The 57671-nt window shown below is 63.9% G+C and carries 41 protein-coding genes, 3 rRNA genes and 4 pseudogenes (2 of these 48 only partly in view); 21 read left to right on the top strand and 27 right to left on the bottom strand.

All coding sequences use genetic code 11. The annotated features are described in order from the left end of the window. Together NV348_RS27440 and NV348_RS27435 are read left to right on the top strand one after the other, a co-directional pair. Positions 1–504, top strand: the 3' portion of a protein-coding gene (locus tag NV348_RS27440; protein ID WP_447149428.1) for an IS481 family transposase. It extends 498 nt beyond the left edge of the window; only the last 504 of its 1002 coding nucleotides appear in the window; the start codon falls outside the window, past its left edge; its stop codon occupies positions 502–504. Positions 505–825: 321 nt separating this feature from the next. Continuing rightward, positions 826–1626, top strand: a complete 801-nt coding sequence (locus tag NV348_RS27435; RefSeq protein ID WP_447149427.1) for an IS5 family transposase — start codon at positions 826–828, stop codon at positions 1624–1626. A gap of 2 nt (positions 1627–1628) precedes the next feature. On the opposite strand, the pseudogene NV348_RS27430 reads toward NV348_RS27435, so the two are convergent. Then, a pseudogene (locus tag NV348_RS27430) lies at positions 1629–1785 on the bottom strand (transposase); the annotation flags it as partial. Between NV348_RS27430 and NV348_RS27425 the strand changes: the two are divergent. Further along, positions 1784–2209 carry a macro domain-containing protein gene (locus NV348_RS27425; RefSeq protein ID WP_447151152.1) on the top strand — a complete coding sequence of 142 codons (426 nt, stop codon included), beginning with the start codon at positions 1784–1786 and terminating at the stop codon, positions 2207–2209. The pseudogene NV348_RS27430 and the gene NV348_RS27425 sit on opposite strands and share 2 nt — an antisense overlap. A gap of 119 nt (positions 2210–2328) precedes the next feature. On the opposite strand, the gene NV348_RS27420 is transcribed toward NV348_RS27425, so the two are convergent. The 5 genes from NV348_RS27420 to NV348_RS27400 form a co-directional block, all read right to left on the bottom strand. After that, positions 2329–2697: a hypothetical protein gene (locus NV348_RS27420; RefSeq protein WP_447149426.1), complete on the bottom strand. Its 369-nt coding sequence runs from the start codon at positions 2695–2697 to the stop codon at positions 2329–2331. 26 nt (positions 2698–2723) lie between these two features. Continuing rightward, positions 2724–3908: a hypothetical protein gene (locus NV348_RS27415; RefSeq protein WP_447149425.1), complete on the bottom strand. Its 1185-nt coding sequence runs from the start codon at positions 3906–3908 to the stop codon at positions 2724–2726. 102 nt (positions 3909–4010) lie between these two features. Next, positions 4011–4316, bottom strand: a complete 306-nt coding sequence (locus NV348_RS27410) for a WXG100 family type VII secretion target (protein ID WP_447149424.1) — start codon at positions 4314–4316, stop codon at positions 4011–4013. Further along, on the bottom strand, positions 4316–4660 hold the full coding sequence (locus NV348_RS27405; protein WP_447149423.1) for a WXG100 family type VII secretion target: 345 nt from the start codon (positions 4658–4660) through the stop codon (positions 4316–4318). Before NV348_RS27405 ends, NV348_RS27410 begins: the two co-directional genes overlap by 1 nt. A 429-nt stretch (positions 4661–5089) precedes the next feature. Beyond that, positions 5090–5827 (bottom strand): 2'-5' RNA ligase family protein, encoded by a 738-nt coding sequence (locus NV348_RS27400; protein ID WP_447149422.1) that lies wholly within the window; start codon positions 5825–5827, stop codon positions 5090–5092. Between the two features lie 246 nt (positions 5828–6073). Here NV348_RS27400 and NV348_RS27395 point away from each other — a divergent pair, with 246 nt between their 5' ends. Then, a complete protein-coding gene (locus NV348_RS27395; RefSeq protein ID WP_447149421.1) occupies positions 6074–8005 on the top strand; it encodes a TerD family protein in 1932 nt (643 codons plus the stop codon). 84 nt (positions 8006–8089) lie between these two features. Here NV348_RS27395 and NV348_RS27390 read toward each other — a convergent pair whose 3' ends face one another. After that, positions 8090–8305, bottom strand: coding sequence for a hypothetical protein (locus NV348_RS27390; RefSeq protein ID WP_447151151.1), 216 nt, complete (start codon positions 8303–8305; stop codon positions 8090–8092). A gap of 182 nt (positions 8306–8487) precedes the next feature. Between NV348_RS27390 and NV348_RS27385 the strand changes: the two genes are divergently transcribed. Together NV348_RS27385 and NV348_RS27380 are read left to right on the top strand one after the other, a co-directional pair. Beyond that, a protein-coding gene (locus NV348_RS27385) for an IS5 family transposase (protein WP_447145886.1) occupies positions 8488–9287 on the top strand; the annotation gives its coding sequence in 2 pieces (ribosomal slippage) (positions 8488–8818 and positions 8818–9287; 801 coding nt in all). An 8-nt stretch (positions 9288–9295) separates the two neighbouring features. Further along, on the top strand, positions 9296–10891 hold the full coding sequence (locus tag NV348_RS27380; protein WP_447149420.1) for an endonuclease NucS domain-containing protein: 1596 nt from the start codon (positions 9296–9298) through the stop codon (positions 10889–10891). 102 nt (positions 10892–10993) lie between these two features. Here NV348_RS27380 and NV348_RS27375 read toward each other — a convergent pair. Together NV348_RS27375 and NV348_RS27370 are read right to left on the bottom strand one after the other, a co-directional pair. Then, positions 10994–11287: pseudogene (locus tag NV348_RS27375) on the bottom strand (SitI3 family protein); the annotation flags it as partial. Between the two features lie 196 nt (positions 11288–11483). Beyond that, complete coding sequence (locus NV348_RS27370; RefSeq protein WP_447149419.1) at positions 11484–12617, bottom strand: IS701 family transposase; 1134 nt, start codon at positions 12615–12617, stop codon at positions 11484–11486. Between the two features lie 100 nt (positions 12618–12717). On the opposite strand from NV348_RS27370, the pseudogene NV348_RS27365 reads away from it, so the two are divergent. Further along, a pseudogene (locus NV348_RS27365) lies at positions 12718–13516 on the top strand (IS5 family transposase). Positions 13517–13817: 301 nt separating this feature from the next. Here the strand turns inward: NV348_RS27365 and NV348_RS27360 are convergent. The 9 genes and pseudogenes from NV348_RS27360 to NV348_RS27320 form a co-directional block, all read right to left on the bottom strand. Continuing rightward, positions 13818–14192: a hypothetical protein gene (locus tag NV348_RS27360; protein WP_447149418.1), complete on the bottom strand. Its 375-nt coding sequence runs from the start codon at positions 14190–14192 to the stop codon at positions 13818–13820. A 757-nt stretch (positions 14193–14949) separates the two neighbouring features. Continuing rightward, positions 14950–16497: a DUF8426 domain-containing protein gene (locus NV348_RS27355; RefSeq protein WP_495885083.1), complete on the bottom strand. Its 1548-nt coding sequence runs from the start codon at positions 16495–16497 to the stop codon at positions 14950–14952. A 38-nt stretch (positions 16498–16535) separates the two neighbouring features. Then, positions 16536–16706, bottom strand: a complete 171-nt coding sequence (locus tag NV348_RS27350) for a DUF2399 domain-containing protein (protein ID WP_447149416.1) — start codon at positions 16704–16706, stop codon at positions 16536–16538. Between the two features lie 31 nt (positions 16707–16737). After that, positions 16738–17754, bottom strand: a pseudogene (locus tag NV348_RS27345) (TIGR02679 domain-containing protein); the annotation flags it as partial. Positions 17755–17756: 2 nt separating this feature from the next. Continuing rightward, entirely contained in the window at positions 17757–21887 is a 4131-nt protein-coding gene (locus tag NV348_RS27340) for a TIGR02680 family protein (protein ID WP_447149415.1), read from the bottom strand. 10 nt (positions 21888–21897) lie between these two features. Then, entirely contained in the window at positions 21898–23049 is a 1152-nt protein-coding gene (locus tag NV348_RS27335) for a TIGR02678 family protein (protein ID WP_447149414.1), read from the bottom strand. Next, a complete protein-coding gene (locus NV348_RS27330; protein WP_447149413.1) occupies positions 23033–24532 on the bottom strand; it encodes a DUF2397 domain-containing protein in 1500 nt (499 codons plus the stop codon). The genes NV348_RS27335 and NV348_RS27330 overlap by 17 nt, the downstream gene beginning before the upstream one ends. A 3-nt stretch (positions 24533–24535) precedes the next feature. Further along, positions 24536–25219, bottom strand: a complete 684-nt coding sequence (locus NV348_RS27325) for a helix-turn-helix domain-containing protein (RefSeq protein ID WP_447149412.1) — start codon at positions 25217–25219, stop codon at positions 24536–24538. A 513-nt stretch (positions 25220–25732) separates the two neighbouring features. After that, positions 25733–26179, bottom strand: coding sequence for a hypothetical protein (locus tag NV348_RS27320; RefSeq protein WP_447149411.1), 447 nt, complete (start codon positions 26177–26179; stop codon positions 25733–25735). Positions 26180–26526: 347 nt separating this feature from the next. On the opposite strand from NV348_RS27320, the gene NV348_RS27315 reads away from it, so the two are divergent. The 3 genes from NV348_RS27315 to NV348_RS27305 all read left to right on the top strand — a co-directional run bounded on the left by NV348_RS27315 (position 26527) and on the right by NV348_RS27305 (position 37425). Next, entirely contained in the window at positions 26527–32895 is a 6369-nt protein-coding gene (locus NV348_RS27315) for a DEAD/DEAH box helicase (protein ID WP_447149410.1), read from the top strand. Further along, complete coding sequence (locus NV348_RS27310) at positions 32895–35108, top strand: 3'-5' exonuclease (protein ID WP_447149409.1); 2214 nt, start codon at positions 32895–32897, stop codon at positions 35106–35108. The genes NV348_RS27315 and NV348_RS27310 overlap by 1 nt, the downstream gene beginning before the upstream one ends. Before the next feature lie 79 nt (positions 35109–35187). Next, on the top strand, positions 35188–37425 hold the full coding sequence (locus tag NV348_RS27305; protein ID WP_447149408.1) for a 3'-5' exonuclease: 2238 nt from the start codon (positions 35188–35190) through the stop codon (positions 37423–37425). A gap of 11 nt (positions 37426–37436) precedes the next feature. Here NV348_RS27305 and NV348_RS27300 read toward each other — a convergent pair whose 3' ends face one another. After that, positions 37437–39377: an N-6 DNA methylase gene (locus NV348_RS27300; RefSeq protein ID WP_447149407.1), complete on the bottom strand. Its 1941-nt coding sequence runs from the start codon at positions 39375–39377 to the stop codon at positions 37437–37439. A gap of 386 nt (positions 39378–39763) precedes the next feature. On the opposite strand from NV348_RS27300, the gene NV348_RS27295 reads away from it, so the two are divergent. From NV348_RS27295 to NV348_RS27285, 3 genes are all read left to right on the top strand, one after another. Continuing rightward, a complete protein-coding gene (locus NV348_RS27295) occupies positions 39764–40138 on the top strand; it encodes a hypothetical protein (RefSeq protein ID WP_447149406.1) in 375 nt (124 codons plus the stop codon). Positions 40139–40305: 167 nt separating this feature from the next. Beyond that, entirely contained in the window at positions 40306–40737 is a 432-nt protein-coding gene (locus tag NV348_RS27290) for a hypothetical protein (RefSeq protein ID WP_447149405.1), read from the top strand. A gap of 32 nt (positions 40738–40769) precedes the next feature. Next, positions 40770–41171, top strand: a complete 402-nt coding sequence (locus tag NV348_RS27285) for a hypothetical protein (protein WP_447149404.1) — start codon at positions 40770–40772, stop codon at positions 41169–41171. 379 nt (positions 41172–41550) lie between these two features. Here the strand turns inward: NV348_RS27285 and rrf are convergent. The 3 genes from rrf to NV348_RS27270 form a co-directional block, all read right to left on the bottom strand. Beyond that, positions 41551–41667, bottom strand: a 5S ribosomal RNA gene (rrf, locus tag NV348_RS27280). Between the two features lie 124 nt (positions 41668–41791). Next, a 23S ribosomal RNA gene (locus tag NV348_RS27275) occupies positions 41792–44914 on the bottom strand. A gap of 328 nt (positions 44915–45242) precedes the next feature. After that, positions 45243–46761, bottom strand: a 16S ribosomal RNA gene (locus NV348_RS27270). Together the 16S, 23S and 5S rRNA genes form the textbook arrangement of a ribosomal RNA operon. Positions 46762–47349: 588 nt before the next feature. On the opposite strand from NV348_RS27270, the gene NV348_RS27265 reads away from it, so the two are divergent. Beyond that, positions 47350–47688 (top strand): hypothetical protein, encoded by a 339-nt coding sequence (locus NV348_RS27265; protein ID WP_447149403.1) that lies wholly within the window; start codon positions 47350–47352, stop codon positions 47686–47688. After that, positions 47645–47899: an ElyC/SanA/YdcF family protein gene (locus tag NV348_RS27260; protein WP_447149402.1), complete on the top strand. Its 255-nt coding sequence runs from the start codon at positions 47645–47647 to the stop codon at positions 47897–47899. The genes NV348_RS27265 and NV348_RS27260 overlap by 44 nt, the downstream gene beginning before the upstream one ends. 19 nt (positions 47900–47918) lie before the next feature. Here the strand turns inward: NV348_RS27260 and NV348_RS27255 are convergent, their stop codons facing one another. Then, the gene (locus tag NV348_RS27255; RefSeq protein ID WP_447149401.1) at positions 47919–48569 is read right to left on the bottom strand and encodes a hypothetical protein; all 651 of its coding nucleotides are present in this window, start codon (positions 48567–48569) and stop codon (positions 47919–47921) included. Between the two features lies 1 nt (position 48570). Then, positions 48571–49095, bottom strand: a complete 525-nt coding sequence (locus NV348_RS27250; RefSeq protein WP_447149400.1) for a hypothetical protein — start codon at positions 49093–49095, stop codon at positions 48571–48573. 153 nt (positions 49096–49248) lie between these two features. Here NV348_RS27250 and NV348_RS27245 point away from each other — a divergent pair, with 153 nt between their 5' ends. Together NV348_RS27245 and NV348_RS27240 are read left to right on the top strand one after the other, a co-directional pair. Then, positions 49249–49503, top strand: coding sequence for a hypothetical protein (locus NV348_RS27245; RefSeq protein WP_402645124.1), 255 nt, complete (start codon positions 49249–49251; stop codon positions 49501–49503). A gap of 93 nt (positions 49504–49596) precedes the next feature. Further along, the gene (locus NV348_RS27240) at positions 49597–52914 is read left to right on the top strand and encodes a DEAD/DEAH box helicase (protein WP_447149399.1); all 3318 of its coding nucleotides are present in this window, start codon (positions 49597–49599) and stop codon (positions 52912–52914) included. Here the strand turns inward: NV348_RS27240 and NV348_RS27235 are convergent. Next, positions 52896–53954, bottom strand: a complete 1059-nt coding sequence (locus tag NV348_RS27235; protein WP_447149398.1) for a class I SAM-dependent methyltransferase — start codon at positions 53952–53954, stop codon at positions 52896–52898. The two genes, NV348_RS27240 and NV348_RS27235, sit on opposite strands and share 19 nt — an antisense overlap. Before the next feature lie 167 nt (positions 53955–54121). On the opposite strand from NV348_RS27235, the gene NV348_RS27230 reads away from it, so the two are divergent. Next, positions 54122–54442, top strand: coding sequence for a hypothetical protein (locus NV348_RS27230; protein WP_447149397.1), 321 nt, complete (start codon positions 54122–54124; stop codon positions 54440–54442). Between the two features lie 69 nt (positions 54443–54511). On the opposite strand, the gene NV348_RS27225 is transcribed toward NV348_RS27230, so the two are convergent. Both NV348_RS27225 and NV348_RS27220 read right to left on the bottom strand, forming a co-directional pair. Continuing rightward, positions 54512–54967, bottom strand: a complete 456-nt coding sequence (locus NV348_RS27225) for a PTS sugar transporter subunit IIA (protein ID WP_447149396.1) — start codon at positions 54965–54967, stop codon at positions 54512–54514. After that, positions 54964–55194 (bottom strand): PTS sugar transporter subunit IIB, encoded by a 231-nt coding sequence (locus NV348_RS27220; RefSeq protein ID WP_218721810.1) that lies wholly within the window; start codon positions 55192–55194, stop codon positions 54964–54966. Before NV348_RS27220 ends, NV348_RS27225 begins: the two co-directional genes overlap by 4 nt. A 227-nt stretch (positions 55195–55421) precedes the next feature. Between NV348_RS27220 and NV348_RS27215 the strand changes: the two genes are divergently transcribed. The 3 genes in view from NV348_RS27215 to ptsP are tightly spaced (at most 4 nt apart) and all read left to right on the top strand, a layout consistent with a single transcriptional unit that may run on beyond the window. After that, positions 55422–56768, top strand: a complete 1347-nt coding sequence (locus NV348_RS27215) for a PTS transporter subunit EIIC (protein ID WP_447151150.1) — start codon at positions 55422–55424, stop codon at positions 56766–56768. 4 nt (positions 56769–56772) lie between these two features. After that, entirely contained in the window at positions 56773–57033 is a 261-nt protein-coding gene (locus NV348_RS27210) for an HPr family phosphocarrier protein (protein WP_447149395.1), read from the top strand. After that, positions 57033–57671 carry the 5' end (the start) of a phosphoenolpyruvate--protein phosphotransferase gene (ptsP, locus tag NV348_RS27205; RefSeq protein WP_447149394.1) on the top strand. The gene runs 1026 nt beyond the window's last position, so only the first 639 of its 1665 coding nucleotides appear in the window; the start codon lies at positions 57033–57035; the stop codon falls past the right edge of the window. The genes NV348_RS27210 and ptsP overlap by 1 nt, the downstream gene beginning before the upstream one ends.

The raw sequence follows: 57671 nt of genomic DNA, 5'->3' as shown, positions 1-57671 counted from the left end.
GAACAAGCCAAAGCCGCAGCGCGAGCCAAGAAGCGCGGCGCCCGAGCCGGCTACGTCTACCTGCACTCCGCGGTCGACGGCTACTCCCGACTGGCCTACACCGAAGCCCTCGCCGACGAGAAGGCCAACACGGCCGTCAGTTTCATGCACCGGGCCAGGGCATTCTTCGCCGCCCACGGTATCGACCACATCCATCGGATCGTGACCGACAACGGCTCCTGCTATCGCGCCCACGACTTCGCGAAGGTTCTCCGCGGGGCCCGCCACCAGCGGATCCGCCCCTACACGCCCCATCACAACGGCAAAGTCGAACGCTACCAACGCATCCTGGCCGAGGAATTCCTCTACGCCCATGAGTGGAGCTCCCACCTGCAGCGCCGAGAAGCACTGCAGATCTGGAACATCCACTACAACTATCATCGCCCCCACACCGCCGCCAGGAACCGGCCACCAGCCAGCCGCCTGCACACCGGCGTCACCAACGTCATGGCCTCATACACCTAGCCACGAGTCCATCCGAGGGACGGATCGTCAGGTCGCTGCGCACCGCCATGCCTGACCGTCGACAGGATCCGAGGACTTTCATCTGCGGGTTGTGCGCTCTGCCACCCTCGGAATGGGCGACTGTCCGGCGCGGCATCGAACGGGGACGAGATACGCACACGATCGCTTGCCAGGCGGTATGGCAACAACCTTGCCAAGACCATCGTGTTCACTGCCCGAACGGCCGGTGCCTCACCCACTGATCACCACCGTCCGGTAAAGAGCTCCTAACAGGTTCTGTCGGGTAGCGGCGAGTTCTGTTGTAGTGCAGGATGTTTCGTCGTGGCAGCGCCGTGGATCGTAGACGACCAGCTGTGGGCAGTGATCGAACCGCTACTGCCGGTCAAGGCGGCGGGAACACCGGGCCCAGCACGGATGAACGATCGGCTTGTCCTGCAAGGGATTCTGTTCGTGCTGATCACCGGAATCGGGTGGGAGGACCTGCCCCAAGAGCTGGGGTTCGGGTCCGGGATGACCTGCTCGCGGCGGCTACGCGACTGGCAAGCCGCCGGAGTGTTCGAGGCCATGCACACCACGATGCTCGCCCACTGCCACCGCGCAGGATTGATCGATTTCGACCGCGTCATCCCCGACGGCTCGCACGTGCGGGCCAAAAAAAGGGGCACCGCCACCGGTCCCAGCCCCGTCGACCGCCGCAAAACCGGAGCGAAACACCACATCCTGACCTGCGGCAACGGCCTCCCACTCGCCATCGTGCAGTCCGCGGCCAACGTCAACGACCACCTCGTGCTACCCGAACTACTCGACCGAGTACGGCCGCTACGCGGACGCCCCGGCCGACCACGCGAGAAGATCACGACCCTGATCGCAGACAAGGGCTACGACTACCCCCGCGTCTACGAGGAACTCGAACGGAGGCGGATCACCAGCTACATCCCACGCCGCGGCACCCGCGACAAAGTGACCGCTGGCCGCTGGATCGTCGAGCAGACGCTGGCCTTGCTGCACCAATTCCGACGCCTGGCCGTCCGCTGGGAACGCCGCACCGACATCCATCAGGGACTTCTCGATCTCGCTGCTGCGCTGATCTGCTGGCGACGACTCAGCAATCGAACATGTTAGGAGCTCTTGGCGCACCCATTTGCGCAGGGTTTCCGCGGTCATCCCCAACCGCGCGGAGACCGCCTTCATCGCGGCCCACTCACTGTCGTAGTCGTCACGGTGATCGACGACCAGCCGGACAGCCTTGGCCTTGGTCGCTTCGTCGTACTTCGCAGGCATGATCTGCCCATCCTTCCCAAGTAAGAAGGTGGGCACCAAACCCGGGGCGGTTCAGTATGCCCGCGCAGCGCGAATGGGTGATCTCCACGTCGGCCGGATGTTCGTGTGGGAAACCGGTGCTGCCCACGGGCCGCGGTTGATTGTCAACTTCCCAACGAAGCGACACTGGCGCTCGGCCAGCCGACTCGATGACGTGTCCGCCGGACTACCCGCCCTGGCCGAGACGATCGAGCGGTACCGAATTCAGTCGATCGCGATCTTCGCACTCGGGTGCGGGCACGGTGGACTCGCCTGGGAGCGAGTGGGCCCCGCTGATCAGGACGGCATTGGAACCGCTCACCGCCACGGTCGAGATCAGGCTCTACCCGCCCGTGCCGTCCAAGTGATGGCAACCTCCCAGGATGTTTCGCCTTTGCTCAGGTAGGACAGGGTGAGCAAAGCTTGCCGACCGGGGGCTGAGCACTCGCCACCGCGACCTCAGGCCCTACGGTGGCGGCGGCTGCGTTCAGTGTTGCGGTCGTCACCGTCCCCGACGAATCTGGCTCAGAGAACTTCCACGTGTGCTGGGTCCGGCAAAGATTGCGGGCGCTCGTCGGTGTACCAGGCGTACTCGATACCGCTGAGCCAACCATTCTCGACCCACAAGATAAGCTCGCCCACAGGAGATCCGTTGGGATCTGTGACGGCGCCGTTGGCGAGGATCCCGTTAGCGGACCCGGCCGCCCGCGGAGCACCCGGGCGCACCACGAGATCGACACTCGGAGATCCAGGTCCCCACGTAGCGACGACCTCGGCATATGGGATCTGCAGCAGGTACTCACCGGCTCCTGCCCCGCCAGCTGACAGCAACTTGGTGACGATGTCCGATTCGATACCGGTCAGCGCTCGCGGCTCAACGGGTGTGTTGCTCATGACTCTCCTCGGATTCGGCGGTGCCATTAGGGAATGTATGCGGTGCCAATTTTGAATACCCCGTCTATCATCGCTCCGCGAATATGCACTGTCTCACCATTAATCGTGCGCACCAGCGGGTTCGAAGCATTATATACTCCATTCGGCACACCCTGGACGCTTTCGATGATCTTGGTCATTGTCGCCTCTTCACCGCCCAGCGATTTCACTAGATTATCCAGCTTGTGCTTCGGCACGAAGACGTGGCCCATCGCCTCCTTGTCGAGCGCGTAGTCCAACGAACTCTTGAGCTTGTCGCTTGCAGCCTTGGCAATATCGGCTGTGCGTTGCGCGAGCAGGTCGGCGATTCGCTGGATCTCTGCCCGACGGCCCTCCAGATCACCGCCTGTCTGGGCGACCTTGTCAACGAATTTCGCTGCGCGCTTGGCAGCGAGGACGCGATCGACGTAGGTCTTCATCTTCAACGCCAGTTTGCCCGCCTTTGCGGCAGCAATAGCCGCCGTCCCGAAGCCGGCGGTCAATGCACCTGCGATGATTCCGAGAACCACCGTTTCCGCGATCTCCTGCGCAAGATCTTTCGCCAGATCCACGAGTAGTTGGCCGAGCTGCGTCCGGAACTCGAGAATCGCGGATCGGTGCTCACGACAAGAAGTGGCAAGATCCTTGTAGAGAGTGAGGACACCTTCTGCGGACTTCTTCAGTTCACGAATATCCTCATCCACGTGTGCAGCGTCGGGAGCGGTTTCGCTCTCGAAGGTTTTAGCGAGCTGGTCCAGCAAAGGCGGCAGATTGCCCACGCCCGACTCACCGCCGAACTTCTCCCAGGTGTCGGCGGCGATCTGCAGATCGTCCGGTTCGCCGTCAGGCATCGAAACGCCGAAGTCCTCCAGCGCTGACACGGCGAATCCGACATCGTCGAACAGGCCGCTGCCGGGCCCGCCCGCAGCAGGCGGCGGCACCAAACATGGCGTCCACGCGGGAGCGAGTTGAGTCGGCTTCACCGGCTCCGGCCGTCCGGTGCCGGCGACGTAGTCGGCAAGCGCATGGTTGTAGCCGAGCTCTTGCAGAATATTCGAGTAGTTTCCCATCGCAGTGATGAGCAGTTCGGTCATGCTCATTGCGGTCGCGACGGTCGCATCATAGGAGTCTGCCCACGCCTTGGATTCACCGACGTTCCCGCCCATATTGGCGGTCTCGTTCAGGTTCGCCATCCGCGCCGAGTACACCCTTTGGTACTCGGTTGCGTAGGAATGTAGTGATGCCCCCGCCAACGAATATACGGTCGGGTCGACTACCAAGGTTGCCATCGAGTTCTACGCCCTGCCCAGCATCGCCAAGTTCGCCGCGATGGCTGCGTTGTATCTGTCGTGCGCATCCTGGACTACCTGCCGCATAATTTCGATCCCGTCGGCAACATCTGTTGCGCCAGTGTGCCATTCGCGAAACGCAACAGCTTGAGCATCCGCGGCTGCGCCAGTCCAGTTCTGCTGCACGGCGGACATACGCTGCTGCAACCCGTCGAGACTGTCGTTGAGAAAACCGATGAATCCGGCCACACGGGTAACGATCTGCTCGAGTTCCTCGAGATCGACGCGAAAGGGTTCGGCATTCTCGACCATCAGAACCCCGACAGATTGAGCGTCGCGGCCAGAGCCGAGGTTTCCCCAGCTAGTGCGCGATCTTGTCCATCGAGTGCCGCGCTTGTGACACCGAGTAGCTCGGCCATGGCGGCCAGCGCATCGAGGACGGTGTCGGCCCCCTGCTTGGTTTCGGTCCATCCAGCGCTGAACGAATCAGCGGAGATTCCGCGCCAGTTGGACAGCAAAGTCACTATGTCCGTGTCCAGCGAGGTCAGACCGCTGACGAGAGATTCTGCGACCTGCTGCAAATAGCGTCCCGCGTCGGTAACCTCGTCGGGGACCAAGGCGAAGTCGGTGCTGGTCGCATCGGGCTGGCTAGTCATGGGCAATTCCTCGAATATCACTGCAGTTCGTCATAGTTAGACGCGACAAGAGACCCTCAGGTTCCTGCCAGCGACGGTGTCGGTAGTCACAGTGCCGCGTACGACCTCACTGCAGCGGGTCCGCTGCTCCAAACCCGCTGCGGCTCACCCGGCCTGTACCCAAGCCACGGCCATCCGAGCCGCCGGACGGCTCGGTCCTGCGCTTCAACAGCGGCAGGTTGAGCATCGCGGATTTCGCATCCTGCGTCACGGACACAAGATCGCGTTGCACTGCCCGTGCGGACCTGATGGACGGTTCATCACCATCGGCGGCACGGTTCGGGATGCCGATACCGCGGCCAAGCGAATCAGACGTGCGGCCGAGCGCCGCCCCTGTCAGGCCGCGTTAGGTAGGGGCGGCTACGAGGCTCGGAGCTAACCTGTTGGCTGTTACACGACGCTGTTGGACGCAGCATCGCCCAGCGCGATGGCAGCGCGTGTGTCCCAGCGATAGCAGCGTCCCTTCCGCCGGAGGACTACCAGCTCAACGGTGTCCACCCGGACTGAGATCCGCTCAGGTGTCTGCCGCAGTGCGGCGACCGCAGCGATAACGTCTGCTGCGGCACGGTCGGTATTGTTGTACGCGATCCCCAGGTGAGGCCGGAACCGTGACGGCGACTCTCGTGTGCCGCGGGACGTCAGGTCCGGCGATACCTCGCCTGAGCACACAGGCAGGGCTCGATGCAGGTCAAGCAGTGGATCCCACGGGGCGACCGAGAATCTGATCGCGCTTCGAGATCCACTGAGCGGGCCAATGGTCAGATCGAACGGCTTCACCTCCGAAAGCCGCTCACTGGCACACGAAACCAGCGTCTCGACTTGCTCGTCGGTGACGGCAGTTGTGTCGCCGACACTTCTGAGCGTGATGTGGAGGCCGTCCGGTGGCACTGCGTCGATTCCGGTGAGGGCGAGTCCGCGCTGACATTCGGCGGCGAAACTGACCAGGTCCGGGTCACCGAAAGTCAGGTACCAGTAGTACCCCGCGCGTCCGGCTGGCCACTGCTTAACGCTCCAGTGGTCGCGCAGATGCTCGATCTCTGCGAAGGCCTCCCAGTCGTTGCGGGCAATGGCCTCCGGATCCGAGGTCGAGTCGGGCAGATGCCGGGGAAACGGGCCACTGGACGTCATCCCTAGTCGGCCTGCCTCTCGATGTCGAACGTTCGGGAGTGGATTCTACGGACCGTCGGCCGGGCACAAGGGGCTGCTGGACTTGACTGAGTGGGGATCCGTCGTCGGCTTGTGTGGACTGGAAGACCATTCGAAGTCATCTGCGCGCCTGCGCTTTAGCCGAAGTCGAACAGCGGTTCCGTAACGGCCGCACGGTGTGGTGCGAGATCATGGCAGACCAGTGCAGGTACACCGCTCCAGGAGGGTATGGAACCCGTGACGTCACCGAAGCTGCTGCGCGGACAGAACGTCCCACTTCCCGCCGACGTGCACCGCGTCGACGCCATCATCGGTTGGGCCGATGCGGCTGCGGACGTGGATGCCTCTGCCCTACTGCTTGGTGCCGACGGGAAAGTCCGCTCCGACGCCGACTTCGTCTTCTACAACCAGCCACGGTCAACAGATGGATCGGTGCAGTTCGACGGCGCCAGCGGTGCCGGCGAGGGCATGCGGGCCCGGATCGTGGTCGAGTTGTCGAGGGTTCCCGCCGATATTCAGACGGTGGCGCTCGCGGGCAGTCTCACCACGGGGAACTTCGGCGCCCTCGGCGGCCTGAGGTTCGAGATCCGCGACGCGACCGGACGTTGCCTGGCCGAGTATGTCGCCGCGGACGCGTCAACGGAGACAGCGTTCGTCTTCGGTGAGATCTATCGGCGCGGCGGCGCATGGAAGGTTCGGGCAGTAGGCCAAGGCTGGAGTTCCGGGCTCGCCGGTCTGGCAACGGATTTCGGAGTCGAGGTAGACGACGCGGGTGATGCGCCAGCTGCCGACCCGTCCGGATCTCTCATCGTCCCTGTGGCGTCTGCGCATGCAGCAGGCTCGCCGTACCAGCTGTGGAGTCGGCCGCGGAGCTGGCGCGACTGCGAACTCGAGGTGGCCGACGAACACCTGCCCGCGATCCGAAGCCTCCTGCCAGACTCCCTGCCTGAGGACGGAACCGCCCTGACCCCCGAGGTTGAGCTGATCCCCGAACCCGCTGGACCACGCGGCCCTTGGGCAATCTCGGTGCGCACTGCTGGACGCACGATCGGATATCTGGACGCCGACACCGCCCGGAAATGGGCCGGACCCATCAGGCGCATCGTCGCAGCGGGATTCGTCCCGACGACCTCCGGCAGGATCTGGTACACCGAATACGACGGATGGGACGGAACCGATTCGAGGGCGGCTGTTCAGCTCGGACTCGGCGAAGCGTTCGACGCGATCCCGCTGAACGAGCCACCGAAGTCCCCCTACACGATTCTTCCGCGCTCGGCCGTCGTCCAAGTGACCAAGGAGCACGAGCACTTCGACGTGCTCCGGAAATTCGTACCCGAGTGTGGGCACGGCGTACTGATCGTCACCCTGCACGAGAACGCACCCGACTCCGGGAAAGCGAAACCCCACGTGGAAGTGCGCATCGAAGGTCAGCGAATCGGTCAATTGACCCCGCAGATGAGCCAGCGTTTCGCACCGCTGATCCAGCATCTCGAGGCACGCGGCCTCGTCACGGCCTGCTGGGGCGACATCACCGGATCGCCCGTGGCTGCAAAGGTGCGCATCGACGCCGTCAAAGCCAACGAAGCAACGTCGCAGACACTGGACGGACCGCCCGTCACCTGCCCGCAGCTCGGCCCCGAACTACCCGACCCACTCGCCTACGACCTCACTGCCGCGGGTCCACTGCTCGAACCGTTGCCGCTCGTCCAGCCCGTATCCAAGCCATTGCCACCCGAGCCGCCGGACGGCTCGATCCTGCGTTTCAACAGAGGCAGGTACAGCTATGTCGCGGCACGCCGCGGTGAGCGCTGGGAGACCACGGCGTCCGGGATGGGAGGTGCGATAGACCAGGTGATGCGGTGGGCCGACCTCGGTGCGCGAGTACGGGGCTTCGACGTAGCTACGGGATTCGCTCCGGTTGCCCGCCGCGACGATCCCCGAGTACGCCAGTCGCTCGCTGTCGTTCGGTTCACCATCGGCGCCAACTACCTGGCGGCGATCAACATCTGCTCCAGGGGCAGCGAGGAAGGCGACTGGTACACGACGGTGACGGAGTCGGTATCACCCCTACTGCCCATTTCGGACTATGCGGGCTGGTCGGACATTCTGAGGTATGGACAGCACATCCAAGTGGTGTCCGAGTGGACTCCACTCCCCTGATGGACCATCCGCGGACGAATACTTATCGAACAGTGCGGATTTCGATACCGACCTACGCGGCAATAGCCTCGTATGGCGACATCCTCACCGCGCACAGCCCGTTTCGACTGCTCGCCGACATCCACGGGCTGCGTTGACTGCCTTCGCTTTGTCTCGGTCCAACGCCAGTGAGAGCGCGGCGGACCAGGTCAGTCTTCGAATAGCGTGCCTACGCGGTGAGGTTCCGCGGCCGTGGAGATGGGAGGCGTTGTAGGTGCGACAACGCTGCCAGGCCGCGCCGGACACGGTCGCACCGATCACCGCGACGAGCCCGGCGTGGGCGTAGGAGGTGACCAGCTCGGCGTTCGAGGTCCAGGAGGCGGACCGACGGCAAAGGGCATAGGTACCGAAACTGTCAGTGGCACAACGTATCTTGACCTTAGAGCTCCTAACAGGTTCGGCTCGGTAGCGGTGAGACACCTTGTGGTGCACGATGTTTCGCTGTGGCAGCACCGTGGATCGTGGAGGACGAGTTGTGGGCGGTTATCGAACCGCTACTACCAGCGAAACCGGCGGGAACACCGGGCCCGGCCCAGCACGATCCGAGGCTGGTGTTCCAGGGAATCTTGTTCGTGCTGTTCACCGGGATCGGGTGGGAAGACCTGCCCCAGGAACTGGGGTTCGGGTCCGGGATGACGTGTTGGCGCAGGTTGCGGGACTGGCAGGCCGCCGGGGTGTTCGAGGCGATGCACCAAGCGGCCCTCGACCGCAGCAACACTGCCGGGTTGATCGACTTCGACCGGGTCATGATCGACGGCTCGCACGTGCGGGCCAAAAGGGGGGCGCAGCGACCGGGCCGAGCCCGGTAGACCGTGCCAAGACCGGCTCCAAACACCACCTGTTGACCTGCGGAAACGGGTTCCCGCTCGTCGTCGAGCTCTCCGCGGCCAACCTCAACGACCACCTGATGCTCGCGCCCGTGCTCGACCAGGTTCGACCCCTCCGCGGACGGCCGGGGTCACCACGGCGCCGGATCAAGACCCTCATCGGCGACAAGGGCTACGACTACCCCAGCGTGTACGCCGAGCTGCGGAAACGCGGGATCACCGGCTACATTCCTCGCCGCGGAACCCGTGACAAGGTCACCGCCGGTCGGTGGATCGTGGAGCAGACCTTCGCCCTGCTCCACCAGTACCGGCGCCTGGCCGTCCGATGGGAACGTCGGACCGACATTCACTACGGATTCCTCAATCTTGGTGCGGCACTGATCTGTTGGCGACGACTCAGCAACCGAACCCGATAGGGGCTCTTATGCAGATGCCGCCGGAAACCGAACTTCGAGACTATCTCGTTCATCATCTTGATCTGATCGAGCCCGGCCTTCGCCCGGTCCAGACCAAGGAGTATCGCCTGCCGAACTCGGTCGGCGCCCACGGCCAGGTTGACATCCTGGCGAGGGATCGGCATGGCATGTGGGTAGTAATTGAGCTGAAGCGCTCAACGACATCCTCACGTCAGGCGTTGCATGAGGTCGCGAAGTACACAGAACTACTCCGCAGGGAGAAGCAGCTGGCCGCTGACCGAATCCGCGCGATCATTGTATCTACGGACTGGCACGAGTTGCTCGTTCCTGTTAGCAACATGGCGAGAGATTGGACCCACGACTTGCGCGGCTACCATCTTCAGCTGAGTAGCCAAGGAACACCAGCCCGCGCCGAACGTGTTTCGCTGCTTCAACCGTCATTCGAGCACCGCATATCACCTATTCATGTGATTTACACCTGTTCGACCGAGGCGAGCAGGAGAGAAGCCTGGCAGCTAATCAGCAGTCACGCGCGAACAATCGGCGCTGACGACATTCTTGCCGTAGAGTTCGCCAGGGTTGCGAATTTCAACTCTGCGGCATACCACTACGGAATATATCTCGCAATAGGAAGGGTCGATCGAACTGTCGAGAATTACACACTTGACGATCATTACGACGGCCCTGAACCATTCGCGGCCGAGAACCCAGCCGAGTACGACGCGCTCTGCAAGATTTGCAACTACCTTTCATATCATCGAACCGGGTTCGGCGAGCTCGAGGGAGCTGCACCCGGCAGCCTCAGAACGATCGCCGAAGACCCATCGTGGAAACTTGAAAAATATCATGGAACTGGCGCATTCAACACACTCGACGCGTATGAGGAGAGCGATCTGTTCCGCCTTCTTACCGGCGACGATCGAGGACAGAGCCAAATCCAATTCAGCAGCACCGCAAGCCCCGCGATCCGCTCACGTTGGAACGGGTTCAAACAGGAGGTCGAAACCAGTCTCTCCGGAAATGCCGCGTGGCACGCCATCTTCACCAGCTGGCTGAGCGATGCGGCTAGCCACGTCGGGGAGGGCGACGTAGCGTTGCACATATACAATCCTTGCGACCTTCTGCAATCCATTGTCACAGGCTGGCCAGACAATCTGGACAAGTACTTACCGATGGTTCAGGGAGTCGTCCAAGCCGAAGACGGATACTCCAATTTCATCTACGGACACCTGGCCTGGGACGGCACATCAACGGACCTACGGGACGCCGTCAAGATCGTCTACGGCGAAAGGCTAAATTGGATTGCCAAACGTTTTGGAGGTGTTACATGGATTGACGATGAACTACTATTAGAACTCGTAGGCCTTCGCTATGTGGCAACCGAGTTGGTAGGCGTCAACCCCTCAGGAGATCTAGCAGCCGAGAAGCGGATCTGGTTATTCGACGGCAAGAGCGCCCAGGTCTATTCGTCACGTCACCAGCCGCAGCACTTCGGACGGGCCCTCAATGAAATCAGCCGCAACGGACGCCTCTTCGGAGCTAAAGATTTCCTTAAACTTCACCATGCCAGCACCGAAGAGATCTTTCTGGATTACAAAGGCTGAGCCTGATCAACGGCGATCCTCATGGGGCAGGCCCGGGCTACGACCGCGCCGCGGCTCGTAATCAACATCCGGCGAACCGGCACGAGCGCTCGGCCAGCCGCTTCAAAGAACGTACGACATAAGGGTGTACGGTTGATGCAACATTTCGATGCGCTCAGGTGTCCACATATAGTAGGCTGAATTTATTTCTAGACAGCCTGCACGGCGAATCGCCCAAACGTTGCCGGATTCCAAGAAGTATACGATCATGTCGTCGGATGTAGCCGCAAATAGTTGGGTCGCAATGAACAACATATCGGTAGCTTGAGCATCGAGGATTCCGGTCTTATCCAATCTTAAAAATATTGATACCGTGGGCTTGAATCCGAATTCCCCCTCTATGGGGTCACCCCACGCTGGGGATCGGGCCGTGCTTAGTACTGCAACGGCACCTAATCGAGGTCATGTCCTCGTCGCCGGTAGTGGCATAAGCGGGCTTGATACTGGCGTCGGCGTCGCCAGTTCGACCACGCCCAGACCCGGCGTGAGCCGCGTGTGGAATCGAGGAGTAGCGCGATGATCAGGCGCCGGATCTCCGGTAGAGTGAGCGCGATCATGCCTTGCCCGTGGTGACCGATTCCCCTTTTGCGGCAACAGCTTTCGCTCGAACGAGCCAGGCATGGGCGAGCATCGACAAGGTGATGTGGGCATACCACGCCCGCCAGGAACGAACCTGGTAGTGATCGAGCCCTGCCTCGTTCTTGGCTTGCTGGAAACACTCCTCGATCCGCCAGCGTGAACCCGCGATCCAGGCCAGATCGGCGATGGTCGATCGACGTGGCCCGAAGCAGACATAGTAAGCGATCTCGTCCGGGTCGGTGATGCTGCGCCGGGCCAGCAACCAATGCCCACGACCGGAGGCCCACCCGATCCGGATCGGGACACGTGCCCACTCGTAGTCGCGGGGCCCGTGCGCGCCGGCCCCGGCCGAAACTCGCTGCCATGCCCGCGCGGGCAACGCGGCGACGAGGTGATCGGCACGAGCCTGCCCCATCCCGGTGGTGACCAGGGTGTCATTGCGCCGGGTCGCCAGCACGTGGGCGATGTCGTGTTGTTCGAGCCAGAACCGCAGATACTTGACCTGCCCATAGGCCTCATCGGCGGTGAACCAGCGAAACGGCACCTTCGCAGCCAGGGCGCGTTCGAGCATGCCCATCACCAGCCGGGGCTTGGTCGTGAACTCGATCTCGTCGGGGATGCCGGCGCCGCGGCAGCGTTCCCGGTCGCCGGTCCAGGACTCGGGCAGGTAGAGCTCCCGATCCACGAGGGCGTGACCGTGGCGGGAGGCATAGGCCAGAAATACTCCGATCTGGCAGTTCTCGGTGCGCCCGGCCGTGCCCGAGTACTGACGTTGCACCCCGGCCGAGCGAACTCCCTTCTTCAGGAACCCGGTGTCATCGGCGATCAGCACCGCGTCCCGGTCCTCCAGCCGGGAGATCGCGTAGCTGCGGACGTCGTCACGGACTCCGTCGACATCCCAATCAGCTCGCCGCAGCAACCGCTGCATTCCATCCGGAGCGACTTCACCGGACCGCTCGGCAAGGGTCCATCCGTTCTTGCGTTCCAACCCCGCGACCAGCCCGGTGACATACTCCCGCGCTCGCCCCCGCGGCTCCGACCGAGTGAATCGCCTACCAATCCGCTCGTGCAGCCGATCCAACTCCGCCGCAACAATATTCACCACCACGCAGGCAAGTTACCTCAACCGAGTGCCGTTGCAGTATTAGAGCTCCTAACAGGTTCTCACAGGTAGCGACGAGTTCTGTTGTAGTGCAGGCTGTTTCGTCGTGGCAGCGCCGTGGATCGTAGACGACCAGCTGTGGGCAGTGATCGAACCGCTACTACCGGTCAAGGCCCCGGGAACCCCGGGACCACCCCGGATGAACGATCGGCTTGTCCTGCAAGGGATCTTGTTCGTGCTGATCACCGGAATCGGGTGGGAGGACCTGCCCCAAGAACTGGGATTCGGGTCCGGGATGACCTGCTGCGTCGGCTACGCGACTGGCAGGCCGCCGGGGTATTCGAGGCCATGCACACCACGATGCTCGCCCACTGCCACCGCGCGGGATTGATCGATTTCGACCGCGTCATCCCCGACGGCTCACATGTGCGGGCCAAAAAAGGGGCACCGACACAGGTCCAAGCCCGGTCGACCGCCGCAAAACCGGAGCGAAACACCACATCCTGACCTGTGGCAACGGCCTCCCGCTCGCGGTCGTGCAATCAGCGGCCAACGTCAACGACCACCTCGTGCTGCCCGAACTGCTCGATCGTGTGCGGCCGCTACGAGGACGCCCCGGCCGACCACGCGAGAAGATCACGACCCTGATCGCGGACAAGGGCTACGACTATCCGCGGGTCTACGACGAGCTCGAACATCGGCGGATCACCGGGTATATCCCACGCCGAGGCACCCGCGACAAAGTGACCGCCGGCCGCTGGATCGTCGAGCAAACACTGGCGTTGCTGCACCAATACCGGCGTTTGGCTGTCCGTTGGGAACGTCGCACCGACATCCATCAAGGATTTCTCGACCTCGCCGCTGCGCTGATCTGCTGGCGACGACTCAGCAACCGAACCTGTTAGGAGCTCTTACGCGAATAAATAGCCCACGCCGAACCGAAACACCATCAACGAGGCTGGTCGCCATTGCCTTACCAGAAATATCGCCTGAGAAGCAAGTCGAGTCCACCAATGCGGAAATTTCGGACACGCTTCGATCTGTTGCGAGCGCCACCATGTAGTCGAGTGCCATCTAAGGCCTCATCAATCGGGGCCGGCACACCGGTAAGTGACCCCAACTTCTCTGGTGCCACCGCAACTCCAGTGCGTGTTGGAGAAACGCTAGCAATGACTTTGCAAGCATCCTGACCTCCGGGTGACCTTCCTAATACGCGAATACTGCGGAGGAGTTGGGTTCGAAAAAATACACCTTGTAACCTTGATGATGGCCAAAGAAGAATCGATTTTCGAGAGAGAGCGAATCGCCGCCCTGGCTGGCGACATCGATCGCAGCTTCTCGAGCTTCCAGCAATCTGGGATAGAAGATGTCGGTACCTTCGAACAGGTTTCCGGCCCTCCTGCCCATTACCTGCAAGAATGCAAGATACTGATCTGGTAGACGGAATGAACCGGCGCTGGAAGATACATCTTCCATTTCGCTGGCCGAACATCCCACGATCTCATCTTCTGACGCGACTCCGGAAGCAAACAATTCTTGACGCAGGTCTTTTATGTCTTCGACACTCCTACCACTGCACACTGGTTACTCTACCTTCACTCCGGGAATTGTTGTTCGCCATCGCGAACTCCGGGTCGCTGCTGGCCTTCAACCGGGCAAGTTTGCGTCCCTCTTCTGGTTGTGAGGGGCCTAACGAAAACATCCGACCTCCGACTTCCGAGCCACCGGCACCACCTCCACCGGCAGCGTCACCGATCGACCGCAGATAAGCAACCCGCCGCCCGGTGCAGGATTTCCACATCAACCTTATCGGAGGCGGTCCGCATTCAGCCTCTCCAGCACTCGATCATAACTATCTATGTACACTAGGTACGCATTTTCCTTGGGATCCCCCAATGATGTCATCAGATCAGCCAGTGCGTCACGCTCGGCCAGGCCGACCAAGATTTGATCTTTCACCAGGCTGGCGCACAGATTGTCAACCAACAGCGTCCACTCACCGACCTCACTGAAAGTTCGGCACTGCGCCAGCACTCCGGGCCGCAAACGGTCCGCGAATTGTTCTAGTAGCTCCCGGGAATCAGCACTAATCTTCGCAAATTCGGCCTTCTGCTCCGGAGTGAGTTGTCGCCGTTTACGACTCGCGCTAGGTCTATCAGCAGAGTCCATCTGTGGCACTTAACTCCTACTTGATCGGGTCGGCATTTTCGTCGTTCCTTTACACGCCGGGACCACTTTCCGTATCCGAATTCTTGACAACATCCTGAACCATCGCCGTCGAGGGTTCGGCATCGACCAGTGGCCTGGCCCTGCTGTGATGGGCCGTGGACACGGACTGCTACTTCTCGCGGGTCGGCGTCACCAGCTTCAGGAGGTCGAGCAGCTCCCTCGCATCAGCCAGCTTCTGGGGCTCGTTTTCGGGCGCGTCGATGTTCCAGTGTGCGATTTCGTTCCGGTACTTGGCGACCGCGCGCAGCCGTTCGACGAGGCGCGGCTGCTCGAACGGCCAACCCAGCCACTTCCATACCTCCGCCCTATCGAACAGGTACGAGTAGTTGCCCAGCGTGAGATCCTCGGGCTTCTCGACCTTCTTCTTGCCGCCGGACTGAAGAAGCTGCTGCGGCATACCGTGGATTGCCTGCCGCAGACGACGTTCCAGCTCCTCGAGCACCATGAAGGGGGTTACTCGCGCTTCGAGCTCGTCAGCGAGATCCGCCGCGGTCACGATCCCGGTGACCACATTCTCGGAGTCGACCACGATGACGAACCCGAACTTGCGAATGTCGTCCATGCGGCTGAACAGTTCCTGCTCACTGTGCGCAGCCGGCGGATACTGGGCCGCGCGCGCGTTCCACAGGTCGTCGGCAGCACCCGTGATCGACCTGTGCGCGATGCTCTCCCAGGTCACCACGCCGACCAGTCGATGATGTCCGTCTACAATAGGCAACTGCGACAGGCGTTTTGTCACCATGAGCTCGATCGCCTTGTGGAGCGAATCGGTCTTCTGGACCGCCACTACCGCCATCTGCTGGCGAACATTGCCGACCCGCCAGGTGAGGTCGTTCTTCGCGGTCTCTACGACGTCACTTCCGCTTACAACCGAGGTGGCTTCGTCGTCTTCGGGATCGTTCGCGACAACGGTGACGATGCTATCGAGCTGGACGGTGGTGAAGTCTGGGCGTACGGCAAGCCCATTCTCTTGCAAAGCCGTGCCAACCTCTTCGAGCGCATCGGCGGTTCGGCGACCGAATCCCCACAGCCCCAGAAGGTCTCGCACCGATAGTTGACGCGAGCCAGCCGCATCTACATCCGAAACCAGCGCAGCGATGTCGGCGGGTGCGGCGATGGCGCCGGAGTATCCCGGGTCGACTCCTGTCTCGGCCAGCGCCCTGACGCGCTCGGCCGCGTCTCGACGGCTCAGCTCGCTGACGGTGAGCAGTGTGCCCATGCTGTCTCGGAGGTCGCCGGAGATAGCTGCTCTTTCGACGGTGTTGAGCCACTTCACCGGCCGAATATGCCGGTATCCGACGGGCTGGTCCGCTCGATAGCTGTAGCCGCCCATGATCTGGCCGATTTCCACGACGTCCCGGTATTTCCGCGGCATCACGACGAAGTCACCGACCGCGATCTCGTGCAGGAAGCGCCAGATCTGATGCGCCCAGTTCTTCCGAGTCCGCTCGCTCTCAGCGGGATAGCACTGATCGAGCAGGGCGCAGAGGTCGTCGAAGGTCTCCAGGTCCGACAGATCGTGACGAACTTCGGACCACCCTGCGATCGCCGCCCCGATCGCCAATGCTGTTTCCTCGCGGTGACCATCCCATCCGCCGCGTACTGTCCACGCCCGCACTGTGTTCCCCTCCAGTCCACCCTGTGATGGCGCTATCATTCCATCTCGACGACGCATTTGCGTCGAGCCTCCCTCGATCACAGATCACTGATCAAGCTGTTCAGCACCGATTCCTCATGCACCGCTTGTTCGGCGCGTTCCATCGCAGCCTGCAGATCTGGGTCCCACGGTGTCGCGACTGAGCGTCCCGCGAGCGGAATGCGGGGTATTCCCGCTGAGACTGCCTCCTGATAGTCCCGGGAACCCATCCGCCATGGCTCGGCGCCGGGCGGCGATCATGCGGGCCGCGATCGCAACACCTGCCCAATCGAAGTCGCCGTGATAGCGGAGTGCGACGCGAGCGGCCAGCAGTTGCCCCGCCGACGAGGGGTTCCCGCTGAAGCAGGCCACCGGCCGATCGATTCCGGATTCGGCGATCCGCTGCAGGACCTGCGGGTTCTCGCAGCCACTGACGATCTCCCGAGTGGGGACCAAAGCACTCGGAGCGACGGCGAGCTCCGCCATGGTCATGTGGCTGACCAGACCGAGGTCGGCGCGCATCTGCATCATCCGGGACCACGCGTCTCGGCCTGGCGGCCGGAAGGCCCAGATCAGGACGGTACCGGAGATCCTGTCGACCGACACCCCTACTTGTTCCCACAGTTCGATTCTGCCGCGGGGCGTCTGCGGGTCCTCGACGCCGAGTGCGAAGCCCAAGCCGCGCAGAGCGATTCGGCCGGCGAGCTGGTCGGCGTCGAGGGCGTGCGAGGATCCGCCGACGGTGTTGGCCAGTTCGCCGAGCATTCGGCTGGTCCCCGGTTCGGCCAGCACAATCGCCAGAGCTCGTGCGGCCACCTCGAACTCTGCGACCGCGGAGTCGCCTCCTCGGACGAGCAGCGTCGACTGATGAAGCCATGAAATCCACGAACGGGCCCAATCGGCGGTACCAAAGCCGGTCGCATGCAGCGACCTTTCGACGCCATCCCACAGCTGGCGCACCGCTTCGGCACGCTCGAGGCGTTCCGAAGGGCGGTCACGGAGTGGCCCTCCGGTGAGGTCTGCGACGACCGGAACCAAACCTGCCTTTGCCGCGCTCCTTCTCAGCGCATCATCGAGCTCGGCCAGCTTCAGCCTGCGCTGTCCAGCGCGGATAGCTATCCCAGGCAGGCCCGACAGTCGCTGCGCTGCAGCACTATCCAGCTCGACAGTGACTGTGCCGACCGGCCGATGACCGTTGCTTTCCAGTCGCTTTCGGATCTTCTGCCAGACCTCCACCAACGAGGCATCGGCCAAGTAGGTCTTCGTCTTCGCGGGCATGCTCATGCGGACGACACCATCTGCATGTACGTCTTGTTGCGGCCGTTCCATTGAATCCAGGTGGGGATCACCGCGCTGCCGCCGATCCTTCGGATCTCGTAGATGTCGAGCGCGGGGACTTCGGGCACGGTGCCCCACAGCGCGTGCCCGGTCATCACGAAGTCGATATCGAGGCGCACCAACAGCCCCATCAGCTCTCCGATGGCTCGCTCGTCGACCTTGGCGAACGCATCGTCGAGGAGCACCAGGCGCAGAGCTCGATCGCCTTCCGGCAGGCCGGAGAGGAAGCCGTCGGCAGCGACGAACAGTGCCACGTACGAGACGAACCGCGTTTCCCCCTGGGAGATCTTGGCTCGTCGTGAGATCTGGCGCCGCTGCCCGGGATCGGGTCCGAGGATGGTCACCTGCACGGTGTGCCAGGACCGGTAGTCCAATGCGGCACGGAGATGTGCCGCGTAGCCAGCAGAGGAATCGGCCGTGTGGAGTTGTTCGACGCGGCGCCGGATCAGCCGGACCAGCTCCTCGTCGCTGTCTTCATCGCGGAGGTCGTCGACAATCCGGATGAGGTCCATGACGCGCCGCAGCTCAGGGTCGGTGGTGTCGAGTGCCCAGGCGATGGATACTCCGATGCCGTGACTGGTGCGGGTGCCGGACAAGCTCTTGTCCATTGCCGTCATCAACTCATCGGCCTGATCGACTCGACGCCGGAGCTCATCGGCAACGCCGCCGAGGACGAATTCGGTGAAGACCTGACGCTCCCGCTCGGAAAGCGCAGCACGTCCCTGTTCATCGCGCTCGGTCAGGTAACTGAGGACAGACGTGCAGTCGTGGTGTTCCTCAGCCCCCTCGATATGCACCAGGTAGGCGTCGGATTCCACCGATGTGGCGATGTCCAGTTGGCCGCTGACTCCTGCCTCGAACCGCTTCAACGCGGTGATGAGCGCATTCAGGTCGGCTGGTTTGGCGACCTTCCATGCACCACTGGCAGTTCTGACGACTTCGCGGATGCGTTCCAGATCCGTGATGTCGTCGATGCGTTCCACTGAGGTTTCGGAGGCCGCGGCGGCCAAACCGGGCAACCGCAACCGTGCGTCGTAAGCAGCAGTGGCCGTGCGCAGTTCACTGTGTCGCCGCTTCACCGTGGCGGCCGTCTCTTCTCGGTCACGTTCAGCCACTGCCAGTCGGCGAGCAATCTCAGTCTCGCGACTGCGCTGATCAGCCAGCTTACTTTCGGTGTCCTTCAGAGCAGCGGTGCTTCGTTTGAGTTCGTTCGTCAGCTCCTCCAACGTGAGGTCGAGTGCAGCGTGCCTGGCAGCAATCTCCGCCGCCTCGGTCACCCAGTCGGACCTGCGCCGTTCGGCCTCGCTCTCGGCCGCGATCCGCTGCTTTCCCGCCCCGGCGAACCGCGAGGGGAGATCGCTGAGCTGTCTGACGGCATCGACAACGTCGGCGATCCCGCGTTCCAGTTCCCGGCAAGCTTCTCGGGACGCCGTGCACAACTTCCTGATTTCTGCCAGCGTGTCGGCTGCGACAGGCAGGTCCGCACTCTCGCACAGCTGACTATGGGTGTGGAACTCGACGCTCCACACCTTGCGTGCCGCCACGGCCGCTTTCCGCTGAGCCAGCGCGTCGGCTTCGGCCTTGGTCGCTTCCTCCTCGGATGTGCGTGCGGCCTGCCGCTTCAGCTCCAGACCGAGAGTGCGCGGAGCCGTGACCAAGTACGCGTCGAGAGCGGTGCGATGCTCATCGAGCTCGACGATGAGCGATGCACGGCGCGCCTCCGCGGTTTCCAGTTCGGCGAGCTGTGCTGTGATCTCTTCCAGTTCTCTCGCGCGTGCGGCGGCTCTCGCCGCAGCGCCGATGTACCTGGCAGCGGGCTGGCTGTGCCGGCCAGCGAGAACTCCGTTTCGCCAGCTTCCGTCGGTGCCGATCGACGCCACACTCTCGGGATCGTGCAACCCGATACGGTTGAGAACCGCCTCGACCACCTCTACCGGAACACTCGTGGCAGAGTCGGGACGCAGGACTGCCGAGATCGGCGAGCCACAGACCGCTGCCGACGCTGTCAGTAGCACTTCGCCGTCCACGGCGCTCAGCGTCGCGTCAGCGGTGACCGTTGCGGTGAGAAGCCCCGAGGCGAGCAGCGCTGCCTCGATATCGGCGCGCTCTACCGGGTTCACCTGCGGTTGGAAGTCGACAGCCACGCAGAACGGAACGCCGGAATGCTCGGTGTGCCACGGCCCGTACGGGGGTTCAGGATCGCGTTCGGCTTCGAGGTCGGCGCGCCGCTTCGCCAGCTCGTCGCGCTTGCCGTCGTCGGCACGCTGCTCATTGGTCAGGGCCTGGCGGCGCAGCGCCAGCTTCTCCTTCGTCTGCCCGGCCACGCGCTCAGCGGTGAACGAGAGCTCCGACAGGACGGCGTCGTCAGGATCGGCATCACCACACAGCGCTTCGTTGTCAGCGGCGAGCACCTCGCGAATGACCGCGGGCCAAGTGACGTCCGGCAGCAGGCGAGCGGTTTCAGATGCCGAAACCCATTCGCGCCATAGCCGATTCAACAAAATGGCCAGTTCATCGCGGGCGTCGGCATCTGCGATAGCCGCAGCCCTGCGCTCTTCCGCGGCTCGAGCAGCCTGCTCGGCGCGATCCTCCTGATCATTGACCCGACCGAGATCACGGTCGAGCCGGTGTGCCTCGTCGGTTCGACGTTCGACTACTTGTCCTCGCTGGAAAGCCGCCTCACCGCAGCGCGCGGCCGCATCGGCAACCACCCGAGGGTCTGGCGGGTCCAAGGCCATTGCACGCAGGACAGGCCTCGTTATCGAGACCGGCGGACCATCCAAAGTATTCTGGATAGTCGCAGTCGGCGCGGGCCCACTCTCTTGGTCGCAACTGATCACGTCTGGAAGTTCACCGAGACCGAGTCTCGAGGCGATCAGCCGGTCTTTGGCGATGCCGAGGAGCTCGGCGGCCATACCAACGGTCTCTGCCACCTTGTCGATCTGCGCCGTCATGGCGTCGGCTGCTTGTTGCTCGGCCGATCGAGCCGACTGGGCGGCGTTCAATGCAATCTGGGCGGTGGAACGTAGCAATACGAGCCGGTCATCCCGCAGTTGCAGCTTCTCGGCGTCGGCAAACTCCGGTCGTTCTTTCAGGACCTCGATGGCGCCGACGAGTGTTCCTCGCTCCTCTTCGTGTTCGCTGATCTTCTCAGCAACCGTCGTGGCGCTCTGTGCCAGGGTGGCGACCTCGTCGTCCGCTTCCGCCCGTGCTGTCTCCGCCGTGTGGACCGCGGCCAGACACGACTCCACTGTCGCGGCACCCTTGCTCAGCGTTGTCGCCGCGTACCGCTGATAGACCTGGTGGAAGGCCCGCACATGCTCGAGCGTTTCCGACAGCCGTTGCTGGGCATACCGTGTCTCGGACAGGTCGTCGAGCCGCTCGCCGGCGGCATCGAGCATCTGCTCGCTCAGCGGCGGTAGCGCATCGGACAGAATCTGTGGAAGTTTTCCTTCGTCGATGCGGTTGCCGACATCGGGTGATCGCAGCGTGTGCAGCAACTGCATCAGGCCGGTGAACCGGTCACGCCCGGTTTCGCCATGTAGGCCGAACACCTTGGTGCGCACAGCCTCCCGATGAAGATCGGCATCGCCGACCCTGGCGGCTCCGACAAGCTCGATGAGCTTCTCCCTGGGCATTGGATCACGGTTCTCCCCGATGAGAATCAAGTCGTCACCGACGCGGAGATCGGTCGTGAAGAACCGGACCTCACTGCGACGCGCGGAGGCGCTGTACTTGATGTGCGCGCCGAGGGTGAGGTATTCGCCAGGGCGGGAGAGTTCCAGCCACAGATAGCCCACCCGGTTGGTCTGAGAACCGATACCGGTGTGCATGAGCTCGTCCAGGCTCACCTTCTGCGAGCCGGTGGCATCCATGCGACGGCGGTCGGCATCGAGCAGGAACGGCAGCAGCATCTCCAATGCTCTGGACTTCCCGGAACCGTTACTGCCGCGCAGGATCAGCCGGCCACCCGACATCGTGAATTCGGTGTCGATGTAGTGCCAGACGTTCACCATCCCGGCGCGCGAAAGCCGCCACCGGTCCTCGAAATGCTTCATGGCCAGTGCGTTCATGGCATGCTCCTCATTCGAACGCCAGCTGGGTGCCGGTGGAGTTGGGCCTGGGCCGATAGCGTGCCGCGGCAGCATGGAGTATCAGCGTGTCCGGTGTGGTCTGGGCCAGCCGAAGCGAGACAAGCAGCTCAACAGCATCGTCTCGCAAAGTCCTAGGCGCTCCGGCGTATTCGCTTCGCCAAGCCCGTCCGTGCGCACGTAGCAGGTCGGACACCACAGAGTCGACCAGCGGCCAGGTGAACTCCATCGCCGCCGCATCGTCATCGACCGAATCGAGCAACCCACTGATCAGCAGCAGAGCAGCCTGCTTGACCGTGCCGGATCCCGGAAACTCTATGTCCGACAGCGCACCACCCGGGTCGTAGCCGAGCGCACCCTCGGCCCGCACCTCCAGCACCAGGCCGAACGCGTCGCTCAGCATCCGGGTGAGCTCGGATCGTTCGCGCGAAAGGACATCGAGCTCTTCCGGTCCGAGATCGGACCGCAGCACGACCGGTTCCTCCACGAGCCGCCGCCGGAGCGACCGGCGCGGAGCATCAGGTTGGGGCGCAATCACATCGGCGGATGCGGTACCCGGTCCGATCGACTTGACGAGCAGGTGCGGCAGGAGCGGGCGGCAGATCGTCAGCAATGCCTCGTCACCCGATTCTCCCCATTGCGCCAACGTCCCGTCTACCTCGGTCAGCACACCCCACTCGAGCAGAACCGCCAAGGCGGCCACCAGCTGTCGGCGATCACCGATCCCGTCCGACAAGGGAATTCCCTGCTGGGCGGCGTCGGTGCGGATCTGCGTAACCAATGTCGACAGCAGGATCTGCTCCCCAACTCCAGGAGCCAACAGAGCTGCTCCCGCAAGTGCGAGCATGGTGTAACCCCGGGCGCCGAATCGTGTTCCATTGCGACGAGCAAGGCTCCGTGCGGCCGCATGTTGATCCGGCGGAAGTTTGGCAAGGCGCGCAAACCCCGACTCCACCACCAGGTGATAGCCGATGTTCACCGTGAAAAGCCGTCGTAAGGCGGTCGAATGCTTGCGAATCAACGCCATTGCTTCCGGGGCTCGTGCCGCGGTCACGATAGGAGTTCGCAGCAGGATCCGCGCGGCTTCCCGTATTTCCGCCGCGTCCTGCTTATCCGTTGCGAGAGATCTATCCGACGTCACCATCGCGTTCTTCCCCCCAGGCTGGTGCTGCAGGACGGCAGCTGAGCTGAAACCCGTGGACGATCAATGAGCCGTCGGGAGAGTTGACTGTCGTCGACCCTCCCGGGGCAGCGTGAAGCACCACACCGAGGTCGTGATTGGTGATGGTGGTTGTGGCGGTAGCGAGTAGACGGGCAAGCTCATCCAGCAATGCCGTCCGTGCCTGTGGTGACAGGTGAGCGCCGTCGAGATGCCCGGCCGCAGACAGTTCGGCAGCAACCAGTGCATTGCGTTCCGCTTCCATCCGCGCGGCAGCTTCGACGGCCGCGCGATCACCGCTGATGTCGGGCACTCTCGCTGATCGTCCCTTCGCAGACCGAGTACCGCGCTCCCGCAGAGAAACCGGAACATCAATCGGATCGGCGGTAATCCACGATGTCATCGGACCGACGCGGGGGTCCGGCTCCTCCGGGCCGAGGGACAGATGTCTGGTCGACCACACGCCGAAGGCCGCGGTGAAGATCTGGTGAGCCTCGTCGTCGCTGGAATGCTGAAACCAGCCGGCCAATCGCAGCAGATCGGCGCGGCGGGAAAATCCGGTGGAGGTCGAATGGAGCATTCGCTTGGCATTGGCCAACAGCTGCCCCAGCGCCTGACCAGCCGCGGCTCGCAACTGCTCCGGCCCGGAGTCCTGCCCCGATCCGGTGTACCACTGCTGCAGTTGCGCCCAGTCCGATCGACTCCGGCCGCCCGCCCTTTCGACAGTTGCCAGCTCACCCAGCTCGAGCCGCGCCACTGAATCGAGGATGGACAACAGTTCGTCGAGGCGTTGCGACACGAGTGCGAGACGTTCGGCGATCAAGGGCGCGTGGCGGTTCACATCAGCGGTGATCAGATCGACATAGTCGAGGAGCAGGCCTTTGAATTGCGCGTACTCGTCGCCGTACAGGTCGAACCGACTGAGCACGGCCGCGATGTAGGCGTAGAAGTCTGTGACGCTCGCAGTGAAGAGCCGCTGATTGTTGAAGATCGTGGTGACAACGCCGGCCAGCTTGTCCGCCCGGTCAGCCGATCGCGGCAGTTTCGTGATCGCGACGACCTCAGCAAGGGAGTCCGCGATCTCACCCAGCAACTCCCGCGCGACCTCCCGAGCGCCGTCCGCGGCCTCCATGATTTCCACGGCACCCCGATGCACACGGCCACCCAAACTCGACACCTGATACCGGGAGCGAGCACGGAGGTAGTCCTGCACCGAGCTCACTCGGGCGTCACGCAGCGAGGGGACCAGGTTCCCCCAACGGACGAGCTGCCTGCACCTGGCCTCAACCGTGTCCGAATCCAGAGATAGACCCTCACGATCGAGCATCTCGACCACGGTCGCTGCCGACATGTCGGCCAACAGCGAAGCAGTGAACCGCGACATGATGGCGATGTAGTCCATCCGTTCATCTGCGGCCAGGTACCGGAAAAGATCGAGATGGGCCGAGGTCTCACGCGGATCCGTCACGAGCTAGACCTGATCATGTGCTTCGTCCAGGCAATCCGATCCGAAAGACACGTCCAATCGGAGCTGCCGAACCAACCGCTCCATCTCCTTCTCCCATCCGGGAGTCCCACCCCCCGCACTGTGAATCGCGGTTCGCACCGCGGCTGTACCGCGAGTACAAGCTTGGAGCAGGTCGTCTGCTCGCACCTGCAGTTCGACCATGATTTGGCCCTCGCGGTGGTCAAGCCGGGCGGACGAGATGTGGTCCAGTGTTTTGAGATTGGACCACAACTCCTCGATATGGGCAGCGAAGTCGGCTCGATCTTTGATGCCGTCAGCACTGATCGAAGCTCGAAAGCACACCGACCACGCGCGCTCAGGGGAGTCACCTCGATCCATGAGATGTCGCCGCACCCGAGCGCCGACCGCGTCGAGTCCAGGTGCCCCACTTATTGTTTCGGATTCGAGCCGCACGCGGTAACCGAGTACGTGCATCATGCGCGCCAAGCTTCGCAGAGTCAGATTGCGCCTGCCGCTGAGCCGCTGGCTCACTTCGGTCGGCGTCACATCGAGCAGCTCGGCCAGCCGCTTCTTACTCATGCCCTTCGCATCCAGTGCGCCGTGCACCATCTCCGTGGCCGACAACAGCAGACGCTCCTCCGCGAACAGCGCCTCTGCCTCCGGCGTCCGCCGGAACCATGTCGTCATTGCTCTTGCGCCTCCTTCCAGATCCCCCGTGCCCGTTCAGCCTGGCCGCATACCTTGCGGTCCGACGGCTTTACAGCGCCGTGTGTTGCCACCCAGTCCTGCCGCGACCTGATCACGTACAGCCGATGCCCCGACCTCGTCTTGATCTCATGAACTGGCGGCTCGCCGTTGCATTGCAGCGGGCGCATCTCCTCCGGGCTCCGCAGGAAGCCCACCTCCGTCAGCCTGTCCAACCTTGCTCGGAACTGGGCCTGAGGCCGGAGCGGTAGGTCGCCCAACCAGGCCGAAGCGAGGCATCCGCGGCCCGGCACCACTACGCCGAACACCGTCAGTGCGCGACCTTCATAGATGACCTCCAGCTCAAATGAAGACATAACTTCACTTTCTTGGCAGTGTACTGCCCCGATCCAGTAACGCGCGAACTCTGACGCAAAGATGTGACTGGGAGCGAAACCCGCTGCGATCCCCCGCTGCGATCGATACCGTACTTGAACTCCCGCGGCCCGACCAGGGTCAGTTGCCACCCAGTTCCGCACGGCACTGCTCGACGGTCTTCACGGCGATGCACTGCACCCAATCCCCCTGGATGTCACCGGAAGTCGGCGGTTCGCCGCAGGCGCGGCCGCAGCGATCGGCGCCGATGACCGGTGAACCATCCGGCCAGAAACAGCCGTTCGCACCGCACTCGTAGCCGCGACCGTTCGAGGGCGCGCCGGACTCGGACTCGGCGTCGAGGTACTGCTGGCCGCCACGGGTGTCGAAACACCATTGGGAATAGCGGGTGCTGCCGTCGCTCCAGACAGCCGGCCCGGGCGTACCTTCCAAGCACTCGACCGGGTAGGGCTCGGGCGCACTGGTCGATACCGGCTGTTCAGCCGGTTCAGTCGGTGCCGGCGCCACGGTCGAGGCCCGTAACGGCTCCGACATCTCGAGCGAAGGTGATGACAACGGGCCAGTCACCGACGGGAGTGCCGACCCCGAGGTCGATGGCGACTGGATCGGGTCAGCAGGGGCCGAGCAGCCGGCCAACAGCAGAGCACCACCGAAAACGAGAGCCGTCCAAGTAGGCCGGATACGCATACTCGCCACCCTTCCGTCGCGCGTCGTCCAGTTCCCCCAGCGTAAGCGTCGCTGAAAACATCGTCAATCATTGCCATGCTGTCGTAAATGCTTTAGCATCAACGCCGACGCGGTGGTTCGCGTCGCAGAATCTTCCGGCCGGAATCATCTGGTCGACTAGCATCCGACAGACGTGGCGGACAGCGATGAGCAGCCACTACAGCTGACTGAACACCCGAGGAGCACACGTGGGGGCCTTGCTTCCGACCCTGCAAGCCGAGCGGCTGCGGGAAGGGTTGACCGACTACCTGACGACAACCTTCGCGCTGACCGACCCGGATACGCAGGGCGCTCTCACGGACTTCATCGGGCACCCTCGCGACGGAATGTTCAAAGGCCCCTACGTACGACTGCGCCTGCCGTTCGCCCCCGCCCGCGGCAACTGGGGAATGCACCTGAACTGGTGGCCGAAGTACTTCGAGCCCTATGGACACCAGGCAGCGGCGTTCGAACGGCTGTCGAGCAAGTTTCATCGGCGACCGCAGCCGACGTTGGTCACCACGGGTACCGGCTCCGGTAAGACCGAGTCGTTTCTGATCCCGATCCTCGATCATGTGCTCCGGGCCAAGAAGGCCGGTGTGGCGGGGATGAAGGCGCTGATCATCTATCCGATGAACGCGCTGGCCAACGATCAGGAGCAGCGGCTGGCGAAGATGATCACCAGCCACCCGGAGCTCGCGGGGGTCACGGCCGGTCTCTACACCGGGGAGCAGTCCTCGGGTGGGCGGACACTCGTTTCGGAGGCGGGGCTGATCACCGATCGCCGCCTCATGCACGATTCGCCGCCCGACATTCTTCTCACCAACTACAAGATGCTCGACCACATGCTGCTGCGTTCGGACCGAGCGCCGATGTGGCGGCAGTCGGCGATTTCGTTGCAGTACGTGGTGCTCGACGAGTTCCACACCTATGACGGCGCGCAAGGCACCGACGTGGCGATGCTGTTGCGTCGACTCGGCCTCACCCTCAAATCTCATTGGACAACGCAGTCGCCGGTCACCGCGGAGGACCGGGAGCGGCCGCTGGGCAAGATCACGCCGGTGGCGACGTCGGCGACACTCGGGTCCAAGAGCGAGCCGACGGAGATGCTGGACTTCGCCGAAACGGTGTTCGGGGAGCCGTTCACCAAGGAGACCTTGATCGGTGAGACGCGGGTCGATGTCGAGCAATGGCTGGGTAACCGGAGCACCTCGCTGGACCGAACGTTCTCGCCGGTCGAGCCGGTGCTCAGCGAAGCTGTTGCCGAGCTGGACCGTGCCGCGGCGAAGGCACTGACGAACAAGCGGCTCACCGCTGCGGTTCTGGCCACCCTGTTCCGGCATACCTCCGACATCGATGATTCGCCCGAACGGATCGCGGCCGGGCTACACAAGCTCGACGAGTCCGAGATGCTCGATCTGGTCAAGAGACACGGGACCTTCGCGCGCATTCTGCGGAGCGCGCTCGACGTGACCTCGGTGAAAGAGCTGGCCGCGACTGCGCTGCCTTCTCTCACCGGTGAGCGGGATCTCGGTCGCAGCCTCGCTCAGCGCGAACGCTATGTCGAATATTTGTTCGCCGCGCTGTCACACATGCGCGCCGAGGTCGGCCGCTCCGCGCTGAATGTCGATGTGCACCTGTGGTTTCGGGAGCTCTCCCGGGTCGACCGGGCTGCGGCAGCCACGCCACTGTTCCGCTGGCCCGATGACGGCGCGCTCGACGACACCGGCACCGACTACTACCCCTCGCTCTACTGCCGCCACTGCGGCCGCTCCGGCTGGGGTGTCCGGCTGGCGCCGACCGGTAGCACGCTGGATACCAGCGATGAGGACATCCGCAGCCATCACGCCTCGGGCGGTCTGCGGTTCCGGGCTTTGATCTCCGCCCCTACCGAAGCCGAGCTCGACGAAGCGGTCGAGGGTTTGCGGTGGTTCCGAGCGGACGACAGAGAGATCGTCGATCAGCGGCCCGAGGCAGACAGTGCGGAACTGCTCGATGGCCGTGTGCTGCCGGTGCTCTTCCTCAGCGGGCCGGATGCCGACGAGAACTCGCGCAAGGATCTGTGCCCGGCCTGTGGCGCCGACGACGGAATTCGGTTCCTCGGTAGCGCGATCGCTACCCAGCTGTCGGTGGCGCTGTCGAATCTTTTCGGCGACGCCCACCTCGACAACGGCGAGAAGAAGGCCTTGGTCTTCACCGACAGCGTGCAGGATGCGGCGCATCGCGCTGGTTTCGTCCAGGCCCGGTCACACACGCTCAGTCTGCGCTCCACGCTCCGAAACGCTCTGGGCGACAGGGTCAGTGGCGAGCAGATGCTGACGCTGTCAGAGTTGCGTGACGCCGTGCTCGAACGCGCGGGCGAGGATTCCGGTCGGCGCTATCACCTGCTCGCGCCGGACATCGTCGAGCACGAGGCGTTCGCTCCGTTCTGGCAGCCCGACACTCCGACAGCGCTGCGACGCAAGGCCGCCAAGACCGTGGCGCGGCGCGTCCAATTCGATATCGACCTGGAATTCGGTCTGCAGTCCCGGCTCGGCCGTACGCTCGAACTGACCGGCAGCGTGGTCGCGGAGGTGGATCTCGGTTCGCCACAGCGGGTTGCCCAGCTCGGCACCACCGCGCTCGAACGGACCGAACACCAGCTGGCATTCTCCGAACCCGACCCGGCAGCCGTCACTCAGTGGGTACGCGGTGTCGCGGAGCGGATGCGTACCCGCGGCGCGATCGCACACGAATGGCTCACCACCTACGTCGAGCGTGATGCCAATCGACGGTGGGTATGGGGCGGCCGCCCCAGGGGCCAGGGGATGCCGGCGTTTCCCAAGGGCCGACCCGCACCGGCCTTCCCCGCGGTGGGCGGGCGCACTGTCCCCGAAGGGTTCGACCCGATCACCGCATCCTCGTCGTGGTACGCACGGTGGGCTGCGCAATGCCTGAATGTCTCACCCCACGAGGGCGGATTCCTGGCTCGAGCGCTGTTCGATGTGCTCGCCGAGGATCGAGTCGTGAACACGGTCAGCACCGAAAAGTCGCTCACCGCATATCAGTTGACGCACGACACGGTGATGGTCGGCATTCCCGACGCCGACGGGCTGAGCGAGATGAAGTACCTGCTCGTGTGCGATGTCTGCCAGACCCCGACGCCGGGCAGTGCAGCCGTCATCGATCAGCTCGACGGAGCCCCGTGCCTGCTCACCCGGTGCCCCGGCCGACTTGCCAGGGCGGCCAAGCACGACAACTTCTACCGCGGCCTCTACGACAGTTCCGAGATGAAGCGGGTTGTCGCGCGCGAACATACCTCGCTGCTGCCGACCAAGACGCGACTCGAATACGAGACGAAATTCAAGACAACAGCCTCGGACCCCACGGCGCCGAACGTGCTCGTCGCGACCCCGACGCTGGAGATGGGTATCGATATCGGCGACCTGTCCACGGTCATGCTCGGATCCATGCCACGGACTGTGTCGTCGTATCTGCAGCGGGTGGGTCGTGCGGGTCGTCTCACCGGCAACTCACTCGCGCTGGCGTTCGTGCGCGGCCGGGGCGAGCATCTGCCGAAGCTGGGTGACCCGACCTCGGTGATCCAAGGCGATGTACGTCCGCCGGCCACCTTCCTCACGGCCGAGGAAATCCTGCAGCGCCAGTACGTCGCGCACATCGTCGATCGGCTCGCGCGTAAAGCAGGCACCGAGGATCCCGGCAGCGCTACCAACGTGCTCGCGAGCTTCGACGAGGGAACCTGGATGGGCACGCTCATCGAGGTCGCCGACGACGACGCCGATCTCCTGCTCGACGAATTCCTCGGCCAGTTCGGCAATCTGCTGGGCGAATCGACGACCGCGAGCCTTCGGGATTGGGCGACGCCACCGGGACTCGGCGAGCACAGCGGGCTCGGTGCGCTGCTGCGCGAAGCAGTGCATCGCTGGAACCGTGACGTCAATGAGCTGCGGTATCGCCGCACCGCTGTCGACGCCGCCCTCCCCGACTTCGAGCAGCGCGCCGCCTCCCCCGCCGCGACCGACGACGATCGCCGCGACCTGCGCACGGCGCGCGGCACCCTGCGACTGCTCTCCAAGAGCATCAACGACCTGACCAACGAACACTGGGTGGGTGTGCTCGAGCGCTACGGCGTGCTGCCCAACTACACGCTGCTCGATGATGCCGTCTCCCTCGACGTCGGCATCACCTGGATCGACCCCGACACCAACGAATACGCCGAGGACACCGCCAGCTATCAGCGCGGGTCACGGGTCGCGCTCACCGAGCTCGCACCCGGCGCCACGTTCTACGCACAGGGGCTGGCCGTCGAGATCGACGCCGTCGATCTCGGGGCAGGCGAATCCGCGATTCACACGTGGCGGGTCTGCCCGTCCTGCGGTTGGGCCGGGATCAGTCACGGCGCCGACCGCACGCCGCCGCCGATCCAATGCCCGCGTTGTCACACCGGCGCCATCGCCGATGTGAGCCAGCAACTGCAGGTGGTCGAAATGGCAAAGGTCTCGGCCGAGGTACGGCGCGACGAGGCCGCGATCAATGACGGTAGAGACGAACGCCGTCAGGAGTCGTTCACCGTCCTGACGGCCGCGGATATCGACCCCGCCAATATCACCAAGCGCTGGTTCGTCGCCGAGCAGGATTTCGGCGCGGAATACCTGCGGCGCATGGATATTCGCTGGTTGAACATGGGCAGGCGCAATTCTCAGGGCAGCAAGCGCCTGGTCGCCGGCAACACCACCACCGGTGGGCTCTTCCGGGTCTGCTCGGGCTGCGGACAGCTCGACAAGGTAGCCGGCCGCAACGAGCCGCACGAGCACCGAAGCTGGTGCAAGTACCGAAAAGCCGACGACGAGAAGCACGTTCGTGAGATCGCACTCGCTCGCACCCTGCGGACGCAGGCAGTGCTGCTGCACCTGCCCGGTTGGCTCGAATACGACTCGTTCGCCCACCCCAGCCTCAGCGCGGCCATCCTGCTCGGATTGCGACAGGTGATCGGTGGCTCGCCAGAGCACCTCGATGTCACCGCGATCACCGATGCGTTGCACGCTCCCAATCAGCGGGCCCTGCTGATCCACGACACTGTGCCCGGCGGCACCGGCTACCTCGCCGATTTCGCCAACCCTCGCCAAGTGTGGGAAGTGCTCGCGGCCGCTCGCGATGTCGTCAAGAACTGCGACTGCACGGATCGGTTGGCGTGCCACAAATGCCTGTTGCCGTTCGCCCCACCACGGGAACTCGACAAAGTCTCGCGGGTCACCGCCGCCAAGGTGCTCGACGATCTGCTCGCCTGCCAAGGCGGGGAACCGGATGCCGAGCGATGGCTGGAAACGATCACCGAAGAGACTCCGGCGGAACCGATCGACAGCCCTGAATCCCCGCTCGAGCGGGAGTTCTATAAAGCGTTCACCGAGCGGTTGACGACCATGGGCGCGACGATCACCGAACGGCCAGGCACCTACGGACCCACCGCGACGATCAAGCTGCCCGGCACCAAGATTCGGACCTGGCAGCTAGAGCCGCAGGTGCTGATGGGCAACAGCCAGCCCGACTTCCAGCTCCGCACGGGCGACCCCGATATCCCCATCATCGCGCTGTTCGCCGACGGACGGAAGTACCATGCCGTGCCGCACAACAACAGAGTCAGCGATGATGCACGCAAGCGCGAGATCTTGCGTTCGGGCGGTGTTCTCGTGTGGGCGTTCGGCCACGACGACCTTCGCCGGTTCATCAGCGCCCAGCCGGAGCGACCAGGCTGGTTCACCGACAAACTCGCGGGACTCACTCGCAAACAAGGCAATCTGCGACCGGCGCTGTTCAATCTGTTGCAGGCCGACCCGATCACTCAGTTGATCGAGTTCATGGTCGACCCTGATCGGGATGCCTGGGCCGCTGTCGGCCGGTGGCTCCCCTTCATGTTCTTGCAGAACGGCAAGACCAAAGGCGACAGTGAAGCCATCGGCAGCTGGGCGCTGGACCTGATCAACGGCACAGGGTCACCCCTCAGCGAGGGCGAGTACAACTGCTGGTCCTACACCGATGGTCCGTTGGCGATCACCGCGGCCGTGCCCACGAACATGAAAACCATCGACGCGGTCCTGGCACTCGACGACCGCGACGAAGCTCTCGAAGTTCGCGAGGGGCACGCGTGGAAGGAGTGGCTGCGACTGTCCAACTGGTTCGGACTCGACGGGCACACCATCACCACACGCACACTGCTCGATGCCAGCACCGGCACCGGCAACGCCCAGGCAGAGGTGCAGGGCAATGCTCCGCGCACCGGAACCCCCCGTGCCATCGCGGTCGAACTCACACCGCAGTGGCAGGAGCTCTACGACGACACCATCTCGGAGGCCGAGCGCGAACTCGTTCTCGGCCTGGCTTCGATCGGTGCACCGGTGCCGGTACTCGGTGTCGAAACCGATCGTGGCGATGTCATCGACATCGGCTGGCCGGACGCCCGAATCGGGGTCCTCCTCGGAGACCCGGACGCAGCTCTTACGATGACTGAACAGGGGTGGACGATCTGCCCGGCTGATCCGGCCGAACTCGTCGACGCGCTGAAGACGAACGGGGTGATGTGATGGCGCACATCGTGATGACCAGCCAGCGGAAGTCGGGTAGCGACCTCGACGGTCCGGTCAAGCGGCGAGCTTTCGATTTCCTCGACACGCTGCAGAACAGTGAATCCGCGGCGATTTCCCTGATCGAATCGGTTCCTGGCGCGTGCGACGAAAGAGTCCGCGTCAGCCGCATCGGGCTGGGGCACACAGCAATTCTTTTCTCGGTGACGCCCACCGGCGGCGGTGAAGCCTCCTATGTCTACATGGGCGCATGGCCGGATGAGGCAGCCGCAGGATTGGCACCCCGGGCGGGTCTGCAGGTGAACCCGGTCAACGGTGTGCTCGACCTCATCGTTCACGAAGACCAGCCCGTCGCGGTGAGCGCGAGCCCTGATAGTGCTCGTACCCACAGCGATTCCGGGTACCTTCGGAGATTGGGATTCACCGCCGAACAGCTCACTCAGGAGCTCGGCCTCGATGCCAATCTCGTCGATCGTGCGCTGGCCGCCGCGGACGACCACGTGATCAACACGATCGCCGCCGACGTCGACGGGTGGCAGGGCGACGCACTGCTCGAACTGGCCTGCGGCGTCGGCATCGACGACATCCGCGAGAAGTTGCGACTCACCGAAAATCCCGTCGATCCGTCGCTGGCCGAGGACGACCAAATTCTGCAGGCACTCGAACACCCCGCCAGCCAGATCCAGTTCAACTACATCGGCGACGACGCCGACGAACTGCGGCGGATCATCGAGGGCGGCAGCTTCGCCGCCTGGCGTACGTTCCTTCACCCCGAACAGCGTGCCTACGCAGATAAGCACTACAACGGCGCATTCCGGCTGTCCGGCGGCGCGGGCACCGGCAAAACCGTCGTCGCGCTCCATCGGGCCCGCAACCTGTGGCGGCGCAATCCGAACGCCCGCATCGTGCTCACCACCTTCAACCGGACACTCGCCCGCCAACTGCACGCCGACCTACAGACCCTCGAACCCGGTATCACCATTGCGGCGAAGCCTGGCGACATCGGCATCTACATCGATGGCGTCGACAAGCTGGCCAGTGATGTGCTCGCGCGCGGCCGCGAGTTGGCACCGGTCGCCGAGGCGGTTCTCGGCAGTGCCTCAGAGCTTTCGCCGCGGCGCACCGACACCCTCAAGGTGTGGCGAGAGATCACCAAGTCGGTGGATACCGACCTGGATCCACGACTGGCCACCCCGGCTTTTCTCGACAACGAATACACCGCGGTGGTGCTCGCGAACCAGGTCACCACGGTCGCCGACTATGCGAAAGTCGCCAGGGCTGGACGTGGCGTACGGCTGAACCGGTCGCAGCGAATCGCGGTCTGGAAGCTCGTCGAGGCATTCCGGCGCCGCAGCCGGATGGACGGCACCGTCAGTTTTCCGGAGGTACTGGCCTTGGCAGCCGAGTACCTCCGGCGGCGCAGCAATGCGGGTGAGCCCTTCATCGCCGACCATGTGATCGTGGACGAGGCCCAGGACCTCCATGCCACCCACTGGGCAATGCTTCGCGCCCTCGTCGCCGAGGGGCCCGACGACATCTTCATCGCCGAGGATTCGCACCAGCGCATCTTCGGTCAGCCGGTGGTGCTCGGACGGCTCGGTGTCAAGATCGTCGGACGCTCACGCCGCCTGACACTGAATTACCGGACCACCGCGGAGAACCTCAAATTCGCCGTCGACATTCTCTCCGGCGCCGACTATCACGACCTCGAAGAGGCCGAGGAGTCCACGCACGGATACCGCTCGGCGCGCACTGGTCCCGAGCCGACCCTCCTCGCGTGCACCTCGCTGGCCGACGAGCTCGACCAGGTGGCCGCCCGCGTGCGTTCCTGGCTCGATGAGGGTGTCGAGCCGTCGAGCATCGCGATCCTTACGCGCGGCAAGAACGACCGCAGTCAGTTCGTCCGAGCGCTGGGCGAACGTGGCATCGAGGCACGCGTACTCGACGACAACCCGGCCGGGCCGGGTCACGTGCAGGTGCTGACCATGCACCGCTCCAAAGGCATGGAATTCGCGAAGGTCGTCCTCGCCGGGGTGGACGACGCGCATGTGCCCGCTAAATCGGTACTGAACGAGGCGCCCGAGGAAGAACGAGCCGAAGCCGAGTTGAGGGAACGGTCGTTGTTGTACGTCGCGGCAAGCCGTGCGCGCGACGAGCTGGTGGTGACGTGGAGCGGGCGACGTTCGGTGTTGCTCCAGGGTGTTCCGCAGTAGTCGCGTTCAGCCGACTCACACATATTTACCTGCAAGAACTTCGGCGCACGGTCGCCGATCGATTGAACTGAGGTGTGCCGTGGCGACCGTCGTATTGGCGACGAACAACAAGTCGATGCCGAAGCTCGACGGATCGGTCAAAGACAAGGTCTACGACTTCTTCGAGAAGGTCCGGGCCGACGACACCGCGCCGGGGCTACACATCGAACCCATCAAGGGCTCGGCCGACCCCCGGGTGCGCACCGGGCGTGTCGATCTGAACTACCGCGCGCTGATGTTCCGCATCGACGACAGGTTCGGCGATGCCACCTACATCTACCTCGGGACGTGGAAGCACGACGTGGCCAACAAACTGGCCGAGAAGTCCACCCTGCGGGTGAATCCGGTCAACGGTGTACTCGAAGGGATTGTCGGCGAACTCGACGGCAACGCTGATCGCAAGAAGCGATCGGTCGTGCCCGATCCACTCGGCGTGCTCGCGGCGATGGCCGCGCAGCCGGCTGTCGGCTATCTCAGCCGCGCCGGGTACGTCCTCGAACAGCTCACCGACCGCCTCGGTCTCGATAAGACGCTGGCGACCGACGTTCTTGCCGCACCGGATCAGGACAGTGTGTTCGCTGTTGCGCAGACCACCGAGGTCGCCTGGCAGCAGAACGCGATCCTCGAACTCGCGGTCGGCCGTTCCATCGACGACATCCGTGACACGCTCGGCTTCACCGAGCGGCCGGTGGACGAGACCCTGGACGAGAACGAGCAGATTCTTGCCGCCCTGGAACATCCCGCCACCAAGATGCAGTTCACCCTCGTCGACGACAACGACGAGCTTCGCCGGGTGATCGAAGAAGGCGACTTCAAAGCCTGGCGCACCTTCCTGCATCCGAACCAGCGCCGGTTCGTCGAGAAACAACAGCGTGGCGCCTTCCGGCTCTCGGGTGGAGCCGGCACCGGGAAGACCGTGGTCGCACTGCACCGCGCCCGGTATCTCGCGAAGCAGAATCCGGACGCACGGATCGTGCTGACTACCTATAACAAAACCCTCGCCAAATCACTGCTCGATGACCTGCAGGCGCTCGATACCTCCCTCACGATCGCCGAAGAGCCAGGCGACCCCGGCATCTACATCGCCGGAATCGACAAACTCGCCGCCGCGCACCTACGGCGCAACAAGGAATGCGACGCGGCATTCGCCACGATCTTCGGACCCGGAACCTCGACCCGGCGGGGACGAACGGTCAATTCCGACTTCGGCTGGTCGGAAGTGGTTGCCGCAGTGCAGAACACTCTCGATCCACGGCTGAAGCATCCCGCGTTCCTCGCCGCCGAGTATGTCAGCGTGGTGCTGGGCAATCGAATCACTACCCAGGCCGAGTACCTGAAAGTTCCACGCGCTGGACGGGGCGTGCGCCTGAGTCGGCCGCAGCGAGTCGCTGTGTGGCAGCTCGTCGAGCAGTACCGCAAGCTGGGGCGCAGCGCGGGTCGCCTCAGCTTTCCCGAAGTCCTCGCACTGGCCGCGGCGGACTTGCAGTGGAGAGCCCAGTCGACGGGTCACACCATCGCCGACCATGTGATCGTCGACGAGGCGCAGGACCTGCACGCCACTCACTGGGCGTTGCTCCGTGCGCTAGTCGAGGAGGGGCCCAATGATCTGTTCATCGCCGAGGATTCGCACCAGCGGATCTACGGCCAGCCAGTCGTCCTCGGTCGGCTCGGCATCAACATCCGCGGCGGACGATCGAGCAAGCTCACACTCAACTACCGCACCACCGCACAGAACCTCCACTTTGCCGTGAGCATCCTCGAGGGCGCGACCTATCGCGATCTCGAGGAAGGCGAGGAATCCACCGCGGGCTACACCTCCGCCCGCCTCGGCCCCGCACCGCGACTGGTTCCCTGTGCTTCGCTGCTCGAGGAACTGACTGCGATCGCCGATCAGCTCGGAGAATGGATCGCCGACGGCATCGCTCCGGCAGACATCGCGGTCCTCACGCGCGGTGCGCGCGAACGCGACCTCATCGTGCGCGCACTCAACGACCGAGGCGTCTCCGCTCAGGTCCTCGATGACGACCTGCCGACAGGAGGACAGGTACAGGTGCTGACGATGCACCGGTCCAAGGGCATGGAATTCCGATGCGTGGTGCTCGCCGGGATCGACCGTGACCACGTACCGTCACAGCACCAGCTGCGCGGTGTGCCGGAGGAGGAACTCAGCGAGGCCGAGCAGCGAGAGCGTTCGCTGCTTTACGTGGCGGCCAGCCGGGCGCGTGATCAGCTGGTGGTGACATGGAGTGGCCAGGCCTCCGAACTGCTGAAGAAATAGGTGTCAGGCGCTCAGTCTGCTTCGACAGGTGGTTCCAACGCACCCGAAGTCAGGCCGGTGCCGATCAGATCCGCGGTTCGTTGGGCCGCGTCCGCAGTGTGTACAGCGGCCACACGCAACCGGTGCAAACGGCGGAAAGCCTCCGCGTACGGTTTCTGTTCGGCCAGTGGCACATTGGGGATGCGCAGGCGGGATGGGTCGAGGCGGATGGTGGTTGCGCCGACCATGGCCGCGGAGTTGTCGGGGCTGCCGACGAAACCCGCGAAGAACCATGGGTCGATGCGATCAGGGTCGGTGCGAAACACAAGAACACCTGCCCCCGGTAGCGCCCCGACATCGTTTCCTTCGGCGACTCGGGATCCCTGAGCGGCGCCGTGGTCATCGCGGATTCGGGAGACAAGAACATCGCCCTCACGGATCGGTTCGGTGGAAACTTGGACACCGGGGCCGGTGAGACCGGAGGCATTGCGGCCCGAGAGCAGGTCGCGAGCGGAGAGAACAGCGCGAACAGGGGCCTCGGGAGCTGCGGGTTCCGTTCGGGTGCCGACTATTCGGACGGCACCACCGCGTTCAAGGTCACTCACGGTCGCGGTCCGCAGCGAGTCACCGCTGCCGGCCGGCGGCCACACTTCCAGGGCGGCGGCGGTCTCGCGGAGCTCGGTGAGGTGTTCACCGAGCAGTGCGACAGCGGCATGCGCCAAGGATGCGACGTTGCCGGTGTCAACAGCAGCGCGCACTCGTCGTGCGGGGGTGAGGTCGACGTCGTCGTCGAGGATATCCGTCACGCGAACAACAGCGGTCAGGTCGGCAATCGTGGCCGCTTCGGTGTCTCCGTGGTCGAACGACCGCCAGGAGTCGGTGAGGCGCCCGGCAAGGATCTGCCACTCCGGCGGTCTGCCGCCACGTTGGGGAAGGCGGGCGGCGTCGGCGAACAAGATCGAATCTTCGAGAGCGGCACGGTCGGGGCGTCGCAGGATCCATATCTGCAGACCGATCTGGCGCGGCGTCGATGCGCCTGCCGGCAGCGCAAGGACTGCTCTGAGGGCGCCCGCGCGCAGCAGTTCCATCCGAATTCGCCGGCCGGACGTACGCGAAGCGACCGCTGGAGGTAACAAAACGACTGCGGTGCCGCCGGGATGCAGGTGGGCGACGGCGTGTTGCACCCACGCGAGCTCGGACTCGCCGCGCGGGGGCACTGAGTATTCCCAGCGCATGTCGAGCGCGAGCTGGTCGGCGCCCCAATCACGTTGCGCGTAGGGCGGATTGGTGATCACCGCGTCGAATTTGTCGCCGGGGAACGCGTCAGCGAGCAGGCTGTCGCCGGTACGAATGTCGACCGACGCCCCGGGCAGCTCGCTGCGCAGCAGAGTTGCTGCACGCGCGGCCTGAACCGGTAGGGAATCCTGGCCGGCGAGCACGGTCGCACCGATGCGCGCTGCCTCGATCAACAAGTTTCCACTGCCGCATGCGGGATCGAGAACGCTACGAGGTGCCGGCTTGGACGAGGCGGCAACCAGATCAGCCATGAGTGCAGCGACGGGATAGTCGGTTGGGTAGACACCGGTGCTGGGCACAGCGTCTAGACCGCGTTCAGCCAACACGTCGAGCGTTTGTTTGAGGCCGACCGCCCCAACCGATGCAGTTACAGCGACATGCACCGGCGAGCTGTCATCACCGATCTGTCCCATGAGAGTAGGGACAGCGTCGGGATCGACATCGGAGCGCAGCAACGAGCGCAGCCGTTGTACCGGCGAATCCGCCGACGGAACCCCGCGCTCACGGAGCCACTCCTGCACCGCGCCCAGGTCGAAGACGGGACGGGTCTCGGTACCGCCCGAAGTCGGGGCGGGAAAGTCCGCATGTCTGCGGCGCCAGTTGCTGACCGTGGCCCGCGTGACGCCGGCCAATCTGGCGATCTCCGCTGCGGCGACCGTAGGCGATGTGTCGGACATGAACCTCCTTCAACCCACCACCCAGAGGTGGTCGTCAACCCTCAAAGTAACACGACCATGTTGACGATGTTTTCACACGGTTGCACCAGCCAGCACTGAAAACATTGTCAATCCCTTGTCGGCGGTATGACCTGACTGCTACGGTTACTGATATTCGGCGACCCTCGCTGCCGAAAGCAGCGAAACCCGTTGCACCACCACAGATTTCCTTCAAAGGCCCACTGAGGCCGCTATTTGTCATGCCTTCGAATGCCTGAGGAGAGCGCATGTCCACCCGTCGACAACGTCGCAGTCGTCGGCGCCAACACCGCGGCGCACCCACCTTCGCACTCCGGCATGGGGACGATCTACTCACCCGACGTGCTCAGATCCCGACGACCAGATGCTTGCATGGCAAACGCCGCTATTTCACCCGACTCGACGCCGAGGTCGTGCTGGCCGGCCTCCGCCGCGATCCCGCCCGGCGTGAGAAGCGTTCCTATCAATGCCCCACGTGTCACGGGTGGCACCTGACCAGTCAGACCCTCGAGCAGTACACCGCCGAGCGGTACGCACGCCAGTCGGCCCGAACCCAGACCCAGCCGCCGATCACTCCCGCCGAGCCGCATCGGCCGGTGCCGCCGCCAACGCCGGCTGACGTGGCCGTTCGGCTCGAAGGCCACAACACTGCCCCGGTTCCGCTGCAGCAGAATTCGGCGCTGCCCCTGCTGCGCGAGCTTCTCCGTCGCATCTGGCGACGCCTCGCCGGACGAACCCACTGATCGACCCGCTTCTCATCGACATCGCCGAATCCCATTGGGCCCGAACAACTGAGAGAACCACGATGACAAATCCGCAATACCCAAATCCGACTCGACCTCGCCCGCCCGCTCAGAACAATGCACCCAAGGTTGTCGCGATCTTGGTAGCCGCGATCGGCGGGCTCTGCATGACGGGTCTCGTGATCGGCACGGTCGGCGGGATCGTTTTCGGTGGCGGCTCGGACAGCACACCGACCAGCGGCCTCCCGGCCGCCGCGACGACGCGACCGCCATCGATGGCTACCAGCGCCGCGGCCCGCTACGACGTCCCATCGACGGACAACCTCGCGACCGAGCTCACCGTCATCGAGAAGAAGTGCTTCGGCTCAGCCGGGTGCAATTTCAAGTACGAACTGCGGGTGGTGACTACGCAGCCAGTCGCCTTCGACCCCAGCAAGACGTATCGGGTGTCGATCGTCATCGACGGCGGCACGAGCTGGGAACGGATCCATTCCCTGGAAGTCAGAGGCTCCAAAGCCGATGTCGTCAGCGGGAGCGTCAGCTCCGACACCCTTGCCACCCCGACAGCGGTCATCGAATCGGTGACCGCACGGCCGTGAATCGTTCCCCCCTACACAGTTCAGGAGAACCAGTGACTCAGCCCAACGAAAACGAGAAGCTCCCCGCCGCCTACGACGCCCACCAGCCCGCTGAGGCGCCTACGCCGCCACCACTTCCCGACCCTGCGAACTTCGCGCCACTCACCACTCACCGGCAGCCGTCATACGCGAACCAGTACTTCACCGATCCCCGTTTCGCTCAGCCGCACTCCGCCATGCCGCAACCGCACCAGGTGTATCGGCAGGCCTATCAGCCGCCGCAGCCGGTGATGCCAGTTGTCAACGTCACGCAGAACAATATGAGCGGTGGCTACGTGCAGGTCCGGAGAGGCCCTAACCATGGATTGCATCTGATCCTCACGATCGTGTCGTGCGGATTGTGGGCACCGATATGGATCCTGGTCTGGGTCATCGATGCCATGGGGCGGAAATGACTCTCCGCTGATCGGCGACACCTCTTCCCACACGCTCCGGAGCAATGCTCTGCGACTGCGAGGCGTCGAGGGAACTGCGTTGCAGCCGTGGACTGCTACCGGATATCCGCTCAGACTGCACAGCCTGAGCGTGCGGCTCAGCGGCCGTTCGGGCGAGGGCCGCTTCGCGTCGTTCGGAGATGCGTGAGATGCCGTTCTATCGGCCGTTGACCGACGTGCCGAGCGGGGCCTTCTCGCGAGGAGCTTCGCGCACAGATCGAGCGTAAGAGGCGAGCACTGTCTACTGTTCGAGGGCGGTGCTTGGGTCCGCGGATCGCCGTCGGCGGCATAACGCAAAAAGGCCCTCCAACCATAGGTTGGAGGGCCTTTCGCAATGATGTTCCGGCGGTGTCCTACTCTCCCACACCCTGTCGAGTGCAGTACCATCGGCGCAGGTGGCCTTAGCTTCCGGGTTCGGAATGGGACCGGGCGTTTCCCCACCGCTATAACCGCCGTAACACTATGAAACTAGACAGCGCTCCCTCGACTCCACCCGAACCCCACAAGTGGAGCCCGAATAGATCAGGTTTGCTGCAGTGTCTGTTGTTTCAGATACCGCACAGTGGACGCGTAACACCTTCGATAGTAAGCCCTCGGCCTATTAGTACCAGTCACCTACACCAGTCACCTGGCTTCCAGTTCCGGCCTATCAACCCCATGGTCTGTAGGGGGCCTTAACCCATCAAGTGGGAGAGAAACCTCATCTTGGAACAGGCTTCCCGCTTAGATGCTTTCAGCGGTTATCCCTTCCGAACGTAGCCAACCAGCAGTGCTCCTGGCGGAACAACTGGCACACCAGAGGTTCGTCCGTCCCGGTCCTCTCGTACTAGGGACAGCCTTCCTCAAGTTTCTAACGCGCGCGGCGGATAGAGACCGAACTGTCTCACGACGTTCTAAACCCAGCTCGCGTGCCGCTTTAATGGGCGAACAGCCCAACCCTTGGGACCTACTCCAGCCCCAGGATGCGACGAGCCGACATCGAGGTGCCAAACCATCCCGTCGATATGGACTCTTGGGGAAGATCAGCCTGTTATCCCCGGGGTACCTTTTATCCGTTGAGCGACACCGCTTCCACTTGCCGGTGCCGGATCACTAGTCCCGACTTTCGTCCCTGCTCGAGCTGTCACTCTCACAGTCAAGCTCCCTTGTGCACTTGCACTCGACACCTGATTGCCAACCAGGCTGAGGGAACCTTTGGGCGCCTCCGTTACATTTTGGGAGGCAACCGCCCCAGTTAAACTACCCACCAGGCACTGTCCCTGAACCAGATCATGGTCCGAGGTTAGAAGTCCAATACGATCAGAGTGGTATTTCAACGACGACTCCACCTGAACTGGCGTCCAAGTTTCACAGTCTCCCACCTATCCTACACAAACCGTACCGAACACCAATACCAAGCTATAGTGAAGGTCCCGGGGTCTTTTCGTCCTGCCGCGCGTAACGAGCATCTTTACTCGTAATGCAATTTCGCCGAGTCTGTGGTTGAGACAGCAGAGAAGTCGTTACGCCATTCGTGCAGGTCGGAACTTACCCGACAAGGAATTTCGCTACCTTAGGATGGTTATAGTTACCACCGCCGTTTACCGGGGCTTAAATTCTCAGCTTCGCGCCTAAACGCTAACCGGTCCTCTTAACCTTCCGGCACCGGGCAGGCGTCAGTCCGTATACATCGTCTTACGACTTCGCACGGACCTGTGTTTTTAGTAAACAGTCGCTTCTCTCTGGTCTCTGCGACCCCACCCAGCTCAGACCGTAAAGATCGTCACCAGATGTGGTCCCCCTTCTCCCGAAGTTACGGGGGCATTTTGCCGAGTTCCTTAACCACAGTTCTCTCGATCGCCTTAGTATTCTCTACCTGACCACCTGTGTCGGTTTGGGGTACGGGCCGTGTACCAACTCACTAGAGGCTTTTCTCGGCAGCATAGGATCACTGAATTCACCACAACGGCTACGCATCACCTCTCAGGCTATATGCAACACGGATTTGCCTATGTTGCGCCCTACAGGCTTACACCAGGTATTCCATCACCTGGCCCAGCTACCTTCCTGCGTCACCCCATCGCTTACCTACTACAGCGAAGGTCCCGTGCAGCAATCATCCCTCTCACCCGAAGGCTCGATAAGACAACATTTGGACAGTTAGTACCACTGATTCGATATTTGGCGCGGATACACGGGTACGGGAATATCAACCCGTTGTCCATCGACTACGCCTGTCGGCCTCGCCTTAGGTCCCGACTCACCCTGGGCGGATTAACCTGGCCCAGGAACCCTTGGTCATTCGGCGGACGAGTTTCTCACTCGTCTTTCGCTACTCATGCCTGCATTCTCACTCCCGTGGCCTCCACAGCTGGATCACTCCGCTGCTTCCACGGCCACAGGACGCTCCCCTACCCATCCACACACCTGGCACTTTTAAGGGTGCAGGCTAATGTGTGAATGCCGCGGCTTCGGCGGTGTACTTGAGCCCCGCTACATTGTCGGCGCAGGATCACTTGACCAGTGAGCTATTACGCACTCTTTCAAGGGTGGCTGCTTCTAAGCCAACCTCCTGGTTGTCTAAGCGACCCCACATCCTTTTCCACTTAGTACACGCTTAGGGGCCTTAGCCGGCGATCTGGGCTGTTTCCCTCTCGACTACGAAGCTTATCCCCCGCAGTCTCACTGCCACGCTCTCACACACCGGCATTCGGAGTTTGGCTGACTTCGGTAAGCTTGTGGGCCCCCTAGGCCATCCAGTAGCTCTACCTCCGGCGTGAAACACGTGACGCTGCACCTAAATGCATTTCGGGGAGAACCAGCTATCACGGAGTTTGATTGGCCTTTCACCCCTACCCACAGCTCATCCCCTCAGTTTTCAACCTAAGTGGGTTCGGGCCTCCACGACGTCTTACCGTCGCTTCACCCTGGCCATGGGTAGATCACTCCGCTTCGGGTCCATAATGTGCGACTAGGAACGCCCTATTCGGACTCGCTTTCGCTACGGCTACCCCACACGGGTTAACCTCGCCACACACCGATGACTCGCAGGCTCATTCTTCAAAAGGCACGCCATCACCCCACGTACAAGTACGAAGGCTCTGACGGATTGTAAGCGCACGGTTTCAGGTACTATTTCACTCCCCTCCCGGGGTACTTTTCACCTTTCCCTCACGGTACTAGTCCGCTATCGGTCACCAGGGAGTATTCAGGCTTACCGGGTGGTCCCGGCAGATTCACAGCAGATTTCACGGGCCCGCTGCTACTCGGGTATCACTCACGAGAGCCAACATGTTTTCGTCTACCGGACTATCACCGTCTATGGCAGGCCGTTCCAGACCACTTCGACTAACACATTGGTTTCTTACTCTCGCTTGATCCGGCAGAATCAAGAAGAATGACCCCACAACACCCCAAACGCAACCCCTGCCGGGTATCACACGCTTGAGGTTTAGCCTCATCCGCTTTCGCTCGCCACTACTCACGGAATCACTGTTGTTTTCTCTTCCTGTGGGTACTGAGATGTTTCACTTCCCCACGTTCCCTCCACACACCCTATATATTCAGATGCGGGTAACACGACATCACTCGTGCTGGGTTTCCCCATTCGGAAATCCTCGGATCTCAGCTCGGTTGACAGCTCCCCGAGGCTTATCGCAGCCTCCTACGTCCTTCATCGGCTCCTGGTGCCAAGGCATCCACCGTACGCTCTTAAACACTTGCTAACAAAGATGCTCGCGTCCACTGTGCAGTTCTCAAACAACACACCCGAAGAAGCCTCGTTCCAAGACCAACTCAGCGTTACCGCCGCGGTATCGAGGAAAACCCCTTCGAATCGTTTGCTTTCGCCTTGAAAGACACTCGCGTGTTCTTTCAGGACCCAATAGTGTGTCGGTATACCCATCGCGACCAGCCACTGAGGACCGGTCGTACGCGATGAAAGTTGTCAGTGTTCCACCCATGAGCGTCCGCCGGAAGACGATTGCTTCCGAAACGGTCTCTGACGCAACCCCATTCGACTGTTCGAAGAGTTTGCGTAGATGTGCTCCTTAGAAAGGAGGTGATCCAGCCGCACCTTCCGGTACGGCTACCTTGTTACGACTTCGTCCCAATCGCCGATCCCACCTTCGACGGCTCCCTCCCACGAGGGGTTAGGCCACCGGCTTCGGGTGTTACCGACTTTCATGACGTGACGGGCGGTGTGTACAAGGCCCGGGAACGTATTCACCGCAGCGTTGCTGATCTGCGATTACTAGCGACTCCAACTTCACGGGGTCGAGTTGCAGACCCCGATCCGAACTGAGACCGGCTTTAAGGGATTCGCTCCACCTCACGGTATCGCAGCCCTCTGTACCGGCCATTGTAGCATGTGTGAAGCCCTGGACATAAGGGGCATGATGACTTGACGTCGTCCCCACCTTCCTCCGAGTTGACCCCGGCAGTCTCTCACGAGTCCCCGCCATTACGCGCTGGCAACATAAGATAAGGGTTGCGCTCGTTGCGGGACTTAACCCAACATCTCACGACACGAGCTGACGACAGCCATGCACCACCTGTACACCGACCACAAGGGGGCCTACATCTCTGCAGGTTTCCGGTGTATGTCAAACCCAGGTAAGGTTCTTCGCGTTGCATCGAATTAATCCACATGCTCCGCCGCTTGTGCGGGCCCCCGTCAATTCCTTTGAGTTTTAGCCTTGCGGCCGTACTCCCCAGGCGGGGTACTTAATGCGTTAGCTACGGCACGGATCCCGTGGAAGGAAACCCACACCTAGTACCCACCGTTTACGGCGTGGACTACCAGGGTATCTAATCCTGTTCGCTACCCACGCTTTCGCTTCTCAGCGTCAGTTACTTCCCAGAGACCCGCCTTCGCCACCGGTGTTCCTCCTGATATCTGCGCATTTCACCGCTACACCAGGAATTCCAGTCTCCCCTGAAGTACTCTAGTCCGCCCGTATCGCCCGCAAGCTTGGGGTTGAGCCCCAAGTTTTCACGAACGACGCGACGAACCGCCTACAAGCTCTTTACGCCCAGTAATTCCGGACAACGCTCGCACCCTACGTATTACCGCGGCTGCTGGCACGTAGTTGGCCGGTGCTTCTTCTACAGGTACCGTCACTTGCGCTTCGTCCCTGTCGAAAGAGGTTTACAACCCGAAGGCCGTCATCCCTCACGCGGCGTCGCTGCATCAGGCTTTCGCCCATTGTGCAATATTCCCCACTGCTGCCTCCCGTAGGAGTCTGGGCCGTGTCTCAGTCCCAGTGTGGCCGGTCGCCCTCTCAGGCCGGCTACCCGTCGTCGCCTTGGTAGGCCATTACCCCACCAACAAGCTGATAGGCCGCGGGCCCATCTCGTACCGATAAATCTTTCCACCCACTGACATGCATCAGAAGGTCATATCCGGTATTAGACCCAGTTTCCCAGGCTTATCCCGAAGTACGAGGCAGATCACCCACGTGTTACTCACCCGTTCGCCGCTCGTGTACCCCGAAGGGCCTTACCGCTCGACTTGCATGTGTTAAGCACGCCGCCAGCGTTCGTCCTGAGCCAGGATCAAACTCTCCGTTGAAGACTCTTGAAACACCCGAAGGCGAATCAGAAATATCTAAACTAGAGTCCGAAAACCTAGCAAAGCCAAACACCAGCAAAAAGATTCGCTGTTGTTTTAAATGTCCACTCCTCAACCGGGGGGGTATGAGAAGCGGAACCAATAATAATATTGGCACTGACATTCATCGACACACTATTGAGTTCTCAAAGAACACACGCACAAGCATCCACCCACAACATTTCGTAGGGGCTTCAGCGAGGCAGGGTTCAAACTTAGCGCACGCAAGTGCCCGGACGCAAATCCGGGCTAGGTGAGCTGTCTTACTTGTTGTCGGCGCTCATCGTCCAACCTCGTTTCCCTGGTACTCGGTACCGGGTTGGTGTCCGTGTCGCTCTGACTTGAATTAATTTACGTGTCGACAAATGCGATGTCAAATTCCCTAGTCAGAGGATGTTTCGCGACATCCGGTCGCTGCGAAGGTCCGCATTCGCGTCGCACACGGGCGGTACGGTGACGCCACAACGACATAAGGGAGGGTCGACGTGGCGGGTGAGCGGCGGGGGTTGCGGCGGGTGGTCGGGGTCGGGCTGGTGGTGGCTAAGCGGATTGGTGCTCGTCACGGTCGGCGCGAATATGGCGATGTGGGCCTTGTCGTCCGGGCATCGCAGTGATGTGAGCGGGGCGGTGGGGGCGCCGGTGGTGATCGTGCCCGGGGCGAAGGTCGCGGAGGACGGGACGCCGATGGCTTATCTCCAGGGGCGGTTGGATGTCGCGATCGAGTTGGTGGCGGCGGGGAAGGCCGGGGAGATCCTGTTGTCGGGGGACGCGGGTGGGAGCTCCGGGGACGAGATCGCCTCGATGACGCGGTATCTGCTCGAAGCGCGGGATCGATCCGGCGATCGTGAAGGCCGATGGGGAGGGGCTGTCGACGCGGGAGACGTGTGAGCGGGCGCGGTCGACGTTCGGGGTCGAGCGAGCGATCATCGTGAGTCAGTATCAGCATCTGCCGCGGGCGGTGGCGTTGTGCCGGGCGGCGGGGATCGAGGCCGATGGGGTGGTCGCGTATTGCGATTGCCGGCGGAGTACCGAGGTGCGCAACAACGTCAGGGAGTGGCTTGCCGCGCCCAAGGCTGTCGCGGAGATGGTGCTGCGCTGAGGCCGAGTTCCGAATCGGCTCATTCGTGGCCGGGCGGTTCGTCGAGCCGCTCCGTCGCATCTTGTTGAGCTCGCTCCACTTCGCCCAGCCAGCTGGACTCTCCGAACCAACGTTCCTGGCCGGGGCCTGCGATCTCTGCGCGTTGGAAGTCGTGGATCGGATCACCGTGCCGCCACTGTGCGCGGTCGACGAGAGTGGAATCGACCTGTGGATAGCGGATGACGTCGGGTGTCCCGGTCGCCGGGACCTCGGTCCGTCGCACAGCATCTGCGCGGAGGAGAGTCTCCTGCCATGTTCCGCAATCGTCGATTCGGAACCCGACCTTGCTTCGGCAACGTACACAAGCGATGTTGGCTCCGCCCGAGCCTGTGATGCCGAGGCAGCCGAGATCGTCGTCTGAGTTGACGAGCATCACCGTGTCGCGGGTATCGCCGGGGTTCAGCACATACTGCGCGCCGCCCGGCCCCTGATAGCGCAGCCCGTCCGGCCGGACGTTGTCAAGCGGTGGATATGTGTGTACGGCGAAGGTGCCCGCCATCATCCGCGCTGGTAGAAACTTCCAGATCAGGTGCGGAAGTCTGGGCAGCTCCGCATCGCTACGCCACGGGACTTCGCGAAGCGGGACGCTGATCGGCACGTCACACACCGCGCAAACGAAGACCCACATCATGTCACCATCTGCCAACGTCCTCGGCCGCGCAACCAGGCCGACCTGTCGACAGAGTCCGGCAGCTCGCGTAAAGGTCGTCGCGAAGTAGGTCCTGGTCGATGGTGTCGTCGTCGAGATGCCAACAGAATCCATCGAAATCGGCAGCCAGATCAGCCAGATCAGGACTTCCGGCTTCGGGCGTCACCGACAGGTAGTCGAGGTCGGACGCTATCCGGCTCAGGTGTTCGACAAAGGTTCCCTCGCCCGCGAGCAACGCCGACGCGGACTTCTCGACTCGACGCCACCGCACGTCGACCTCCCGCGCCGACCATGCGGCCTCGGTGTCCTCGACGAGCCCGAGCTCGGCCACCGCGGTGCGGAACAGCGCAGGCGCTTGGCTCGTGTCGGTGCGGTGCAGGCAGGCGAGTTCGACCAGCGCGGGAGTGTCGTGGCCATGGGCCAGTGCCTCGGCCGCCGCCATCGACAGATCCTCGGGGAAGAGTTCCCCCACCGCGAAGCGGTCGGCGGCGCTGTCGAGCTCGTTCATGGGGTCAGCGTGCGGTAGGCGGGGAAGGGCGGCAATGGAATTTCGGGGACGACGTTTCCTCGGCGAAAGATCGGTCAACCCTGTCGGTCGGTCCGGGAGCTGCGAGGACCGATTCCGATCATCGCGCTGATCAGCGCTTTTCAGGAGGACATTGTGCGAATCGTCAAGGCAGTAGCGGTCGGTCTGGCTGTTGCGGCCGCCACAGTCGCGGGGGCGGGTTCGGCCGTCGCGGAGCCGGAGCAGAAGGAGAACATCTACATCGATGTGTCGGTGCTCGGGTGCTCGGTCGGTGCCGGGCTGGGTGGTGATGTGCTCGTCGCGCTGGGTGGCGGCGGTGGGTCGAGCGCGCTGGTGAACTCGTCGCTGGCGGCGCGGCTGCGCGCCGCCGGCTGCCTGCCGCGACTGTAGGACCTGCGCCGATGGTCTCGCCACGCGCGGCGGGACCATCGGGGTGCCGTGCTCGGGGAATCGCGATCGCGTACCGTGATCGGGGTTGTCATGATGGCCGACGGAATGGGGTGCATCGTGGGCGGATCCGAGCACGCCGCGCGGCTCGTACGTTTCTGGCAGACCGTGGAGTTGTTCGGTCCGCAGCGTGTTCCGGACGTCGGGGCGCTGCCCGACGACGGACTCGTGGTCGAGCCGGCGGCCGACGATCTCGCGCCGTGGGAAGACCTGGCCGCACTTCCGCCGCTGCGGGCGGGGCGCGTGTGGCAGTTCGTCGTGTACGGCGGGCTGTTCGGAATCGGGCGGGCACGGGAGGCGCTGGTTCGGGCGTTCGGGGAGGACCGGCTCGAAGCCGATGCCCGGCGTGCCGGTACCACTGCGGCTTTCGCGGTGACGCTGACCGACGACGGGGTGGTCGTCGGTGGTTCGGCGAGCCTGTCGGGGTTGGCCTGGGCGGTGAATCGGTTGCGGTCGCCCGGTCCGGCGGACAGTGGCTGGGCCGAGGGGTTCGACCACGATTCGGCCGCGTTCACGGCGGCCTTCGATACGTTGACGCGCGAAGCCGCGGCCACCGATCCAGAAGAGGTGCGGTACTCGCCCCGGTGGCGGGCGCTGGACGTGGTAGGCCGTGGTGTCGGGGCATCGCTGATCGCGGCGGGCGCGGACGGGGTCATCTCCCCCGGGCTCGCCGGAATGTCGGCGCTGGCCTTCGCCGAGCGACTATTACCCCGTGACCCGGAGGAACCGGCCGAGGCGCCGCGGCTCACCGGGCGGGATCTGCAGGCTTTCACCGGTGAACTGTGTGGGGCGCTGGGGATTCGGTCGGAATTGCGTGCGGGTGGCGTGCGCGTCGCGTGTGTGCAGGTCGCATCGCGGGACGCTGTCACGGGCGAGGATCGGCTGAACAGTGGTTTGCGCGCTGACCTCGCCGCGCTGGCGGCGGCCATCGAGCGCGGCGATGTCGGTTCCGCGCTCCAGGACTATCTCGCGGCCGCCGAGACGCTGCCTGTCGATGACCGCATAGATGTCAGGGAGCGCCAGGACGTGGTGGTCGAAGGGCTACTCCCCCATCTGGTTCCGGACGGACGCTGGCCGGGCGACCCGCTGGTGTCGGGACAGCAGTTCGCGGTCGATCAGGCACTGGCCGGATTGCGGGACGACGCGGGGATTTTCGCGGTACACGGAGCGCCGGGGACCGGCACGACGACGATGCTGCGCGATCTGCTGGCGGGGATCGTGGTGGAGCGGGCCGCGCAACTGGCCTCGCTCGACAATCCGCTCGACGTGTTCACCGGGGTCACCGAGCAGGTGCAGGTCGCGAAGAACTACACGGTGGGCGCGCATCGGCTGGCGCCGAGTGTCACCGGGTTCGAGGTGGTGCTGACGACGGGCAGCGAGGAAGCCGCCGCCGATGTCGTCACCGAGATCCAGCGCCGTGACGCCATCGATCGCGAGTTCGACCATTTCACCGAGCTGGCCGATCTCGTCGGCGACGAGCCCGCATGGGGTTTGGTCGCCGCGGCGCTCGGCGATCAGCGGCGGACCTTCGGTGAACGGTTCTGGTTCGGCGACCGGTTCGCCACCGAGCACTTCTCCGGCTCGACCGCGGGCGGCATGCTCGACATTCTCAAACAGGCCGAGGCCGACCCGGATTCGATCCCGGACTGGTCGACGGCGGTGCTGGACTTCGCCGGGCGGCGCGCCGAAGTGCGCAGGCTCGCCCAAGAGCGGCAGGACGTCGCCGACGCGGTGGCCGAGCTGCCCGACATGCACGAGCGGCTGCGGTCGATTTCGGCGGAGATCGCCAATGCCGATACCGCGCACGCGCATTGGCGGGAGCGGCATCAGCTGGCAACCGAGCATCTGCGGGCGGCGCAGGCCACTCAGCATCGGGTCGGCAAGTTGCTCGGTGAGCACGGTGGGCAGAAGCCGGGGTTCGCGGCGTCGGCGTCGACCGGGTTCAGCGCGGGTCGGCGCTGGAGTGCCCGGAGCAACGAATTGCTGCGGGAACGGCATATCGCCGAGTCGGAGATGCGGCGGCGGCAGACCGAGGTCGAGTACACGCGGGGCCAGTGGGCGGAGGCGGCCGAGCACGGTCGCGCGCTCATCCGGGCGCATCGGGAGTTGACCGCGCGGCGTGAGGCGGCGCTGGAGATCATCGAGCGGGCGCGCGAGAACTGGGCCGACACCATCCCGTTCGGTGACGCGGCCGGGGACGACGAGCGGTTCCAGCTGTGCAATCCGTGGGCCGACGAGCAGTACGCGACGGCGCGGCGTGAGCTGTTCCTGTCGGCGTTGCGGCTGCATCGGGCGTTCCTGCTCGACGCGGCGCCGCGGGTGCGCGACAACCTGATCGTCGCGATCGCGCTGATCCGGGGTGAGCTGGCCGAGGAGCCGAAGCCGGAAACCGTTGCCGCCGCGTGGCAGACGCTGTTCCTGGCGGTGCCGCTGGTGGTCACGACATTCACGGCCGCGCCGCGGTTGTTCGAGGGGCTCGGGCGGGAGGCGCTGGGCTGGTTGTTCGTCGACGATGCCGGGCAGGCCGCGCCGCAGTCGGTGGCCGGTGGGCTGTGGCGGGCGCGGCGGGCGGTGATCGTGGGTGATCATCGTCAGCTGGGGCCGATGGAGACGCTGCCGACCTCGGCGCAGGAGGCGCTGGTGCGGCAGTTCGGGCTCGACGCGGAGTGGATGCCGGATCTGGCGTCGGCGCGGCGGGCGGCCGATCGCGGGGTGCGGTACGGGACGTGGCTGACGCCCGCCGATGCCGCCGAACCGGTGTGGGTCGGTGCCCCGTTGCGGGTGCATCGGCGCAGCGATCTGGCGATTTTCGAGCTGACGCATCGGATCGCCTACGACGATGACCTGCTGATCTTCGGTACGCCGGAACGGCCGGAGTTCCCCGGGCAGGATCGGTGGATCGATGTGCGTTCGGCTCGGGCGGAAGGGAATTGGATTCCCGGCGAGGGTGAGGCGCTGGCCGAGCTGCTCGCCCAGCTGACCGAGGACGGTGTGTCGCCCGGCGATATCCGGGTGGTCAGCCCGTTCCGGGATGTCGCGCGCGGGGCGCGGGAGGTCGCACGTGAAGTGCTCGGGACGGAGTTCGCCGTGCATCACGTGGGGACTGTCCATGCGATGCACGGGAATTCGGCCGAGGTGGTCGTGCTGATTCTCGGGACGTCGCCCGCCGCGGGTGGGTCGCGACGGTGGGCGGCGATGAATCCGAATGTGCTCAATGCGGCGGTGTCGCGGGCGCGGCGGCGGGTGTACGTGATCGGCAACTACCGATTGTGGAGCAGCCAGCGGTATTTCGACGCGCTGGCCGCGCAGTGGACGGTGCAGGACGAGCCGGTGCGTCAGACGGTCAGCCGGTAGAAGCGCCAGAAGCCGAAGTCCTCGATGGGGAGGACGTCGACGGCGGCGAAGCCTGCCTGCTCGGCGTACTCCGCCAGCTTCGCGGTGCGCATGACGGTGCCGGTACCCGCTGAGCCGGGGTGGGCCATGCCGTCGGGCAGGCAGACCAGCAGGCTGAAGCCGTACATCAGGCGGTCGACATCGCCTGCCGGTGCGGTGAATTCAGCGTCGACGGCTTCGTCCATGACGATCACGACGCCGCCGGGGCGCAGCGCCTTGCGCATGGCGGTGAGGATCTCGACGGGGTGGGGCATGTCGTGCAGGCATTCGAAGGCGAACACCGCGTCGAAGGTGGCTGCGGGCAGGTCGGTGGCGGCGTCGCCGTGGTGGAAGCGGACGCGGTCGCCGAGGTCGGCGGCATTGTCGCGGGCCATCGCGACCGAGGGTTCGTCGATGTCGTAGCCGTCGACCCGCAGTTCCGGGTAGGCGCGGGCCAGCGCGATGGACGACCAGCCGCCGCCGGAGCCCACATCGGCGACGCGGGCGTCCTGGGCGGCGAGCTTCGCGTGCACATCGGGCACGCCGGCCAGGTCGATGGCGAGACGGTGCTCGAACCAGGGGCGGTTCATGTCGGACTGCGATTCGCGCATGTCCACGCCGTATTCGGACCAGCCGACGCCCCCGCCCTCGCGGTAGGCGCGGATCAGGCCGGGCAGCTGGACCGCGGCACCGGCCAGCATTCTGGCCAGCGGCGCGAGGTAGTTCAGGCTGCTGGGATCGGTGAGGACTTCGGCGGGACCGGCGGGGAGGGCGAAGCGGCCGTCGCCGTCGACGGTCAGCACACCGGTCGCGGCCTGCTGCTCGAGCCATTCCCTGGCGTAGCGCAGGTCGCCGCCGGCGCGCGCGGTCAGTTCGACGGCGTCGGCGGGGCCGTGCTCGGCCAGTGCCCGATACCAGCCGAGCCGGTCGCCGAGGTGCACCGCGAGGATGTCGACGGCGCCGAGTGCCGCGCCGAACAGCCGGTCGGCGAACTGCTCACTGGTCTGCTCCGTTGCGGTCACGTCGATCCTCCCTGGCTGTGTCACGGACCGATCGGCCCGCTGTAGCGAAGTACGTGGCGGCGCGGCCCGTGGTTCACTCCGGAGTCAACGATTCGGTCTCCGACCGGCTGGTTGCGCGGAGTTTGCGGGAGACTGGCCGGTGCGTGTGTCGAATGATCGGAGTAGTCATGAGAACAGCCGCCGTCCTCGGATCGACCGCTGGCGCCGCGATCGCCATCGTCCTCGCCCTGCCCGTGGAAGCCGGTGCCGATCCGGTCACCGACTTTTTGTGCAACAGCGGGTCCAGCCAGTTCTGTCCGCCGCCACCACCGCCACCTGGCGGGGACTGTCATCCGTCGTATGACCCGTGCGTGCCGTTCGCCGCCGACGTCGACTGCGAGGGCGGCGACGGGAACGGTCCCGCGTACACGGGACGGGTTCGGGTGATCGGGCCGGACGAGTACGGGCTCGACACCGACAACGATGGGATCGGCTGCGAGACCAGCTGACGCGCGGGGCGGCGTCGTGCCGCAGGCCGGTAGCCTGCCCGCGCACGCGCCGCGCGTCAGCTGGGTCTGCTATGGCGAATCGAACAGCAGGACACCAGGATCCACGTCGGTGCCGATGGCGTCGCTGACGACCGAGTCCTTCGGGGAGTCCATCACGACGATCGGGCAGATCGGGGAATTGCCGGTGGCGGCGATCTCGGTGGGGTCGAAGGTGACGATCGGGGCGCCTGCCTCGACCTCGTCGCCTTCGGCGGCCAGCAGGCCGAAGCCTTCGCCCTTCAGCTTCACCGTGTCGATGCCCAGGTGGACCAGAACGCCGACGCCGCTGCCCAGGATGACGAAGGCGTGCGGGTGCAGTTTGAGGATCTTGCCAGCGATGGGGGCGGTGACCGTGAGGGTGCCGCGGGTGCGGTCGGGGTCGATGGCTACGCCCGAGCCGACGATCTGACCGGCGAAGACCGGGTCGGGAACGTCGGCCAGGGCGACGACCTTGCCCGCGAGCGGAGCGAGGACGGGCACGCTCACAGGATGTCCTCGATGTCCTCGGCGAGGGTGTCGGCTTCGGGGCCGACGACGACCTGCACGACCGAGCCCGCCTTGAGGACGCCGTGCGCGCCGGCGGCCTTGAGGGCGGCTTCGTCGACCTTGCTGCCGTCCTTCACCTCGGTGCGCAACCGGGTGATGCAGGCCTCGATCTCGACGATGTTGTCCGCGCCACCCAGGCCCTTGACGATCGCTTCCGCTTTGGACATGTGTTCTCCCTTTCCGCGGTGGTTGCCGGTTCCAGTATGGGAGCCTCGAATGTGCGCCACGTCATATTTCGCGGTTGACATCCGGCAGCCACCTGGTCAAACTTACAACTGGTTATGACCGGACAGTACCCGTCAGGGTCACCGGTTCACAACAGTTAACCCGGACCGACTCCCACGTCCGTTCGGCTCGCCGAGACCGCCGGATGCCCGGCACGAAGAAGGTCGACATGACTGCCGTTACCGACAGCCCCCAGCAAGAATCGAAGGTGTTCGCGGGTTTGCAGCGCCTGGGTCGCAGCCTCATGCTGCCGATCGCGGTGCTCCCCGCGGCGGGCATCCTGCTGCGCCTCGGTCAGGACGATCTCCTGGGCCGGTTCTCCGCACTGGAGAGCACCGCGGCGGTCATCTCGGCGGCCGGTCAAGCCGTGTTCACCTGGCTGCCGCTGATCTTCGCCGTCGGCATCGCGATCGGCTGGGCCAAGAAGGCCGACGGCTCGACGGCGCTGGCCGCGGTGGTCGGCTACATGGTGATCAACGGCGTGTTCGAGGCGATGTCCCCGATCGTGCTGGCGGGCAAGACCGATCCGAAGGGCGCGCAGGCGCTGATCAACTACGGCGTCCTCGGCGGCATCGTGATGGGTCTGCTCTCGGCGATCCTGTGGCAGCGGTTCTATCGCACGAAACTGCCGGACTTCCTGGGCTTCTTCAACGGCAGGCGGCTGGTGCCGATCCTGACCGCGGTGACCGGTCTGGTCGTCGGTGTGGGCATGTCGTTCATCTACCCGGCGTTCAACTCCGCGCTCACCTGGGTGGGTGAGACGGTCGCCGACAACACCGTCGTCGGTGGCGGCATCTACGGCGCGGCCAACCGCCTGCTCATCCCGACCGGCCTGCACCACATCCTGAACTCGACCGTGTGGTTCCTCGTCGGCGATTACACCGACGCCTCCGGCCAGCTCGTGCGCGGCGACCTCAACCGGTTCTTCGCCGGCGACCCGACCGCGGGCACCTTCATGACCGGCTTCTTCCCGATCATGATGTTCGCGCTGCCCGCCGCCGCGCTGGCGATCTGGCACAACGCGCGCCCGTCGCAGAAGAAGCTGGTCGGCGGCATCATGCTCTCGACCGGTCTGACCGCGTTCGTCACCGGCATCACCGAGCCGCTGGAGTTTTCGTTCATGTTCGTGGCGTGGCCGCTGTACGTGGTGCACGCGATCCTGACGGGCACGTCGATGGCGCTGGTGAACGCGCTGGGCATCCACGACGGATTCACGTTCTCGGCGGGCGCGATCGACTATCTGCTGAATTTCGGTAAGGCCACCGACGCGTGGCTGCTGATCCCGATCGGCCTGGGCTACGCGGTGATCTACTACGTGCTCTTCAGCTTCGTGATCAAGAAGTGGAACCTGCGCACGCCCGGTCGCGAGGCCGAGACCGATGTCGAGGTGGGCGCGCCCGATGTCGCGGCGGTCGAAGCCGAGGCGGCGCTGGAGGCGACCGGCGATACTCGGACCGACGCGCCTCTGGTCGCCGAAGTCGAATCGAAGCTGGACAAGAAATTGGAAGGTGAGTGAGGACATGACCACCCGCACAGTCGTCGTCGGATCCCAGGTGGGGCTGCATGCCCGGCCCGCAGCGAAATTCACCCAGGCCGTGCAGGCCACCGGGGTGCCGGTGCGGATCTCGTTGGGAGGTGACGAACCGGTCGACGCGGCCAGCGTGCTCGCGGTCATGACACTGGGCGCCGGCCACGGCGCCGAGGTGACCCTGCACGCCGACGACGACGCGGTGCTGGACAGCCTGGCCGCGCTGGTGGCCTCGGACCTGGACGCCGCCTGATGGGCGAACAGGTGATCCGCGGCCTCGGCGTGAGCCCCGGCGTGGTGTGCGCGCCGTGGCTGCGGTTCGGTTCGCAGCTGGCGACCTCGGCGCAGGATCCGGTCGGCGGCTCGGTCGAGGACGAGATGGTCCGGGTCGAGGCGGCGCTCGGTGGCGTGGCCGACGAGATGCAGGCCAGGGCCGCCCGCGTGAGTGGCGTTGCGGCGGAGATCTTGTCGATGTCGGCGACGATGGCCCGTGATCCGGGCATCGTCGCCGCCACCGAGAAGCAGCTGGCCGACGGGATGCCGACGGCGCACGCGGTGCACCTGGCGTTCGAGGGGTTCTGCGACAAGCTCGAGGCGCTCGGCGGGTATATGGCCGAGCGCGCGACCGACCTGCGCGATATCGGCGGGCGCACCGTCGCGGTGCTGCTCGGCGAGCCGATGCCGGGCATTCCGGAGCCGGGGTACCCGTTCATCCTGGTCGCCCGTGATCTCGCGCCCGCCGATACCGCGATGCTCGGCGACAGCGATGTGGTCGGGCTGCTGACCACCGAGGGCGGGCCAACCAGTCACACCGCGATTCTGGCGAAGTCGCTGGGGCTGCCCGCGGTGGTGAACTGTCCCGACACCGACCGGCTGGTCGAGGACGCGCCG

It is taken from the genome of Nocardia fodinahabitans (assembly GCF_052983615.1).
The sequence above is the reverse complement of the archived record's forward strand: the minus strand, read 5'-3'. Positions and strand labels throughout refer to the sequence as shown.

Bases quoted from the DNA above. Each gene is read 5' to 3' on its own strand.
- NV348_RS27355 (WP_495885083.1), bottom strand. From the start codon at position 16,497: ATGATAGCGCCATCACAGGGTGGACTGGAGGGGAACACAGTGCGGGCG.
- NV348_RS27220 (WP_218721810.1), bottom strand. From the start codon at position 55,194: ATGTCCAAAGCGGAAGCGATCGTCAAGGGCCTGGGTGGCGCGGACAAC.
- NV348_RS27415 (WP_447149425.1), bottom strand. From the start codon at position 3,908: ATGGCGAACCTGAACGAGACCGCCAATATGGGCGGGAACGTCGGTGAA.
- NV348_RS27405 (WP_447149423.1), bottom strand. From the start codon at position 4,660: ATGACTAGCCAGCCCGATGCGACCAGCACCGACTTCGCCTTGGTCCCC.
- NV348_RS27335 (WP_447149414.1), bottom strand. From the start codon at position 23,049: ATGGTGACGTCGGATAGATCTCTCGCAACGGATAAGCAGGACGCGGCG.
- NV348_RS27215 (WP_447151150.1), top strand. From the start codon at position 55,422: ATGACTGCCGTTACCGACAGCCCCCAGCAAGAATCGAAGGTGTTCGCG.
- NV348_RS27410 (WP_447149424.1), bottom strand. From the start codon at position 4,316: ATGGTCGAGAATGCCGAACCCTTTCGCGTCGATCTCGAGGAACTCGAG.
- NV348_RS27300 (WP_447149407.1), bottom strand. From the start codon at position 39,377: ATGTCCGACACATCGCCTACGGTCGCCGCAGCGGAGATCGCCAGATTG.
- NV348_RS27250 (WP_447149400.1), bottom strand. From the start codon at position 49,095: ATGAACGAGCTCGACAGCGCCGCCGACCGCTTCGCGGTGGGGGAACTC.
- NV348_RS27340 (WP_447149415.1), bottom strand. From the start codon at position 21,887: ATGAACGCACTGGCCATGAAGCATTTCGAGGACCGGTGGCGGCTTTCG.
- NV348_RS27420 (WP_447149426.1), bottom strand. From the start codon at position 2,697: ATGAGCAACACACCCGTTGAGCCGCGAGCGCTGACCGGTATCGAATCG.
- NV348_RS27240 (WP_447149399.1), top strand. From the start codon at position 49,597: ATGGCCGACGGAATGGGGTGCATCGTGGGCGGATCCGAGCACGCCGCG.
- NV348_RS27255 (WP_447149401.1), bottom strand. From the start codon at position 48,569: ATGATGTGGGTCTTCGTTTGCGCGGTGTGTGACGTGCCGATCAGCGTC.
- NV348_RS27290 (WP_447149405.1), top strand. From the start codon at position 40,306: ATGACGGGTCTCGTGATCGGCACGGTCGGCGGGATCGTTTTCGGTGGC.
- NV348_RS27310 (WP_447149409.1), top strand. From the start codon at position 32,895: ATGGCGCACATCGTGATGACCAGCCAGCGGAAGTCGGGTAGCGACCTC.
- NV348_RS27400 (WP_447149422.1), bottom strand. From the start codon at position 5,827: ATGACGTCCAGTGGCCCGTTTCCCCGGCATCTGCCCGACTCGACCTCG.
- NV348_RS27395 (WP_447149421.1), top strand. From the start codon at position 6,074: ATGGAACCCGTGACGTCACCGAAGCTGCTGCGCGGACAGAACGTCCCA.
- NV348_RS27380 (WP_447149420.1), top strand. From the start codon at position 9,296: ATGCAGATGCCGCCGGAAACCGAACTTCGAGACTATCTCGTTCATCAT.
- NV348_RS27230 (WP_447149397.1), top strand. From the start codon at position 54,122: ATGAGAACAGCCGCCGTCCTCGGATCGACCGCTGGCGCCGCGATCGCC.
- NV348_RS27350 (WP_447149416.1), bottom strand. From the start codon at position 16,706: ATGGGTTCCCGGGACTATCAGGAGGCAGTCTCAGCGGGAATACCCCGC.
- NV348_RS27425 (WP_447151152.1), top strand. From the start codon at position 1,784: ATGATCTGCCCATCCTTCCCAAGTAAGAAGGTGGGCACCAAACCCGGG.
- NV348_RS27325 (WP_447149412.1), bottom strand. From the start codon at position 25,219: ATGACGACATGGTTCCGGCGGACGCCGGAGGCAGAGGCGCTGTTCGCG.
- NV348_RS27210 (WP_447149395.1), top strand. From the start codon at position 56,773: ATGACCACCCGCACAGTCGTCGTCGGATCCCAGGTGGGGCTGCATGCC.